Source organism: Brevundimonas abyssalis TAR-001 (assembly GCF_000466985.1).
Classification (GTDB): domain Bacteria; phylum Pseudomonadota; class Alphaproteobacteria; order Caulobacterales; family Caulobacteraceae; genus Brevundimonas; species Brevundimonas abyssalis.
Genome location: NZ_BATC01000011.1, coordinates 1 through 56874 on the forward strand (window position 1 = coordinate 1; position 56874 = coordinate 56874).

51 protein-coding genes, 1 tRNA gene and 1 pseudogene (1 of these 53 only partly in view) are annotated in these 56874 nt (G+C 69.2%); 39 read left to right on the forward strand and 14 right to left on the reverse strand.

From position 1 onward, the window contains the following. Positions 1 to 36: 36 nt before the first annotated feature. Entirely contained in the window at positions 37 to 405 is a 369-nt protein-coding gene (flaF, locus tag MBEBAB_RS04775; protein ID WP_021696807.1) for a flagellar biosynthesis regulator FlaF, read from the reverse strand. After that, on the reverse strand, positions 371 to 790 hold the full coding sequence (gene flbT / locus MBEBAB_RS04780) for a flagellar biosynthesis repressor FlbT (RefSeq protein WP_021696808.1): 420 nt from the start codon (positions 788 to 790) through the stop codon (positions 371 to 373). The genes flaF and flbT overlap by 35 nt, the downstream gene beginning before the upstream one ends. A 125-nt stretch (positions 791 to 915) precedes the next feature. Here flbT and MBEBAB_RS04785 point away from each other — a divergent pair, with 125 nt between their 5' ends. The 8 genes from MBEBAB_RS04785 (at position 916) to MBEBAB_RS04820 (ending at position 7027) form a co-directional block, all read left to right on the forward strand. Beyond that, entirely contained in the window at positions 916 to 2703 is a 1788-nt protein-coding gene (locus tag MBEBAB_RS04785) for a tetratricopeptide repeat protein (RefSeq protein WP_021696809.1), read from the forward strand. A gap of 39 nt (positions 2704 to 2742) precedes the next feature. Continuing rightward, positions 2743 to 3165 carry a hypothetical protein gene (locus MBEBAB_RS04790; protein WP_021696810.1) on the forward strand — a complete coding sequence of 141 codons (423 nt, stop codon included), beginning with the start codon at positions 2743 to 2745 and terminating at the stop codon, positions 3163 to 3165. Then, entirely contained in the window at positions 3162 to 3350 is a 189-nt protein-coding gene (locus tag MBEBAB_RS04795) for a hypothetical protein (protein WP_021696811.1), read from the forward strand. The genes MBEBAB_RS04790 and MBEBAB_RS04795 overlap by 4 nt, the downstream gene beginning before the upstream one ends. Before the next feature lie 62 nt (positions 3351 to 3412). Continuing rightward, positions 3413 to 4273 carry an AAA family ATPase gene (locus MBEBAB_RS04800; RefSeq protein WP_021696812.1) on the forward strand — a complete coding sequence of 287 codons (861 nt, stop codon included), beginning with the start codon at positions 3413 to 3415 and terminating at the stop codon, positions 4271 to 4273. A gap of 86 nt (positions 4274 to 4359) precedes the next feature. After that, on the forward strand, positions 4360 to 5184 hold the full coding sequence (locus MBEBAB_RS04805) for a hypothetical protein (RefSeq protein WP_021696813.1): 825 nt from the start codon (positions 4360 to 4362) through the stop codon (positions 5182 to 5184). A gap of 123 nt (positions 5185 to 5307) precedes the next feature. After that, positions 5308 to 5901 (forward strand): YfbR-like 5'-deoxynucleotidase, encoded by a 594-nt coding sequence (locus MBEBAB_RS04810; protein ID WP_021696814.1) that lies wholly within the window; start codon positions 5308 to 5310, stop codon positions 5899 to 5901. A 2-nt stretch (positions 5902 to 5903) separates the two neighbouring features. Next, entirely contained in the window at positions 5904 to 6893 is a 990-nt protein-coding gene (locus MBEBAB_RS04815) for an NUDIX hydrolase (RefSeq protein WP_021696815.1), read from the forward strand. Positions 6894 to 6937: 44 nt separating this feature from the next. Continuing rightward, positions 6938 to 7027, forward strand: a tRNA-Ser gene (locus MBEBAB_RS04820). A 122-nt stretch (positions 7028 to 7149) separates the two neighbouring features. Here MBEBAB_RS04820 and MBEBAB_RS04825 read toward each other — a convergent pair. Further along, positions 7150 to 8505, reverse strand: a complete 1356-nt coding sequence (locus MBEBAB_RS04825) for a GH1 family beta-glucosidase (RefSeq protein ID WP_021696816.1) — start codon at positions 8503 to 8505, stop codon at positions 7150 to 7152. A gap of 203 nt (positions 8506 to 8708) precedes the next feature. Between MBEBAB_RS04825 and MBEBAB_RS04830 the strand changes: the two genes are divergently transcribed. The 9 genes from MBEBAB_RS04830 (at position 8709) to MBEBAB_RS04860 (ending at position 20378) form a co-directional block, all read left to right on the forward strand. Next, positions 8709 to 9755 (forward strand): LacI family DNA-binding transcriptional regulator, encoded by a 1047-nt coding sequence (locus MBEBAB_RS04830; protein WP_021696817.1) that lies wholly within the window; start codon positions 8709 to 8711, stop codon positions 9753 to 9755. Positions 9756 to 9760: 5 nt separating this feature from the next. After that, entirely contained in the window at positions 9761 to 12742 is a 2982-nt protein-coding gene (locus tag MBEBAB_RS04835; protein ID WP_021696818.1) for a TonB-dependent receptor, read from the forward strand. Positions 12743 to 12828: 86 nt separating this feature from the next. Further along, positions 12829 to 13968 (forward strand): glucoamylase family protein, encoded by a 1140-nt coding sequence (locus tag MBEBAB_RS17930; RefSeq protein WP_021696819.1) that lies wholly within the window; start codon positions 12829 to 12831, stop codon positions 13966 to 13968. Then, complete coding sequence (locus tag MBEBAB_RS17935; protein ID WP_021696820.1) at positions 13965 to 14243, forward strand: glucoamylase family protein; 279 nt, start codon at positions 13965 to 13967, stop codon at positions 14241 to 14243. Before MBEBAB_RS17930 ends, MBEBAB_RS17935 begins: the two co-directional genes overlap by 4 nt. Continuing rightward, a complete protein-coding gene (locus MBEBAB_RS04845) occupies positions 14240 to 15520 on the forward strand; it encodes an extracellular solute-binding protein (protein ID WP_021696821.1) in 1281 nt (426 codons plus the stop codon). The genes MBEBAB_RS17935 and MBEBAB_RS04845 overlap by 4 nt, the downstream gene beginning before the upstream one ends. Further along, positions 15517 to 16407: a carbohydrate ABC transporter permease gene (locus tag MBEBAB_RS04850; protein WP_021696822.1), complete on the forward strand. Its 891-nt coding sequence runs from the start codon at positions 15517 to 15519 to the stop codon at positions 16405 to 16407. The genes MBEBAB_RS04845 and MBEBAB_RS04850 overlap by 4 nt, the downstream gene beginning before the upstream one ends. Further along, positions 16404 to 16745, forward strand: a complete 342-nt coding sequence (locus MBEBAB_RS17240; protein ID WP_242397071.1) for an ABC transporter permease family protein — start codon at positions 16404 to 16406, stop codon at positions 16743 to 16745. The genes MBEBAB_RS04850 and MBEBAB_RS17240 overlap by 4 nt, the downstream gene beginning before the upstream one ends. After that, entirely contained in the window at positions 16742 to 17224 is a 483-nt protein-coding gene (locus tag MBEBAB_RS17245; protein ID WP_242397072.1) for a carbohydrate ABC transporter permease, read from the forward strand. Before MBEBAB_RS17240 ends, MBEBAB_RS17245 begins: the two co-directional genes overlap by 4 nt. 19 nt (positions 17225 to 17243) lie before the next feature. Next, positions 17244 to 20378, forward strand: coding sequence for a discoidin domain-containing protein (locus MBEBAB_RS04860; protein ID WP_021696824.1), 3135 nt, complete (start codon positions 17244 to 17246; stop codon positions 20376 to 20378). Here MBEBAB_RS04860 and MBEBAB_RS04865 read toward each other — a convergent pair. The 4 genes from MBEBAB_RS04865 to MBEBAB_RS04880 all read right to left on the reverse strand — a co-directional run bounded on the left by MBEBAB_RS04865 (position 20370) and on the right by MBEBAB_RS04880 (position 24332). Further along, complete coding sequence (locus MBEBAB_RS04865; RefSeq protein ID WP_021696825.1) at positions 20370 to 21461, reverse strand: ABC transporter ATP-binding protein; 1092 nt, start codon at positions 21459 to 21461, stop codon at positions 20370 to 20372. The two genes, MBEBAB_RS04860 and MBEBAB_RS04865, sit on opposite strands and share 9 nt — an antisense overlap. Before the next feature lie 57 nt (positions 21462 to 21518). Next, positions 21519 to 22238: an SGNH/GDSL hydrolase family protein gene (locus tag MBEBAB_RS04870; RefSeq protein ID WP_045318886.1), complete on the reverse strand. Its 720-nt coding sequence runs from the start codon at positions 22236 to 22238 to the stop codon at positions 21519 to 21521. Positions 22239 to 22476: 238 nt separating this feature from the next. Then, positions 22477 to 23340, reverse strand: a complete 864-nt coding sequence (locus MBEBAB_RS04875) for an SDR family NAD(P)-dependent oxidoreductase (protein ID WP_021696827.1) — start codon at positions 23338 to 23340, stop codon at positions 22477 to 22479. Continuing rightward, complete coding sequence (locus tag MBEBAB_RS04880; RefSeq protein ID WP_021696828.1) at positions 23337 to 24332, reverse strand: DUF1295 domain-containing protein; 996 nt, start codon at positions 24330 to 24332, stop codon at positions 23337 to 23339. Before MBEBAB_RS04880 ends, MBEBAB_RS04875 begins: the two co-directional genes overlap by 4 nt. Before the next feature lie 109 nt (positions 24333 to 24441). On the opposite strand from MBEBAB_RS04880, the gene MBEBAB_RS04885 reads away from it, so the two are divergent. Next, positions 24442 to 26676 (forward strand): TonB-dependent receptor, encoded by a 2235-nt coding sequence (locus tag MBEBAB_RS04885; protein WP_021696829.1) that lies wholly within the window; start codon positions 24442 to 24444, stop codon positions 26674 to 26676. A gap of 60 nt (positions 26677 to 26736) precedes the next feature. On the opposite strand, the gene MBEBAB_RS04890 is transcribed toward MBEBAB_RS04885, so the two are convergent. Further along, on the reverse strand, positions 26737 to 27717 hold the full coding sequence (locus MBEBAB_RS04890; protein WP_021696830.1) for a winged helix-turn-helix transcriptional regulator: 981 nt from the start codon (positions 27715 to 27717) through the stop codon (positions 26737 to 26739). A gap of 109 nt (positions 27718 to 27826) precedes the next feature. Here MBEBAB_RS04890 and MBEBAB_RS04895 point away from each other — a divergent pair, with 109 nt between their 5' ends. The 10 genes from MBEBAB_RS04895 to MBEBAB_RS04930 all read left to right on the forward strand — a co-directional run bounded on the left by MBEBAB_RS04895 (position 27827) and on the right by MBEBAB_RS04930 (position 37971). Then, positions 27827 to 29284 carry a carotenoid oxygenase family protein gene (locus tag MBEBAB_RS04895; protein WP_021696831.1) on the forward strand — a complete coding sequence of 486 codons (1458 nt, stop codon included), beginning with the start codon at positions 27827 to 27829 and terminating at the stop codon, positions 29282 to 29284. Between the two features lie 14 nt (positions 29285 to 29298). Then, positions 29299 to 30126, forward strand: coding sequence for a thiolase family protein (locus MBEBAB_RS04900; RefSeq protein WP_242397073.1), 828 nt, complete (start codon positions 29299 to 29301; stop codon positions 30124 to 30126). Next, on the forward strand, positions 30084 to 30446 hold the full coding sequence (locus MBEBAB_RS17250) for a beta-ketoacyl-[acyl-carrier-protein] synthase family protein (RefSeq protein ID WP_242397074.1): 363 nt from the start codon (positions 30084 to 30086) through the stop codon (positions 30444 to 30446). Before MBEBAB_RS04900 ends, MBEBAB_RS17250 begins: the two co-directional genes overlap by 43 nt. Then, positions 30446 to 31963, forward strand: a complete 1518-nt coding sequence (locus MBEBAB_RS04905; protein WP_021696833.1) for an aldehyde dehydrogenase family protein — start codon at positions 30446 to 30448, stop codon at positions 31961 to 31963. The genes MBEBAB_RS17250 and MBEBAB_RS04905 overlap by 1 nt, the downstream gene beginning before the upstream one ends. Positions 31964 to 32120: 157 nt before the next feature. Beyond that, complete coding sequence (locus tag MBEBAB_RS04910) at positions 32121 to 33347, forward strand: thiolase family protein (protein WP_021696835.1); 1227 nt, start codon at positions 32121 to 32123, stop codon at positions 33345 to 33347. Continuing rightward, positions 33344 to 34810 carry a class I adenylate-forming enzyme family protein gene (locus MBEBAB_RS04915; protein WP_021696836.1) on the forward strand — a complete coding sequence of 489 codons (1467 nt, stop codon included), beginning with the start codon at positions 33344 to 33346 and terminating at the stop codon, positions 34808 to 34810. Before MBEBAB_RS04910 ends, MBEBAB_RS04915 begins: the two co-directional genes overlap by 4 nt. Before the next feature lie 153 nt (positions 34811 to 34963). Beyond that, positions 34964 to 36559, forward strand: coding sequence for a class I adenylate-forming enzyme family protein (locus MBEBAB_RS04920; RefSeq protein WP_242397080.1), 1596 nt, complete (start codon positions 34964 to 34966; stop codon positions 36557 to 36559). Continuing rightward, a complete protein-coding gene (locus tag MBEBAB_RS17255) occupies positions 36556 to 36771 on the forward strand; it encodes a hypothetical protein (protein WP_242397075.1) in 216 nt (71 codons plus the stop codon). Before MBEBAB_RS04920 ends, MBEBAB_RS17255 begins: the two co-directional genes overlap by 4 nt. Beyond that, positions 36714 to 37475, forward strand: coding sequence for an NAD(P)H-dependent flavin oxidoreductase (locus tag MBEBAB_RS04925; RefSeq protein WP_242397076.1), 762 nt, complete (start codon positions 36714 to 36716; stop codon positions 37473 to 37475). The genes MBEBAB_RS17255 and MBEBAB_RS04925 overlap by 58 nt, the downstream gene beginning before the upstream one ends. Positions 37476 to 37494: 19 nt before the next feature. Continuing rightward, positions 37495 to 37971 carry a PaaI family thioesterase gene (locus MBEBAB_RS04930; RefSeq protein ID WP_021696839.1) on the forward strand — a complete coding sequence of 159 codons (477 nt, stop codon included), beginning with the start codon at positions 37495 to 37497 and terminating at the stop codon, positions 37969 to 37971. On the opposite strand, the gene MBEBAB_RS04935 is transcribed toward MBEBAB_RS04930, so the two are convergent. Both MBEBAB_RS04935 and MBEBAB_RS04940 read right to left on the reverse strand, forming a co-directional pair. Then, on the reverse strand, positions 37968 to 39185 hold the full coding sequence (locus MBEBAB_RS04935; protein ID WP_021696840.1) for an acetyl-CoA acetyltransferase: 1218 nt from the start codon (positions 39183 to 39185) through the stop codon (positions 37968 to 37970). The two genes, MBEBAB_RS04930 and MBEBAB_RS04935, sit on opposite strands and share 4 nt — an antisense overlap. A gap of 4 nt (positions 39186 to 39189) precedes the next feature. Continuing rightward, positions 39190 to 41064 carry an AMP-binding protein gene (locus MBEBAB_RS04940; protein WP_045318888.1) on the reverse strand — a complete coding sequence of 625 codons (1875 nt, stop codon included), beginning with the start codon at positions 41062 to 41064 and terminating at the stop codon, positions 39190 to 39192. Between the two features lie 176 nt (positions 41065 to 41240). Here MBEBAB_RS04940 and MBEBAB_RS18485 point away from each other — a divergent pair, with 176 nt between their 5' ends. From MBEBAB_RS18485 to MBEBAB_RS04980, 11 genes are all read left to right on the forward strand, one after another. Further along, entirely contained in the window at positions 41241 to 41576 is a 336-nt protein-coding gene (locus tag MBEBAB_RS18485; RefSeq protein WP_307718183.1) for a carotenoid oxygenase family protein, read from the forward strand. Further along, entirely contained in the window at positions 41462 to 42721 is a 1260-nt protein-coding gene (locus MBEBAB_RS04945; protein ID WP_307718184.1) for a carotenoid oxygenase family protein, read from the forward strand. The genes MBEBAB_RS18485 and MBEBAB_RS04945 overlap by 115 nt, the downstream gene beginning before the upstream one ends. A gap of 100 nt (positions 42722 to 42821) precedes the next feature. Further along, positions 42822 to 43145, forward strand: coding sequence for a hypothetical protein (locus MBEBAB_RS18280; RefSeq protein ID WP_306301991.1), 324 nt, complete (start codon positions 42822 to 42824; stop codon positions 43143 to 43145). Further along, on the forward strand, positions 43130 to 43816 hold the full coding sequence (araD1, locus tag MBEBAB_RS04950; RefSeq protein ID WP_306301992.1) for an AraD1 family protein: 687 nt from the start codon (positions 43130 to 43132) through the stop codon (positions 43814 to 43816). The genes MBEBAB_RS18280 and araD1 overlap by 16 nt, the downstream gene beginning before the upstream one ends. Next, entirely contained in the window at positions 43813 to 44760 is a 948-nt protein-coding gene (locus tag MBEBAB_RS04955) for a Gfo/Idh/MocA family protein (RefSeq protein WP_021696845.1), read from the forward strand. The genes araD1 and MBEBAB_RS04955 overlap by 4 nt, the downstream gene beginning before the upstream one ends. Positions 44761 to 44877: 117 nt before the next feature. Further along, a complete protein-coding gene (gene ytfQ / locus MBEBAB_RS04960) occupies positions 44878 to 45843 on the forward strand; it encodes a galactofuranose ABC transporter, galactofuranose-binding protein YtfQ (protein ID WP_021696846.1) in 966 nt (321 codons plus the stop codon). Positions 45844 to 45846: 3 nt separating this feature from the next. Then, positions 45847 to 46215, forward strand: a complete 369-nt coding sequence (locus MBEBAB_RS16830) for an ATP-binding cassette domain-containing protein (protein WP_021696847.1) — start codon at positions 45847 to 45849, stop codon at positions 46213 to 46215. After that, positions 46149 to 47360 carry a sugar ABC transporter ATP-binding protein gene (locus MBEBAB_RS04965; RefSeq protein ID WP_200865107.1) on the forward strand — a complete coding sequence of 404 codons (1212 nt, stop codon included), beginning with the start codon at positions 46149 to 46151 and terminating at the stop codon, positions 47358 to 47360. The genes MBEBAB_RS16830 and MBEBAB_RS04965 overlap by 67 nt, the downstream gene beginning before the upstream one ends. Beyond that, a complete protein-coding gene (locus MBEBAB_RS04970; RefSeq protein ID WP_021696849.1) occupies positions 47357 to 48370 on the forward strand; it encodes an ABC transporter permease in 1014 nt (337 codons plus the stop codon). The genes MBEBAB_RS04965 and MBEBAB_RS04970 overlap by 4 nt, the downstream gene beginning before the upstream one ends. After that, the gene (gene yjfF, locus MBEBAB_RS04975) at positions 48367 to 49353 is read left to right on the forward strand and encodes a galactofuranose ABC transporter, permease protein YjfF (protein ID WP_021696850.1); all 987 of its coding nucleotides are present in this window, start codon (positions 48367 to 48369) and stop codon (positions 49351 to 49353) included. The genes MBEBAB_RS04970 and yjfF overlap by 4 nt, the downstream gene beginning before the upstream one ends. 2 nt (positions 49354 to 49355) lie before the next feature. Further along, complete coding sequence (locus MBEBAB_RS04980) at positions 49356 to 50423, forward strand: aldose epimerase family protein (protein WP_021696851.1); 1068 nt, start codon at positions 49356 to 49358, stop codon at positions 50421 to 50423. A gap of 22 nt (positions 50424 to 50445) precedes the next feature. Here MBEBAB_RS04980 and nagE read toward each other — a convergent pair whose 3' ends face one another. The 4 genes and pseudogenes from nagE to MBEBAB_RS17260 all read right to left on the reverse strand — a co-directional run. Continuing rightward, on the reverse strand, positions 50446 to 52137 hold the full coding sequence (nagE, locus tag MBEBAB_RS04985) for an N-acetylglucosamine-specific PTS transporter subunit IIBC (RefSeq protein ID WP_021696852.1): 1692 nt from the start codon (positions 52135 to 52137) through the stop codon (positions 50446 to 50448). Then, a pseudogene (gene ptsP / locus MBEBAB_RS04990) lies at positions 52134 to 54640 on the reverse strand (phosphoenolpyruvate--protein phosphotransferase). Before ptsP ends, nagE begins: the two are co-directional and overlap by 4 nt. Continuing rightward, on the reverse strand, positions 54637 to 56562 hold the full coding sequence (locus MBEBAB_RS04995) for a family 20 glycosylhydrolase (RefSeq protein ID WP_242397077.1): 1926 nt from the start codon (positions 56560 to 56562) through the stop codon (positions 54637 to 54639). The pseudogene ptsP and the gene MBEBAB_RS04995 overlap by 4 nt, the downstream one beginning before the upstream one ends. Next, positions 56559 to 56874: the 3' portion of a glycoside hydrolase family 20 zincin-like fold domain-containing protein gene (locus MBEBAB_RS17260; RefSeq protein WP_242397078.1), read on the reverse strand. 65 nt of this gene lie beyond the right edge of the window; the window shows 316 of its 381 coding nt (coding positions 66–381); its start codon lies off the right edge, out of view; the stop codon is at positions 56559 to 56561. Before MBEBAB_RS17260 ends, MBEBAB_RS04995 begins: the two co-directional genes overlap by 4 nt.

Sequence of the window (56874 nt, forward strand, 5' to 3'; positions counted from 1 at the left end):
CCCGATGGGGGAGGATTGGGCGCCGGCTCCGGAAAATCAGGCCGCCTGGGCGCCGGACGCCGGGGCGAGCCCCTGCATGATCATCTTGTTGATGTCGATCAGGGGCTCGAAATCCTCTTCACGGCGCATGACGGCCGAGGAGTGGCGGCTGACGAACAGGCTGATGGAGATGAGCTGCGCGCGCAGCGGGGCCGGCAGGTTGTTGTCGGGATTTGCGCAGTCCGTGGCCAGGGTCGACCACAGGCGCCGGTTCCAGTCCAGGGCGTCGATGCGCGTCTTCAGATCGCTCGGATCCGCGCGCGACGCCTCCATGAGGGCCCGCGTGACCTGGCCGAACAGGCGGTACTCCGCCTCGCGGGGGTTCTCCGCCCTAGCGGTCGCTGTCTTGTAGGCCTGAAGCGACATCGCCGATCCTCGATTCTTCGTATTCAACCAATTTGCGGGCGGCCATCAGGGCCTTGTAGTACTCGCGGGCCATCACGTGCCGTGAGGCGGCCACACAGTCAGCCATGGTGTCCGGATTTCGGGTGGCGCCCATGAACTCGGACAGGCGCATGGCGAATTCGTCGTAGAATTTGTCCGCCGAGGACTCATCCAGGTACATCATCATGACCGGGAAATAGATCCGGCGCGCCGGACTGGTCACCTCGTCGGCCTGCATGATGTCCTTCTCGCGCAGGACCGAGGCCTTGTTCTGGAGCAGAAGCACGCCACGACGGTCGCCGTTCTGGACGACGGCTCCGTTGAGGACGAATTTTTCGCCCGGCTTGAGCGACAGTTTCAGCGGCATGACGACCCTCCCGCGCCTCACACCTACCGAGGCTCGCCTGATGCTGATTAAACAAACGTGGTTAACCATCCCTTGTGTTTCGGTCGGCAGCATGAGGAGAAATCCGAGTCCGGGAGTGATCTGAGTTGAGCATCGCATTCGAGGCGCCCACCGCCCTGCCGGGGCTGGCGCGCGCCGCCGACGCAGCCGCTGGTGACGCCGCCTCGCCCGAAGCCGTCGGGCGGCTGTCGCGGGTCCTGGCGAAGGACGGCGGGAAGGCCAGGAAGCAGGCGCGCGCCGCCGTGGCCCAATTGAAGGCCGCCGTCGCCGACCTGCGCGTCCATGACTATGAGGGCGCCAGCAGGAAGGCTCTCAAGGCGCTGGAGCTCGACAGCAAGCACGGCGTGGCCTGGCACGTGCTGGCCATCGCGCGCGAAAAGGCCGGCGATCTGGTCCAGGCCCTGAACGCCTATGAGGCGGCGCTGAAGCTGCTGCCGAAGGATACGGCGGTGGCGCAGGACCTGGCGCGCCTGGCCCAGCGTCTGGGCTATCTGGAAATCGCCGAGAAACTGCTGCTGCACTATCTGGCGGCGGACCCGGACCATGTGGAGGCCATCAACAACCTGGCCTGCGTGCTGCGCGACCAGAATCGCTATGATCAGGCCATCGAGGTGCTGCGCGCGCGGCTGCAGACCGCGCCGGACAGCGCCATGATGTGGAACACCCTGGGCACCGTGATGGGCGACCAGGGAGACATGGCCACCGCCCTCACCTTCTATGACGAGGCCCTGCGGCTGGAGCCCGGCTTCGCCAAGGCGCGCTACAATCGCGGCAACGCGCGCCAGCCCCTGGGCGATTTCGAGGGCGCGCTGGAGGACATCGAGGCCGCCCTGCCCCACGCCGCGCCTGGATACGAGACCGGCATGATGACCATGGCCCGGGCCCTGACCCTGATGGCGTCCGGCCGCCTGAAGGAGGGCTATGAGGCCTATGAGGTGCGTCTGGATCCGGTCATGCCCGACGCCATCGCCGTCGTGGCCGACGGGCCGCGCTGGACGCCGGACCAGCCGCTGGAGGGCAAGCGCATCCTGGCCGTGGGTGAACAAGGCGTCGCCGACGAATTCATCTTCGCCAACATGATCCCCGACCTTATCCGGGCGGTGGGACCCGAGGGGCAGGTGTTCCTGGCGGTGGAGCCGCGGCTGGTCTCGATCTTCCAGCGCAGCTTCCCCGAGGCCGTGGTCGGCGCGCACCAGGCGGTGCGCAAGGCCGGACGGCTGATCCGCTTCGCGCCGTTCATGCAGGCGCACGGCGCGGTGGACGGCTGGCTGCCCCTGGCCAGCCTGATGGCGCCGTTCCGTCCGACCCTGGAGGCCTTTCCGGACCACGCCGGCTACATGACGCCCGACCCGGAGCGCGTGGCGCGCTGGCGAGACGAGCTGGCGGCCCTGGGCGACGGCTTCAAGGTGGGCCTCCACTGGAAGAGCCTGGTGCTGAAGGGCGTCCGGTCACGCTATTTCTCGCCCTTCGACCAGTGGCGGCCGATCCTGACCACCCCCGGCTGCATCATGGTCAATCTGCAGTGCGGCGACACCGCCGCCGAACTGGCCCAGGCCGAGGCGGAGGGGCTGAAGATCTGGACCCCGCCCATCAACCTCAAGGACGACCTTGAGGACGTGGCCGCCCTGTCGTCGGCGCTGGACCTGGTGATCGGCCCGGCCATCGCCGGGACCAATATCGCCGCGGCCGTGGGGGCGGACGCCTGGATGATCCAGGCGCCGGACGACTGGCACGTGCTGGGCTGGAAATCCTACCCCTTCTATCCGCGCATGCGGGGATGGGCGGCGGGCTCGTTCGGGCGCTGGGACGGGGTGATGGCCGATATGGCCGCCGAACTGGCGCGAATATCTTCGTCGCGCCGGAACGCCGCCTGATCGCCGCACGTTTCCCTCCCAGACAAGGGAGCCGAGACCATGGCCGAGCGACCGGAAGAACCCGACGAACAGGATCAGTCCGAGACCTTCGACGAGACCCATCTGGACGACGAGGGCGACGGCGACGTCACCCTCGAGGAGATGGACGTTCTGGATGTCACCCAGGAAGCGGGGGACGCGGACGACGAGGATCTGGAGCTGGAGGACGTCCAGGCCCTGGACGGCGTCGACCCGCGCGCTGACGCCCGGACCGACGGCGGCGAGCAGCCCGTCAACGAACTGGACGCCGAAAGCGACGGCGAATACGGCGCCGACGAGATCGAACAGGTGCCTTCGGGCCTGATGCGCAACGTCAAGGGCGCACAGGGTTCGGCCGCGCACTGGGAGTCCCGCCGCCTGGACGATGACGACATTGACTCCCTGGGCTACGGCCCGGACGAAACCCAAGAGGAAGCCCGATGAACGACAACACCCGCGACGACGACGTCAACGCCCCCTATTCCCGCAAGATCACGCCGGAAAAGGGCAAGCCCGATCAGATGCCGGGCGATGGCGAGGCCAGAAACCACCAGGAGGAGCTGATCGACGAGGCGGTCGAGGAGACCTTCCCGGCCAGCGACCCCGCGACGCCCAAGCGCATCACCTGAACCCTGTTCAGGTGCGTCCTGATCCGCTACCCACTCGGGTCTCTCATGGACGGAGTGGATGAATGGATCGGTTCCAGGGCACCGAGAACTATATTGCGACCGACGACCTGAAGGTGGCGGTCAACGCGGCCGTGACCCTGGAGCGGCCGCTGCTGATCAAGGGCGAACCGGGCACCGGCAAGACGGTTCTGGCCTATGAACTGGCCGAGGCGCTGGGCGCGCCGCTGATCACCTGGCACATCAAGTCCACCACCAAGGCCCACCAGGGCCTGTACGAATACGACGCCGTATCCCGCCTGCGCGACAGCCAGCTGGGCGAGGAGCGGGTCCATGACGTGCGCAACTATCTGAAGCGCGGCAAGCTGTGGGAGGCCTTCACGGCGCCGCAGCGCCCCGTGCTGCTGATCGACGAGATCGACAAGGCCGACATCGAGTTCCCCAACGACCTGTTGCAGGAGCTGGACCGGATGGAGTTCTACGTCCACGAGACGGACGAGACGATCCGCGCCGAGGTGCGCCCGGTGGTGGTCATCACCTCGAACAACGAAAAGGAGCTGCCGGACGCCTTCCTGCGCCGCTGCTTCTTCCACTACATCCGCTTCCCCGACGAGGAGACCATGAAGGCCATCGTCGAGGTGCACTATCCGGGCCTGAAGCCCCGGCTGGTGGCGGCGGCGCTGAAGACCTTCTACCAGATCCGCGAGACGCCAGGCCTGAAGAAGAAGCCGTCCACGTCCGAACTGCTGGACTGGCTGAAGCTGCTGATGGTGGACGATGTGACGCCCGAGACCCTGGCCGAGCGCGACCCCAAACGCCTGATCCCGCCCCTGCACGGCGCCCTTCTGAAAAACGAGCAGGACGTGCACCTGTTCGAGCGCCTGGCGTTCCTGCAACGCCGCGAGGCCGGGCGGCCCGGCGGCTGACGGGTTCCGTCAGGGCCGATTACCGCGATTTCACTGGCGTCTGAAAAACCCCAGCGCACAATAGGGCAGTAACAGGAGCCGACACCATGCGCGCCCTCATCCTTCCGATCTGCCTCGCCGCCCTGGTCGCGGCCTGCGACAGCGAGCCCTCGATCCGCATCTCGCGTGACAGCGACCAAAGCACGGAGTCCAGCGGCGCCCTTCGCGTTGTGGACTCCCTGCAGTGTCCCCAGACCCATGGGGTGCTGACCCGGCGTGGCGCGCCGGCCGCCGACGGCCTGTCCTGCGAATACACCGGTCCGCGCGGCTCCCAGGTGACCCTGCGGCTGGTGACGCTGGACAGCGAGGGGCTGGCCGCCCTGGACGCGCTGGAGACCGAGGTCCAGGCGCTGCTGCCCTCGGCGGTCGAGCGGGTGGGCGGCGCGGTCGCCGTGTCCGCCGTCGACGCCGGATCCCAGGCCTCCGCCTCCGCCGGCGGCGGCGACAGCGTGGCCGTTCAGGTTCCCGGCGTGACCATCGAGGCCGAGGGCGACAACGCCACGGTCCGCATCCCCGGCATCAGCATCGACACCGACGGCGGCCAGTCCCGTGTGCGCGTCGGCGGCTTCAGCATCCGCAGTGATGAAGCCGGGGATCAGGTCAACATCAGCAGCGACAACGAGGCCGTGCGCATCCGCGCCCGGGAGGAGGCGGTGGAAATCCGCACCCGCGACAGCTCGCACGGCGTCCGCGCCACATACATCCTGGTGGATGAGCGCGGCTCGGACCTGGGCTGGCGTCTCGTGGGCTACGAGGCGCGCGGCCCCGAGGGCGGCCCCCTGATCGTGGCCGTGGTGCGCAGCAAGGATCGCCACGAGGACGAAGTGTTCGACGGCGCCAAGTCCCTGGTCCGTCTGAACGTCGGAGAATAAGCGGACCGGCGGGCTTGATCGCTGTGCCCGAATGCGTCAGGTCCGGGGCCTCGAACCGACGGAGTGATCTTGGCCCAGGCGCGAAAGAGACCCAGCGAAAAGGCGCCCCGCGCCTGGCAGCGCATGCTGTCCGGACGACGGCTGGACCTGCTGGATCCCTCGCCCTTCGACATCGAGATCGAGGACATCGCGCACGGCCTGGCCCGCGTCGCCCGCTGGAACGGCCAGACCATCGGCGACCATGCCTTCTCCGTCGCCCAGCACAGCGTGGTGGTGGAGGAGATCGTCGCCCACATCCAGCCGGACATCGCCCCGAAGTGGCGGCTGGCGGCCCTGCTGCATGACGCGTCCGAGTATGTGATCGGCGACATGATCTCGCCGTTCAAATCGGCCCTGGGCTTCAACTACAAGGAATTCGAGGCGCGGCTGGAAAGCGCCATCCACCTGCGTTTCGGCCTGCCGCCCAAGTCCCCCGCCACCATCAAGACCCTGATCAAGAAGGCCGACCGGGCCTGCGCCTTCTTCGAGGCGACCCAGCTGGCCGGGTTCGACCGCAAGGAGTCCCTGCGCCTGTTCGGCTCCCCGCCCGCCGACTACGATCTGGTGATCCACCCCCTGCCCGCGGGCCAGGCCCAGGCGCGTTATCTGGAGCGTTACCAATTGCTGGCCGGGGCCATGGGTGTGCTGCCCGCCGCCGACGCCTGGCACACGGAGTGACCATGGACCGCGCCGTTCAGGACCAGGGTGTGCTGATCGGGCTGTCAGTGGTGGTGTTCGCCCTGCGCGACGGCGAGGCGGTGGTGCTGACCACCGGGGGCGGCCCCGACGGCGCCGGCCTGCCCTTCGGCCCGTTCCAGCCGGCGCGCCACCGCACCTTCGAACTGGCCCTGCGCGATTTCGTGGCCGAGCAGACGACGTTTCCGCTCGGCTATGTGGAGCAGCTCTACACCTTCGGCGACGCGGGCCGGGAGTCACCTCGGGCGGAGATGGGCGTGGGCGCGCGGCGTGTGGTTTCCGTCGGCTATCTGGCCCTGACCCACGACCCCAGCGCCGTGGCCGGCCCCGGCTCCGCCTGGACGCCGGTGCTGGAGTTCTTCCCGTGGGAGGACTGGCGCCGGGGACGGCCGGACATGATCGATCAGCGGATCGCGCCGGCCCTGGCGGCCTGGGTCGCCGAGGCGGAAACGGCCGCCCGCGCCGCCCGTGTCGACCGTCTGTTCGCCCTGAAAGGCGCGCGCTGGAACGAACAGCAGGTGCTGGAGCGGTACGAACTGCTCTATGAGGCCGGCCTGACACCCGAAGCGGCGCGCGACCACGGCCAGCCCGCGCGGGGCGCCATCCCGGGCCGCGCCATGGTGTCGGACCACCGCCGCATCCTGGCCACCGCGATCGGCCGTCTGCGCAGCAAGACGAAATATCGCCCGGTGCTGTTCGACCTGACCCCCGACACCTTCACCTTGTCCCAGCTCCAGGCCGCCGCCGAGGCGGTCTCGGGCCTGTCCCTGCACAAGCAGAATTTCCGCCGCGGGGTGGAGCGCACCGGCCTGGTCGAACCCACCGGAAGGCTGAGCGCCGCCACCGGCGGGCGGCCCGCCGAACTCTACCGCTACCGGGGGGCCGAGCCTCCGGCGGCGGCGTCACCGGCCTGTCCCTGCCCGGCCAGCGATAATCGCAACGGAACGCTTGCGGGAAACGCCCGAGCCGATTAGGTATCCCGCCTCGCTCGACCACCCCTAGGGGAAACAGCGACCGCGGAGAGGTGGCAGAGTGGTCGAATGTACCGCACTCGAAATGCGGCGTACGTGGAAGCGTACCGTGGGTTCGAATCCCACCCTCTCCGCCATTCGCCTTCGCAGCCCAGGCTAGAAAAATCGCCTGTTCGACGGGTCCGGCATGGGTCGCTGCACCTGTCCGTCGAAACGCCCTGCGCCGCGGCACGGCCGCCGCAGGCAGGACGATCGCGGGTCAGACCGTATCAAGCACCTTGCCGTGGGTGCTGATGACCTCGGCGTAGAGCAGGCCGGAGTCCTTTATGGTCCGCTCCTGGGTCTGGAAGTTCACGTGGGTGATGCCGAACCGCTTGGAGAAGCCCAGAGACCATTCCAGATTGTCCAGCAGCGACCAGGCCATGTAGCCGGTCAGGTTGACCCCCTTGTTGATCGCATCATGGGCGGCCTTGAGGTGGTTCTTCAGATACTCGACCCGCATGGGATCATGGATGCGGCCGTCGATGGCGTGGGGCGGATCGTACCAGGCCGAGCCGTTCTCGGTGATCATCAGGGGCAAACCGCCCGTCTGTTCGTGCAGCCAGACGAGTGTGTCGGTCAGGGCCGGGGGATAGACCTCCCAGCCGGTCTCCGTGTGGGCGTGCTGGACCTGCTTCACCGGCTTGGCCCGCACGGGCCAGGCGGACGGGTCGTTCTCGGGCACGGCGCGCGTGTACCAGTTCAGCCCCATCCAGTCGGTGGGCGTGGCGATGAGGTCGAAGTCCTCCCTGGGGAACTCGCGCCAGGCGCGCCCATAGACGTCCTTGAGCTCCTCGGGATAGCCGCGTCCCATCAGGGGATCGAGGAACCAGCGGTTCATCTGGGCCTCGGCGCGTTTGCGCGCGGCCTCGTCCTCGGGCTTGTCGCTGGCCGGGTATTTCGGCTCGATGTTCAGGACGATGCCGATTCGGCCCTCGCCCACCTCGCGGAAGCGGCGCACGGCGGCGCCGTGGGCGCGCAGGACGTTGTGACCCGCGATCACCGCCTCGAAGGCCGAGCGATGGCCCGGGGCCAGCGCCCCGTGCAGATAGCCGCCGTCGACGATCACCCAGGGCTCGTTGATGGTGCCCCAGGTCTTGATGCGGCCCTTGAACTTTTCGAACAGCACCTGGCCGTAGTCCGCGAACCAGTCGGCGATGTCGGGGTTCAGCCAGCCGCCACGATCGTCCAGCGCGGCGGGCAGATCCCAGTGGTACAGGGTGCAGAGCGGCTCGATGCCCGCCTCCAGCAGGCCGTCCACCAGCCGGTCATAGAAGTCCAGGCCCGCTTCGTTGATGCGTCCGCGACCCTCGGGCATCACCCGGCTCCATGACACGCTGAAGCGGTAGGCCTGAAGGTTCAGGCGCGTCATGAGGGCGACGTCCTCGCGCCAGCGGTTGTAGTGGTCGCAGGCCACATCGCCCGTGTCGCCGTCCTTCATGTTCCCCGGCGTATGGGCGAAGCGATCCCATATGGACGCTCCGGCGCCGTCGGCCATGGACGAGCCTTCGATCTGATAGGCGGCCGTGGCGGCTCCCCACAGGAATCCCTCGGGAAATTCGTAGCTTCGAGTCATCGGGGACGTTCCTGCACTGGTGTAGCGGCCAATACGTCATGTTCGAGCGTTCGACAAACGCTTGCGTAAACGATTACAGCCGTGTCATGTAAACGATTACACACTGAACGCCGGACCGCCGTCAAGGCCGCCGGGACGGTTCAGAGGGGTTTAGGGAGACGGCAACAGATGATGGCGAAAGCCTCTGCATCAGCCCGGGTGACGTGGTCTTGAGGCCCGCGACCATCAAGGACGTCGCCGCCCGCGCCGGCGTATCCGTGGCCTCGGTTTCCCGCGTCCTGAACGCCCAGGGCGTCGTCGGCGAGGACGTCCGCGCCCGCGTCATGGAGGCGGTCGAGACCCTGTCCTATGTGCCCCATTCCGGCGCCCGCAGCCTGATCACCCGAAAAACCGACACGGTGGGCGTGATTCTGCCGGATCTGTTCGGCGAGTTCTTCTCGGAGTTGATCCGGGGCATGGATCTGGCGGCGCGCGAGAAGCGGCTGCACCTGATCGTGTCCAGCTCCCACGACGACGCCGAGGAGGCGTCCTTCGCCATCAAGTCCATGCGTGGCCGGGTGGACGGGCTGATCATCCTGTCGCCCCATCTGGACGCCGCGGCGCTCGCCGCCAGCATGCCGCGGTCCCTGCCCGTCCTGCTGATGAACGGCGGGGCCCGCGATGTGGACCGGCCCTCCATCACCGTAGACAACCACGGCGGCGCAGAGGTCATGACCCGCCACCTGCTGGCTCAGGGCCGCCGCCGCGTGGCCCATGTGGCCGGGCCTGTCGGCAACCTGGAGGCCGAGGCGCGCCGGGCCGGCTACCTGGCCGCCATGGCCGAGGCGGGGATCGAGCCGGTGGTTCTGGACGGCGACTTCGATCAGGCGTCCGGCTTTCGCGCCGGCGCCGCGATCGCGGCCATGGACATCCGTCCCGACGCCGTGTTCGCGGGCAACGACATGATGGCGCTCGGCGTGCTGCTGGCCCTGCAGGAAGCGGGTCTGCGCTGTCCCGAGGACGTGGCCGTCGGCGGGTTCGATGACGTGCCCATCGCGTCCCTGGTCCGGCCCGCCCTGACCACCATGAGAATCGACATCGCCGAGACCGGCCGCCGCGCCCTGGAACGCTTGGTGAGCCTGATCGACGCGGCAGGGGAAGCCCCCATCAACCACGAAATCGTGCGGCCAACGCTCGTCGCGCGCCAATCCAGCAACAGCAGCAACAGCGGGAACAGCGGATCCAAATCCGCGCTCGCTCAGGGAGGATGAAGACCATGATCCGGAACACCAGACGTCACCGCAGCCTGATGGGCGCATCGGCCGCCGCCATCGCCACCTCCTTGCTCCTCGCGGGCGGCGCAATGGCGCAGACGGCCACTTCGACCATTCGCGGCAACGTCAGCGACCAGGGGCAGGCCGAGGCCGGCGCCCAGATCGTCGCGCGTGACAGCGCCTCGGGCTACGTCTCGCGCGCCACGGCCAACGCCTCGGGCAATTATGTGCTGTCCGGCCTGCGCCCCGGTTCCTATGAGGTGACCGTCACCACCGCCGATGGACAGAGCACGACGGAGACGGTGAGCATCGGTGTCGGCCAGACCGGCACCCTGGACGTGGACGTTGCCAGCGCCGCCCCCGGCGTCACCGATGTGGCCGAAGTCGTCATCGTGGCCCGCCAGTTGGCTGACACTCGCACTTCCGAAGTCGCGACCAACGTCAGCCGCACCCAGATCGACACCCTGCCGCAGATCAGCCGCAACTTCCTGAATTTTGCGGCCCTGGCGCCGGGCGTGCGCGTGACCGAGGGCGAGACCGAACGGACCATCACCGCCGGGGGGCAGCCCGCTTCGGCCATCAACGTCTTCATCGACGGCCAGAACCAGAAATCCACCATCGTCGACGGCGGCGTGGCCGGTCAGGACGACAGCCGCGGCAACCCCTTCCCGCAAGGCGCCGTGCAGGAGTTCCGGGTCGTCTCCCAGAACTTCAAGGCCGAATACGAACAGGCCGGTTCGGCCATCATCACGGCCGTGACCCGCTCGGGCTCCAACGCGTTCGAGGGCGAGGTCTTCGCCACCTATCAGAACGAGGAGTGGATCCAGCAGGACTACTTCTCGGAGCTGCGGGGCGCGGACCAGCCCGAGCTGACCCGTGAACAGTACGGCTTCGTCCTGTCAGGCCCCATCATCGAGGACACGCTGCACTTCCTGGCGTCCTACGAGCGCAAGGACGAAACCCGTTCGGCCCAGACGTTCCTGACCCGGCCTGAATACGAGCCGCTGTTCACCGATCAGCTGGGCAATTTCGCCACGCCGTTCGAGCAGGACCTGTTCTTCGGAAAGCTGAGCTGGCAGGTCAACGACCGCAACCGCATCGAGCTCACCGGCACCTGGCGCGAGGAATCCGACATCCGGGATGTCGGCGGTCAGAACGGTCCTGAACGCGCCACGCAGATCAACGGCGAGACACGCTCGATCGTGCTGCGACACCAGTATCAGGGAGACAATTTCCTGAACGAGATGGCGCTCGACTATTTCAACTACACGTACAATCCCACTGCGCTGAACTTCGACACCTACGGGGCTGAATACGCGGTCTTCCGGGACAACGACGTGAACACGCCGGGCTTCCAGTTCAACGTGTTCAACCGGGAAGCGACCGTCTTCACCCTCGGGGGACGCAGCGACAATCAGAACATCGAGCAGGAAAGCATCACGTTCCGCAACGACCTGACCTTCACCAATATCGAATGGAACGGCGAGCACACCATCAAGCTGGGCTTCAAGTACTCTGACCAGAGCTACTTCGTGAACAAGGAGTTCGGGCGCAATCCGCAGTTCTGGTTTGATGTCGACGGCCGGCCTGAAATCAACGGATCGACCGAAATCCCGGTTCGCGTCTCGCTGGGCACAGCGGTGGCGCCGGCCGACATCTCGAACGCGGTCATCGGCCTGTATATCCAGGACGACTGGCGCATCACAGATCGGCTGGAGCTGAATCTGGGCCTGCGCTGGGACTACGAGGACAACGCGGTCAACAACGACTACACCACGCCCCAGAATATCCGCGGCATGCTGGCGGCCATGGAGGCCCTGCCGGGCTACAGCTTCCCGGAGTATTTCAATCCCGACGACTATGTCACCGACGGCGACCGCGACGCTTTCACCGACGCCTTCCAGCCGCGGATCGGCTTCTCCTACGACGTGTTCGGGGACCAGAGCACGGTGATCTTCGGCGGCGCCGGCCGCTACTACGACCGCATCGGCTTCAACTTCCCGTTCGACGAGCGGTTCAAGCCGACCCAGTTCATTCGCGAGGTGTTCTTCTCGGCGGATGGGTCCCGGCCCGGCACCGTCGCCTGGGATCCGGCCTATCTGACGCCGGAGGGCCTGGACCCGCTGCTTGCGGCCACGCCGGGCGCCGGCGAGGTGTTCCTGATCCGCAACGACGCTCCGCCGCCGCGCACCGACCAGTTCAACCTGGGTGTGCGTCAGCAGTGGAACGACTGGCAGCTGTCGGCCACCCTGGCCTATGCCTTCACCGACAACGAGTTCAGCTGGTACATCGGCAACCCGGCCACGGACGGCAACCGCTTCGGCGGACCGACGCCCGCCTCGGTCGGCTTCACAGAATTCCGCAACCTGATCTTCATCTCCAACCACGACCGCGAACGGGAATACGCCGCCCTGCACCTGCAGGCCGACAAGCCCTACAACCGCGCCGACGGCTGGGGCTTCCAGATCAACTACACCCTGTCCGAAGCCACCCAGAACGGCAGCCGCGATCAGGGCCTGGGCAATTTCGATTTCGACTACAACTGGATCGATACGACCCCGACCTTCTACTCGCCCACCGACGAACGGCACCGCATCACCGCCAGCGGTCTGGTGGACCTGCCCTGGAACTTCCAGCTGTCGGGCTTCCTGACCCTGGGATCGGGCCGGCCCTACACCATCTTCAACTGCCCCGACGCCCCGGCTGGCGGGCCCAACATCTGCTGGAACGAGGGCCGTCCGGAGAAGTTCAGCTTCATCATTCCGGACGCCTGGGCCTACCGTCAGCTGGACCTGCGCCTGACCAAGAACTTCGACCTGTTCGACGGTCATCAGGCCCAGATCTACGTGGACGCCATCAATGTGTTCGGCTTCCGCAACTACTCGGGCTTCAACCAGGACTTCAACTCAGCGGAGTACGGCCGCCCGAACAATGTGTCGCTGCCGACGCGCAGCTTCCAGGTGGGCATGCGCTACCGCTGGTGACGGTTTTCTCCTGAGCCTTGGCCGCTCCCACCTCTCCCCGGGAGCGGCCGCTTTTTTGCTATAGTATCGCGTAAGGAGGCTCCGCCTTGGACCGCCGTCGTTTCCTTTTGACCTCATGCGCCGCCGCCGGCGGCCTCTCGCTCACCGGGCTCGGCGCCTGCGCCTCCACCGGCCCGACGGGGGCGCTCGACCCCGAGATCGCCGAACTCCAGGAACGGACGTTCCGCTGGTTCTGGGACGTGACGCCCCATGCAACCGGACTGACGCCGGACCGCTGGCCGACGCCGTCTTTCTGTTCCGTCGCGGCGGTGGGCAGCGCCCTGACCGTCTATCCCATCGGCGTCGAGAACGGCTGGATCACGCGGGACCAGGCGCGCGAGCGGACCCTGAGCACCGTGCGCTTCTTCCACGACGCGCCGCAGGGGCCGCAGGCCACGGGGGTCTCGGGTCACAAGGGCTTCTTCTATCACTTCCTGGACATGCAGACGGGGCATCGCTTCGGCACGACCGAACTGTCCACCGTGGACACCGCCCTGCTGCTGGGCGGCATGCTGTTCGCGGCACGCTATTTCGACGGCGAGCACGCAGACGAGGTCGAGATCCGGCGGCTGGTCGAGGCGGTGTACGCCCGGGTCGAATGGCCCTGGGCCCAGGTGCGCGGCCACAAGATCAGCATGGGCTGGCACCCGGAGACCGGCTTCATCCCCCATGACTGGGACGGCTACAACGAGGGCATGCTGGTGATCCTGCTGGCCATGGCCAGCCCGACCCACCCGGTGGATCCGGCGGCGTGGGCGGCGTGGTGCTCCACCTACGACACCCTCAGCTGGACGGACCGCTGGGGTCAGCCCTACCTGCATTTCGCCCCGCTGTTCGGCCATCAGTACAGCCACATGTGGGTGGATTTCCGGGGCATCCTCGACCCCTACATGCGCGACAAGGGCTTCGACTATTTCGAGAACAGCCGCCGCGCCGCCTATGCGCAGCAGGCCTATGCACGGGCCAACACGGGGAACTGGACAGGCTATTCGGATCAGGTCTGGGGCCTGACCGCCTGCGACGGGCCCGGCGATTTCGTCCTGGACATCGCCGGACGCGAGCGTGAGTTCTTCAGCTATTCGGCGCGTGGACCGGGCGAGCGGGACGACGGGACCATCGCGCGACCGCGGCGGCGGCCTCCATCGCCTTCGCGCCCGAGATTGTCATCCCCTGCGTCAAGGCCATGAAGGCCCGTTATCCGGCCATCTACACCCGCTACGGCTTCCTTGATGCATTCAACCCCACCCTGACCGAAACCGGCGGGAACGACCTGCTGCACGGCGACATTCATCCCGGCGTCGGCTGGATCGCCGACGACTATCTGGGCATCGACCAAGGGCCCATCGTCATCATGATCGAGAACCACAAGTCGGATCTGGTCTGGCGGCTGATGCGCACCGACCCGCACCTGCGCCGGGGCCTCGAGCGCGCCGGATTCAGCGGAGGCTGGCTGAGCGCATGACCGGGTCCGGCCTTCATCGACGCGCGGCGCTCGGCCTGATGGCCGGGGGTCTGGCCGCGTCGGCGGGGGCCTGCGCGGGGCCGAACGACGGAGTCACGCGCCTGACCCTGTGGGCCATGGGCAACGAGGGGGCGGCGACCCCCGCCCTGCTGGAGGAGTTCCACCGCCTGAACCCGGACGTGCGCGTCTCGGTTCAGGCCCTGCCCTGGACCGCCGCCCACGAGAAGCTGCTGACCGCCTATGCCGGCGACTCGCTGCCGGACGTCAGCCAGGTGGGCAACACCTGGATCGCCGAGATGACCGCCATCGGCGCGGCCACGCCGGTGCCCGCTGACGCCGACGACATCGTGGCGGGCGGGTTCGAAAGCGTCATGGAGACCAACCGCGTCGGCGGCCGGATGATGGGCGCGCCCTGGTACGTGGACACCCGGCTGGTGTTCTATCGCACAGACCTTCTGGCGCGCGCGGGCTATGACGCCGTGCCCCAGGACTGGGCGGGCTGGAAGCGCGCCATGCACGCGGTGAAGCGAACGGCCGGTGACGGAAATTACGCCATCCTCATGCCGGTCAACGAGTTCGAGCAACTGCTGACCTTCGGCCTTCAGACCGGTGAACCGTTGCTGCGTGACAACGACAGCCGGGGCAATTTCTCGAGCCCGGCCTTCGTCTCCGCCCTGGCCTTCTACAAGAGCCTGTTCGACGAGGGCCTGGCGCCCACCATGTCGGCCACGCAGATCTCCAACGTCTGGGACGAGTTCAGCCGGGGCTTCTTCAGCTTCTATTTCTCCGGCCCATGGAGCGTGGGTGACTTCCGCCGCCGTTTGTCCGACGCCATGCAGGCGAACTGGGCCACCGTCGGCGTGCCGGGCCCCGACGGACCGGGCGCCTCGGCGCCGGGCGGCTCCAGCCTGATCGTGTTCGACAGCTCGCCGCGCAAGGACGCCGCCTGGCGGCTGGTGCGGTATCTGTCGCAGGTGGACACCCAGGCGCGTTTCAACGCCCTGACCGGCAACCTGCCCGCCAAGGTCGAGGCCTGGGCGGCCGCCGGCATCCGCAGCGACGACAAGCTGGCGCCCTTCGAGGGCCAGCTTGAGCGCGCCGTGCCGGTGCCCAAGGCGCCCGAGTGGGAACGGGTGGTCACCGAGATGCAGGTGGTGGCCGAACGCATGGTGCGCGGCGAATACACGCCTGAAACGGCCGGCGCTGAGATCGACCGCCGCGCCGACCGGCTGCTGGAGAAGCGTCGCTGGATGCTGGATCAGGGGCGCGCGGCATGAGCGCGGCGCGGACCGAACGGGCGGCCTGGGGCTTCGTGTCGCCGGCGCTGGCGGCGGTGGGCCTGTTTCTTGTGATTCCGGTGTTCGGCGCCCTGCTGCTGAGCCTGACCGATTTCGACATCTACGCCCTGGCCGACATCCGCAACATGCGCTTCGTGGGGCTGGACAACTACGTCAACTTGCTGGGCAATCCGCTCTTCTGGACGGCCATGCGCAATACCGCCTGGTTCGCCGTTCTGGGCGTGCCGGCGACCATCGTGGCCTCGCTGCTGGCGGCGGTGCTGCTGAATTCGAAGATGGTGAAGTGGCGGCCCATCTGGCGGGTGGCGTTCTTCGCCCCCTATGTGACCACCCTCGTGGCCACGGCGGTGGTGTGGCGCTACCTGCTGCACACCCGCTACGGCGTCATCAACTGGGTGCTGGACGGGTTCGGCATCCCGCCGGTGGACTGGCTGGGCCAGCCGGAGACGGCCATTCCCGCCATCCTGATCTTCGCGGTGTGGAAGCTGTTCGGCTATTCCATGCTGATCTTCCTGGCCGTGCTGCAGACCGTGCCCGAGGAGCTCTACGAGGCCGCCCGCATCGACGGCGCCGGTCCGGTCAAACAGTTCCGCCATGTGACCCTGCCGGCCATCGCGCCGACCGTCCTGCTGGTCAGCATCATCTCGGTGGCCACCTTCTTCCAGCTGTTCGCCGAGCCCTATGTGATGACCCAGGGCGGCCCGGCCCAGAGCACGGTGACGGTGCTCTACTTCATGTACGAAGAGGGCTTCAAATGGTGGAACCTGGGTTCCGCCAGCGCCGTGGCCTTCATCCTGTTCCTGTGCATCTTCGCCATCACCCTGGTGCAGCTGTGGGTCTCGCGCCGTCTGGGGAGCGAGACATGAAGCACGCCCTGCCCAAGGTTCTGCTCAACATCGCGGTGGCCCTGATCGGCCTGATCGTGCTGTTCCCGCTGGCGTGGATGGTCTCGGTGTCGTTCATGAGCGCGGGCGAGGCGGCCACCTTCCCGCCGCCGCTGCTGCCGGCCCAGCCGACGCTGGAGCACTACCGCGACCTGTTCGCCAATCAGGGCATGGGGCGCTATCTGTGGAACAGCGTCGCCCTGGCCGGGCTGGCGACGGGGCTGTGCCTGCTGGTCACGGTGCCGGCGGGCTACGCCTTCGCCAAGCTGAGCTTCACCGGGCGCGACCGGCTGTTCCAGATGCTGGTGGGCGCCTGGTGATCCCGGCCCAGATCGGCACCCTGCCCCTGTTCCTGATGCTCAAGCAGGTGGGGCTGGTGAACACCTACGCCGGGGCGCTGGTCCCGTGGCTGACGTCGATCTTCGGCCTGTTCCTGGTGCGCCAGTACGCCCTGTCGATTCCGGACGAGATGCTGGAGGCCGCGCGGGTGGACGGCGCCTCGGAGCGCCAGATTTTCACCCGCGTGGTGCTGCCGACGCTGCAGCCGATTCTGGTGACCCTGGCCCTGTTCGTGTTCGTGGGGTCGTGGAACGACTTCCTGTGGCCCCTGATCATCCTGACGGACCAGTCGAACTACACCCTGCCCGTGGCGCTGGCGACGCTGTCGCGGGAGCACGTGCAGGACATCGAGATGATGATGGCCGGATCGGTCATCACCGTCCTGCCCGTCCTGATCCTCTTCCTCGCCCTGCAACGCTACTACATCCGCGGCATGCTCGCGGGGAGCGTGAAGGGCTGACCCTGTGAGTGCGTAAGCCATGCTGACCCGTCTTCTGATCGCCCTGTTCGTCCTGATCCTGCCCGGCGCCGCCATGGCGCAGGAGACCGTGCTGGACGATTTCGAGGACATCTCGGCCTGGAGCGCGGACGCCTCAACCGACATCAGCGCCCGGGTCAGCCAGGTGGACGGCTACGACGGGCACGCCCTGCGGCTGGACTATGATTTCAACGATGTGTCCGGCTACGCCTTCGCGGCGCGCCCGCTCGTCATCGCCCCCCCCGCCAACTACGAGATCAGCTTCCGGGTGCGCGGCGCGGGGCCCGCCAACACCTTCGAGGTCAAGTTCACGGACGCCTCGGTGGACAATGTCCACTGGCGTCAGGTCACCCGTTGGGAAGCGCCCGACGACTGGACCCTGGTCACCATCCGCCGCCGGCACATCGTCAAGGCGTGGGGCCCGAACCCCGACCCCGTCTATCGCGGATCGGAGCGCATCGAGTTCGTCATCGCCGCGGGCGAAGGCGGCGTGGGCTTCATCGAGGTGGATCAGCTGACCCTGCTTGAACTGCCGCCCGAGCCGTCGTCGCCGCCCCGGCCCATCGCCGCCGCCACCTCCGAAGCCGGCGTGTTCGCCGCCGGACAGGCGGTGGACGGCGACCCCGAGACCCCGTGGCGCAGCGCGGCGGTCGGGGCCCAGGGCCTGACGCTTGATCTGGGCTATGAGCGCGAGTTCGGGGGCGTGACCCTGCGGTGGGCCGAAGACGAACAGGCGACCCGTTACACCGTCTCGACCTCGTCGGACGGGCGGCGCTGGACCCGGCTGCGCGAGGTGACCGGGGGCAACGGCGGGGCCGACCCGATCCTGCTGACCGAGACCGCCGCACGCTGGCTGCGGCTGGACCTGATGGACGGGCCGGGCGAGGCCTACGCCCTGAACGAGATCGAGATCGAACCCCTGAGCTTCGGCGAGGACGCCACCAGCTTCGTCACGGCGGTGGCCGAGGAGGCGCGGCGGGGCCTGTATCCGCGCGGTTTCCACGGCGAGCAGCCCTACTGGACGCTGGTGGGTGTGGACGGCGGCGGCGACAGCGGTCTGATGGGCGAGGACGGCGCTATCGAGTTGGGCCGCGGCGGGCCCTCGGTGGAGCCCTTCGTGGTGGAGAACGGTCGGCTGATCACCTGGGCGGACGTGGGCGTGGCCCAGAGCCTGATGGACGATTATCTGCCCATCCCGTCCGTGCGCTGGACCGCCGAGGACTGGACGCTGGACGTCACCGCCATGGCCGAGGGCGCGCCGGAGCAGGCCGCACTGTACGGCCGCTATGTGCTGACCAACATCTCCAACCGGACGCTGGACCTGACCCTGGCGCTGGCGGCTCGACCTCTGCAGGTGAACGGCCCGGTGCAGTTCCTGTCCACGCCGGGCGGGGTCAGCCCCGTGACGCGCATCGACTGGGACGGCCGGCGCCTGCGCCTCGGCGAGGCCTTCGCCGTGACGCCCCTGTCGGCGCCGGACGCGGTGACGGCCGCCACCTTCGACGCGGGCGCCGATCCGCAGAGCCTGATCGCCTCGGGTCGCGAGGCGTCCCATTCGGTTCAGGACGATACCGGCCTCGCGGCCGCCGCCATGACCTGGCGCGTGACGCTGGCGCCGGGCGAAAGCCGCGTGGTCGGCTGGGCCGCGCCGCTGGAGGGCGCCCTGCCCGCCCTGACCGGCGCGCCGGAGGCGGTGCTGGACGGCGTGGAGCAGCGTACCGCCGCCGTCTGGCGCGAGAAGCTGGACCGCTTCGACATCACCGTGCCCGACGAGGGACAGCGCATCGTCGACACCATGCGCTCCTCGCTGGCCCATATCCTGATGTCGCGCGACGGGCCCAACCTGAAGCCGGGCACCCGCTCCTACAATCGCTCGTGGATCCGGGACGGCGCCATGATCGCCGAAGGGCTGAACCGGCTGGGCTGGGTCGATGTGTCGGCGGACTATCTGCGCTGGTTCACGCCCTACATCTTCAGCGACGGCAAGGTGCCGTGCTGCGTCGACGCGCGCGGCGCCGACCCGGTGCCGGAGAACGACAGCCACGGCGAGTTCATCTTCCTGGCCGCCGAGACCTATCGCTACAACGGCGACCTCGACCTGCTGCGGTCGGTGTGGCCGCAGGTGCGCGGCGCCATCGGCTATATGGACCAGTTGCGCGCCTCGGAGCGGACGGCGGAGAACCGGACGCCGGAGCGGCGCCATCTGTACGGCCTGCTGCCGCCGACCATCAGCCACGAGGGCTATTCGGACCAGCCGGCCTATTCCTACTGGGACGATTTCTGGGGTCTGCTGGGCTACAAGGACGCGGTGTTCATCGCCGAGGCGCTCGGCGAGACCGAAGCGGCGGCCCGCATCGCCGCGGCGCGCGATGAGTTCGCGGGGGACCTGCACGCCTCCATCCGCGCCACGGCCGATCACCATGGCATCGACTTCATCGCCGGGGCGGCGGACCGGGGGGACTTCGATCCCACCTCCACCACCATTGGGCTGTCGCCGGGCGGGGAGCAGGCGCGGCTGGACCCTGCCCTGCTGGCCAACACCTTCGAGCGCTACTGGACGGAATTCGAGCAGCGGATCGAGAACCGCCGCGACTGGGACGACTACACCCCCTACGAGTTGCGCAACGTCGGGGCCTTCGTGCGGCTGGGGCAGCGGGAGCGGGCGCTGGCGGCGCTGGACTTCTTCTTCGGCGACGTGCGGCCCCGGGCCTGGAACGGCTGGGCCGAGGTGGTGGTGCGCGACAAGCGCGAGCCGCGCTTCATCGGCGACATGCCCCACGCCTGGATCAGCTCGGACTACATCCGCTCGGCGCTGGACCTGTTCGTGCACGACCGGGGCGAGGCCCTGGTGCTGGCGGCAGGCGTGCCCGGCCGCTGGCTGGACGACCCGGCGGGCGTGGGGGTCAGAGATGTGCGCACGCCCTGGGGCGCCATGACCTGGGCCCTGACGCCGTCGCAGGGCGGCTGGACCCTGACGCTGGACGGCGACGCGGCGCCGCCTGCGGGCTTCGTTCTGTCCTGGCCATCGGATGCGCCCGCGCCGGGCCGCACGGTCATCGATAGCGAACCGGTCACATGGGACGGGCTGAACCTGACCATCCCCGCCAACGCCCGGCGGGTTGAGATCTTACGCTAGCCGCTGGAACGCCTGCCCGTCCGCGTCGAACAGATGGGCCTGGGCGCGGGGCACATGGACCGTCAGGGCCTCGCCCGCCTTCGGCCGCACATCGCCGGGCAGCTGGCAGGTGATGCCGTCTGCGGCCGCGTCATGGGCCAGATAGGCATAGGTGGCGTGGCCCAGGGTCTCGACGAAATCGGCGCGGGCGGTCAGGGCGTTGTCGCCCCCGGTCAGGGTCAGGTGTTCAGGCCGCACGCCCAGGGTGACGGGGTCGCCGGGCTTCGCGCGCGCGGCGTCCACCGCCACGGTCAAGGCCTCGCCCGCCGCCGTGCGCACCATGGCGCCGCCGGCTGAGGCCTCCACCACTTCGGCCGTGAGGAAGTTCATGCGCGGGCTGCCGATGAATCCGGCCACGAACAGATTGTCCGGATGCTCGTACAGGTCCATGGGCGCGCCCACCTGCTCGATGCGTCCCGCCGACAGCACCACGATGCGGTCGGCCAGGGTCATGGCCTCCACCTGGTCGTGGGTGACGTAGATCATGGTGGTCTTCAGTTCGCCGTGCAGTCGGGCGAACTCGTAGCGCATGCGCACGCGCAGGGCGGCGTCCAGGTTGGACAGGGGTTCGTCGAACAGGAAGACCTGGGGCTCGCGCACGATGGCCCGGCCGATGGCGACGCGCTGGCGCTGCCCGCCGGACAGCTGCTTGGGCTTGCGGTCCAGCAGGTCGGTGATGGTCAGCACCTCGGCCGCCGCGTTGACCCGGCGGTCGACCTCGGCCTTGTCGGTCTTCGCCAGCTTGAGGCCGAAGCCCATGTTCTGGCGCACGGTCATGTGGGGGTAGAGGGCGTAGGACTGGAACACCATGGCGATGCCGCGGTCCGCCGGGGCCTCGCCGCTGACGTTGCGGTCGCCGATCAGGACGTCGCCGCCGGTCAGGTCCTCCAGCCCCGCGATCAGGCGAAGCAGCGTGGACTTGCCACAGCCCGACGGGCCGACAAAGACCACGAACTCGCCGTCCTCGATGGTGAGGTCCACGCCCCGGATCACCTCCGTGGCGCCGAAGTTCTTCCTGACCCCTTCGAGGGTGACATTCGCCATTGTTTCTCTTGTCCGTGAGCGTTTCCGGGCCTCAAGGTAAACGTTTACATCGAGGGGTCAACGCAAGGCGCCGGCCAGGCTTTCGGCGGTCAGTTCGGCCCAGCAGGCATAGCCCGCGTCATTCAGATGCAGCCCGTCCGGCCCGACGCCGCCGTTGTCCACGTCGGCCCAGCCGGTCATGGTCTCGAACCGGTTGAACACCCCGTAGCCGACGCGGCCCGCCTCCAGCGCGGTCAGGGCGGCGAAGGCGCCGAGCGCCGGGTTGCGGCCCCGGATGAAGTCCAGGTCGCGGTCCTCGGGCACCCGCTGGGAATCGATCACGATCACGTCCGCCTCGCTCTCGGACAACAGATCCTGACCCGCACGGAAGTCCGTCAGGAAGGCGTCCTCGGTCCGGTCCTGAAGCACGTCATTGGCGCCCAGCTGCCACAGGATCAGGTCGGGGTCGGCCGCCTCGATTTCGGCGGGAAACCGCGCGGCGGTCTGGCCCGCGTTCTCGCCGCCGATGCCCCGGTTTACGACCGTGACCTCGACGCCCGGCAAGCGCGCTTCCAGTCCGCGCTCAAGCAGCGGCACGAAGCTCAGGTCCGGCGCCGAAGCCCCTATGCCCTCAATGCTGGACGACCCCATGGCCAGGATGGTCAGGCGCCCGTCCGCAACCGCGGCGCGGGCGGCATCCAGCGGGCGGTTCAGCGTCAGAAAATCGGCGTCGGGCGGGCACTGGGCCATCGCCGGCGTCGCGGCGGCGGACATCACGAGCGCGAGAAGGATACGCATGGGGAAAGCCTCTTACTGTGGTCACCCTGCTCGAAGGGTCACCGTTCGTGAATGACGACGTCGATGCCAGTCTGCAACCGGCAGGCACAAGTCGGTACTGGACTGACAGCACCCCTTTTCCATTGCTCACGCCCGGCCTGCGAAACGTCGCCGGGTCCGGTATCCAGGTCAACGGGATGTCGTGCGAACCGCCTATGATGAAGGCGGCGGGCGGCCGGGACCGTCTAGCCGCCCGCCATCAGATGCGCGAAGGCGGCCATGCCCTCCGGGTAGTCGCGCCAGCCTCGCGGGCCTTGAGAGCATCCACCCGCGCGGTCAGGTCGTCGGGCCCGAAGCCGTCGGGCAGCCACTGGGCCTCGCCCTCCACGCGGGCGGCGAGGCGCACGCCGCCGGCGCCCGTGGTGACGGTCTCGCCGGTCAGCGGACAGTCGGGCGACATGAGCCAGCTGGCCACGGGGGCGACCCGCTCGGGGGACAGGCGGGCGGCCTGCTCGGGCGACAGGTATTCGCCGGTCATGCCGGTGTCGGCGAAAGGGGCGATGGCGTTGGCGGCGACGTTGCGGCTGGCCCCTTCCAGGGCGATGACGCGCATCAGGCCGATCAGGCCGGCCTTTGACGCCGAATACGCCGCCATGCCGTGAACCCCGTGCAGCCCGGCGGTGGACGTGGACACCAGAATCCGGCCGCCGCCCCTCTCGCGCATGTGCCTGTAGATGGGCAGGGTCGGAGTCAGGGTGCCGAAGAAATTGACCTCGAAATTGGCGCGGAATTCCTCGGCGGTCTGTTTGTGCAGGGTCGAGGCCTCGGGCGCGCCGGCGTTGTTCAGCAGGCCGTCGATGCGGCCGAAGGCGTCGAGCGCCGCCGCCAGCAGGCGCTCGCCGGAGTCCGCCTCCTCCACCGCTACGGGCGCGGCGACGGCGCGGCCGCCCCGGGCCTCGATCTCGGCCACCACAGCCTCGGCCGAGCCGGGCGCATCGGCGGGGCGGGGCCGGGTGTTGACCACCACCCGGGCGCCGCGCGCCGCCAGATCGAGGGCATAGGCGCGGCCAAGGCCCCTGCCCGCCCCGGTGACGACGATGACGCGATCCTTCAGGGCGCTCATGACGGTTTCCTCAGAGTGTCGGCGGCGCGGGCGCGCGGCCAGGGCAGGAAGCGGGGCGTGCGGGCGCAGTAGGCGGTCCAGGCTTCGCCGCGGGTGCGGGCCATGTGCGCCTCCTTGAACGGCGCGGCGGAAGCGTAGCCCATGAACCAGCCGGTGAAGAGCGGCGCGAACAGGGTGATCCAGCCCCACGGATGGGCCAGGGCGAACACGAACCACGCGGCCCACATCACCGTCTCGCCCAGATAGTTGGGATGCCGCACCAAGGCCCACACCCCGGTGTCCAGCAGGCGGCCGCGGTTGGCGGTGTCCGCCTTGAAGGCCGCCAGTTGCCGGTCAGCGAGGGTCTGTAGCGTGAAGCCGCCCAGCCAGACGGCGACGCCCGCGATGGCGAAGCCCCAGCGGGTGGTCCCGGAAACACTCTCCGGGACGGTCAGGGCGAAGACGATGGGCGCCGACCACAGCCAGAGGGTCACGCCCTGAAGCAGGTGCACCTGAAAGGCGCTCCACCACAGCCATCGTGACCCGTGGCGGGCCCGCCAGTGGGCGTAGGGCTGGCGCTCGGCGCCCATGTTGTGGCCCCAGGTCTGGATGATCAGCCGCCCGGCCCCGATCACCAGAAACACTATGAGCAGCAGGTCGGGTCCTGTGAGCGCGCGCCCTGAAGCCGCCAGGGTCAGGACCGCCACGGCCGCCGCCGCAGCGGGATAGCAGATGTCCATGACGCCGTGATTCCGGGCCAGAGTTCCCCACAGCCAGGCCACGGCCATCACGCCCAGCACCCCTGCCCCGCCAGGCAGAATCCAGATGTGGAGACTGTCGCGCAGGGCGGATTCCGGAGCGACCGCCGCCAGGCCGATGAACGCCAGTGGTGCGGCGGCGAGGCCGTAGTGCCAGGCCCGCCCGCGCGTCCCCGCCGGGATCAGGGCCAGCCACAGGACAGCCATGGCCGCCCATAAAACGCCGACCACGCCCATGGATGAAATGTCCGTCATTCGTCGCCCTCAATCACGCTTGCGTAAAAAGACTTGCAAAACTGGTTCATTAGCGCAAGCTACTCCTGCAACGAGCCCGTAAAGGGCCGAACACACCGGAGGGAATGTCTTGACCAGCATCAATATGCGCGGTTCGTCCTGGCGTCGGCGTCTGGCCGGCGTGTCGACGGCGGCCCTGGCCGTGACGGCCGGATTCGCCGCCCCGGCCGTCGCGCAACAGACCGAGCAGGCCCAGCCGGGCTCTGTCACGCTCGACGAAATCATCATCACCGCCCAGCGTCGGGAACAGGGCCTTCAGGAAGTGCCCATCGCCGTCACAGCCTTCAGTCAGGAGATGCTGGAGCGCACGGCCGCGACCGGTCTTCAGGACGTCGCGGGCAAGGCCCCGGGCGTCACCATGACCCAGTTCAACGTTGGCGAGCCGCAGATCTTCGTGCGCGGCGTCGGCACCACCAGCGACTCCGCCGCCAGCGACCCGTCCATCGGCGTGTCCATCGACGAGGTCTCCATCGGCCGCGCGGGCGCCAGCGCCCTGGCCTTCATGGATGTGCAACGAGTGGAAATCCTGCGCGGGCCCCAGGGCACGCTGTATGGACGCAACGCCTCGGGCGGGGCGCTGAACGTCTATACGAACCGGCCTGACTTCGCGCCCTTCGGCCAGTTGACGGCCCGGTATGGCAGCTTCAACGAGATGGGCCTGGAAGGCGTGTTCAATGGCGAGATCGCCGAGGACACCGCGGGCCGTATCGCCTTCCGCTTCAGCACCAACGACGGCTACGCCGAGAACGTGCTCACGGGCGCGGACCTGCATGGCGGGACGTCCTTCGGCCTGCGCGGCCAGGTTCTGCGCGAGGCCGGGAACTGGAGCTTCCTGGCAGGCTTCGACGGCAGCATGGAGGAGATGGACGGCCAGGCGCGCATTCCGGTCACCGTCGCCACGACCCCCGCGCCTTTCGTCGCCGTCATCAACAACCTGCGCGCCGGCCTCGACATCCGCGAGACCCTGAACCCGGACGCCACCTATCAGAACCGCACCAACTGGGGCATCACCGGCCGGGCGGAATGGCAGGGCGACAATTTCGGCTTCGTATCCCTGACCTCCTATCGCGACAACGACTACGACTGGCGCGACAATCTGGGCGGCCTGACCTATCCGGCCTTCCCCCTGCGGGTGGACAATCGAGCCGAAGAACAGGCCGACCAGTTCAGCCAGGAGTTCCGCTTCGTTTCGGCGGCGGATTCCAACATCAACTGGGTGGCGGGCGTCTATCTCTTCCGTGAGAACGTGGTCCGCACCGAGCGCTTCATTGTGGAGACCGCCCTGCCCATCGCCCCGCCCATTTTCGGCGGCGACACCACCTTCTTCCAGGATGCCACCAACACCAGCTATGCGGTGTTCGGTCAGGCGGCGATCCCCTTCGCGAGCATCTGGGAGCTGACCCTGGGCGCCCGCTGGACCCACGACGAGCGCGAAGTCCATCAGGTGGCTATCGACAACGACCTTGGTCTGAACGGGCCGCCGGGCATCCCCCTGGGACCGACGGGATCACCCTATGACGTCAGCGCCAGCACCACCTTCGAGGAGCCCACCTGGCGGGTCGCCCTGTCGGTGGAGCCCCTGCCGGACGTGCGCTTCTATGCGAGCTACGACCGGGGCTACAAGGCCGGCGCCTATATCAGCGCGGCCCAGACCGGCGCCCAGGCTGTGCAGCCGCTGAGCTCGGAACTGCTGGACAACTACGAGATCGGCGCCAAGACCACGGTGTTTGACGGACGGCTGCGCTTCAATGCGGCGGCGTTCCGGCTGGACTACACCGACCTGCAGGTCAATGAGCTGGCCGGACTGAACCTGGTCGCCTCCAACGCCCAGGCCGAGGTTGAGGGCTTCGAGATCGAGACGGCCCTGGCCGTCACCTCCGCCATCACCATCGGAGGATCGTACACCAGCCTGGACGCCCAGTTCACCTCGGACGCGATCTCGGCGGGCGGCACGCTGCCCTATGAGGGCAACATCCTGCCGCGTTCTCCGGAGAGCCAGTACACCCTCTACGCCGACGGTGAATGGCGTGTGGGGCAAGGCACCCTGGCCACGCGCATCGATTACCAATGGACGGACGACTACTTCTTTGACCCGTCCAACAACCCCGAGGTGCTGATCCCCTCCTACGGCCTGCTGAGCGCCTTCGCGTCCTGGGAGACGGACAACGGCTTCAAGGTGTCGGTCTACGGCAAAAACCTGACCGACGAGGAGTACCGCAACCACGTCATCAAGAACGTGGGCGTCGGCTTCAGCGTGTTCGGGCCGCCGCGCTCGTTCGGCATCGCCTTGAGCCGTACGTTCTGAGGTCACATCGAGACTGAAACCAGGCCGTCGCCGCATCCCCGCGGCGGCGGCCTTTTCGCGTCAGGGGGCGCCGCCCTTAGGCGCGGCTTCACGCTCGACTTCCCAGCGCACCCGACGCGGGTCGATGGCCCGGCCCGTCGACCGGTCGCAGACCACCGGCGAAAGAATCTCCCCCGTCGTCCTGCTCTTGAGCCGCAGGGGCGGGCTTTCATCCGGATACAGCCAGCGCTCGCTCCAGCCGTGCATGGCCAGAACGATGGGGTACATGTCGCGCCCGGCCTCGGTCAGGCGGTATTCGTAACGCACGGGCGCGTCCTGATAGGGTTTGCGCTCCAGCACCCCGTGCAGCACCAGACGCGACAGCCGGTCCGCCAGAATATTGGTGGCGACGCCCAGGGCGGCGTGAATCTCGTCAAAGCGACGCAGACGGAAATAGGCCGCCGACAGCACGGCCCAGCTCCAATAGTCGCCCATGATGTCGGTGGAGCGGTCGATGATGGGCCGGTCCGTCTCGATGGGCTGCGAGCGGCGTCTGCGCGAGGTCGGCGGGGCGATCGGCGTCATGGGCGCCGTGACCGCCCAGACCACATTGTCGATCCCCGCCGGGGTCCCATGCTCATAGCCCAGCACCACCGGCTCGAGCCGGTCTCCGGTCTGGCGGTCATAGAAGCGCAAGGCATAGCGCTCCTGCAGCGGCGAGCGGGCCCATTTCCGTTCCCACTGTCCCTGCATGACCGCCACGCCGAACATGTCCAGCCCCATGGCGGTGAGGCGGTACTCCAGCCTCGCCCCGCCTTCGGCCACAGGCCGGGTTTCGAGCATTCCGGCGGCCGTCAGGCGTTGCAGGCGGTCAGCCAGAACGCTGCGCGGCGCGCCGAGCTGATCGCGCCAGGCGCTGAAGCGGCGCACGCCGTAGAACGCCTCGCGCAGGATCAATTGGGTCCAGGCGTCGCCGGTGATGGCGAAGGCCCGCGCCACCGGATTGCCCATGATCAGGGCCCGCATGTCCGGCTCGTCCGCACGCTCTTCACTGGTCTGCATATCTCCCTCTACTCCAATTCGCGGCGGGGTCGAGGCGTGACGCCAACGCTTGCGTTAAGCGACCAAATGTCCGAAGGTCTGTTCTGAAAAGTTTCTGGAGGCAATTGCCATGGCCGACGACGCCGCCGCCGCACGCCGTATCGAAACCGGGCCGCTGAGCCCGCTGAATACGCTCAACCCCTATATCCAGGGCGCCTATGAGCCGGTCTCACGTGAGACCACGGCCATCGACCTGCCTGTGATCGGGGAAATCCCGCAGGATCTGCACGGCGCCTTCTATCGAAACGGGCCGAATCCCGCCCAGGCGCCCCAGGGCATGCACCACTGGTTCGACGGCGACGGCATGGTCCACGCCGTCTGGTTCGAGAACGGCAAGGCCGAGTACCGCAACCGCTACGTCCGCTCGGCGGACCATGTGGCGGACCTCAACGGCGGCTGCGGCGCGGGCGGGGTGATGGAGCCCTCCACCCGCGCCGATCCGTCGTCCACGCGCGGCGACAAGGTCTACAAGGACACGGCCAACACCGATCTGGTGCTGCACAACGGGTCGCTGATGGCGCTGTGGTACATCTCGGGCCATCCGGTGCGCATCGACGCGCGGACCCTGGAGACCATCGGGACCGAGACCTTCGGCGGAGCCCTGTCGCGCCACGTCTCCGCCCACTCCAAGGTGGATCCGAAGACCGGCGAGTTCGTGTTCTTCGACTATTCGCTCTACGAACCCTGGATGACCTTCGGCGTGGTCAGCCCGACCAATGAGCTGACCCATTTCGCCCGCGTCGAGCTGCCGGGACCGCGCCTGCCCCACGACATGGGTCTGACCGAGAACTACGTCATCCTGCACGACCTGCCGGTGGTGTTCACCGACGGCGGGCTGAAGCGCAGCACCTGGAACATCCATTTCGCCGACCAGCCGGCCCGCTTCGGCGTGGTCCCGCGCAACGGCTCGGGGGATCAGGTCCGCTGGTTCGAGACCGACAGCTGCTACATCTATCACGTGGTGAACGCCTGGGAGGACGGCGACGAGGTGGTCATGACCGCCTGCATGATGACGCCCAACGGCTTCCCGCCGAACCCGGAGTACGGCCCCTACGCCGCCATGGTGAACGTGCTGGCCCTGCACGCCGTGCCGGTGGAATGGCGCATGAACATGAAGACCGGCGAGGTGAAGAAGCGCCAGCTGGACGACCGCATCGGCGAGTTCCCGGTGGTCAATCTGGACTATGCCTCGCGGCCCACGAAGTGGTCCTATCACGTGGCCATGGCGCCCAGGGAGCTGCAGAGCTTCAAGGGCCTCATCAAGTACGACCTCGAGACCGGCGCCGCGCGGACCTGGGACTACCAGCCGTCGCAGTTCGGCTCCGAGCCCGCCTTCGCCCCGCGCGTCGGCGCGACGGCCGAGGACGACGGCTATGTCATCGCCTTCGTGACCGACGCCGAGACCGGCAAGTCCGAGGTGCAGGTGATCGATGCGCAGAACATGGAGGCCGGGCCGGTGGCGCGGGTCATCCTGCCGGTGCGTGTGCCCGCGGGCTTCCATGGCACCTGGCGCGCGGCGACCAGCTGAAGGCCGCCTGATTGATGAACGCCTACATCCACGACGCCGTCCGCACGCCCCGCGCCAGGGCCCGCCCCGACGGCGGGCTGGCGGCGCTGAAGCCCCACGAACTGATCGGCGGACTGATCGACGCCATCGAGACCCGCGGCCATGACGCCCGCGGAGCCGAGGCGCTGATCGTCGGCTGTGTCGGACAGGTTGGCGCCCAGGGCGCCAATGTGGCGCTGGTGTCCAAGCTGCACGCCGGCCTGCCGGACGAAACGGCGGCGTGGAGCATCAACAACTATTGCGTGTCGGGTCTGACCGCCATCGGACAGGCCGCCGACATGGTCCAGACCGGCCGCGCCCGCTCGGTGCTGGCGGGCGGGGTCGAGATGATGTCGCGCGTGCCGTTCATGGGCGACCGCGCCGACTATTACGCCGACGCGTCCTTCCCGGCCCGCACCCGCTATCTGCCGGTGGCCGTCGCCGCCGACCGGCTGGCCGAGGATGCGGGCGTGTCCCGAGCCGAGATGGATCAGGCGGCGCTGGTCTCCCAGTCCCGCACGGTCGACGCCGAAGGCGGCCCGCTGGTCGCCTCGCGCATCGCGCTGAACGGGCTGAACAGCGACGAATGCGCCCGGCCGACGACGCTGGAGAAACTGGGCAAGCTGCCCGCCGCCTTCGCCGAGATGGCCGCGCCCTATGCGGACGCCCTGGAAGGCCGGGCCATCGATCATCGACACACCGTGGCCCACGCCCCGCCCATGGCCGACGGCGCCGGGCTGACGCTGGTCTCGTCCGAGACCGAGGCGCCCGGGCGCGCATCGTGGCCCATGTGGAGGTCGGCGGCGATCCGGCCGCCTCCCTGACCGCAGGCTTCACCGCCATGGACCGGGTGCTGGAGCGGGCGGGCCTGACCCTGTCCGACATGGACCGCATCGAGTTCATGGAGGCCTTCGCCGTCACCATCGTCACCTTCCTGCGTGAGCGGGACGTGGATCCGGACAAGGTCAATGTAGGCGGCGGCCACCTGGCCAAGGGGCACCCCATGGGGGCCACGGGCGCCATCCTGCTGTCGTCGCTGCTGGACGCGCTGGACGCGTGCGAGGGCCGCTATGGCCTGGTGGTCGCGGCGGGCGCGCAAGGAGTCGGCTCGGCCATGATCGTCGAGCGCATGGGAGGCCGCTGATGGACGCCCGCTCGCCCGCGCCCCGCGACGCCGTCGTGGCCCGTCACGCGGACCTGATCGAAAGCGCGCTGGACGCCATCCGCACCCGCCGCGCCTGGTCGCCGTTCAAGGACTCGCCCTCGACGAAGATCCACGGCCCGGACAAGCCGGTGGCCGGAAAGGCCGCCTTCGAGGCGCAGCTGGGCCAGCGGTTCGCGCTGGATCTGCCGGGCGTCACCGAGTGGGTCGGGGCCGAGGTCTCACCCTATACGCAGCAGCCGTTGGGCGTCACCTATCCGGTCAGCACGCCAGAGGCCCTGATCGCGGCGGCGCAGGCCGCCATGCCGGACTGGGCCGCCGTCTCGCCCGACCTGCGCGCGGCGCTATGCGTCGAGATGGCGGTGCGGCTCTACGACGTCAATTTCGAGATGGCCCACGGCGTCATGCACGTAGCGGGGCAAAGCTACACCCAGGCCTTCAGCGGCTCGGGGCCCAATGCGCTGGACCGGGGCATCGAGGCCCTGGCCTATGCGGTCAAGGCCATGCGCGACGTGGCGCCGAACGGCCGCTACGAGCGCGACTTCGCGGGCGAGCGGGTGGTTCTGGACAAGACCTATTCCATCGTCCCGCGCGGCGTCGGTCTGGTCATCTGTTGCGCCAGTTTCCCCACCTGGAACGCCTATCCGGCCATGTTCGCCAGCCTCGCAACGGGCAACCCGGTGATCGTCAAGCCGCACCCCATCGCCGTGCTGCCCATGGCCATCGTGGTGCGCGAATGCCGCCGGGTGCTGGCGGACCACGGCTTTGATCCCAACCTCGTCACCCTGGCCGTGGACACGCTTGAGGCGCCCGTGGCCCAGCATCTGGTGGACCACCCGGCGGTGCAGATCGTCGATTTCACCGGCAGCCCCCGCTACGGCGGCCATCTGGAGCGCACGGTGACCGGCAAGCTGCTGTTCACCGAGACAGCGGGGGTCAACACCGTGGTGGTGGAGTCCGCCGGGGACATGGACGCCGCCGCCCGCGCCATCGCCCGCGCCTCGTGCCTGTTCTCGGCCCAGATGTGCACCAGCCCGCAGGTGATCTATGTGCGCCCGGATCTCGCCGACGCCTTCGGGCAGGCGCTGGTGGAGCAGATCGACGCCATCGCCGGCGATCCGGCGCTGGCCGCAGGGATCATGGGTGCCATCCAGGGCGCGGTCAGCCTGAAGGCCGTGGCTGATGTGCGCGCCGCCCTCGACCAGCATCCGAAGGCCCGCGTGCTGCGCGAGGCCGCGCCCTACGTCCACCCGCAGTTCCCCGAGGCGCGCACCCTGACGCCGCTGGTGGTCGCGGTCGACGGGTCAGACCCCGCCCTCTACGCCGAGGAACATTTCGGCCGGTGCTGTTCGTCGTGCGCATGGACGGCGATGCGGCGGTGGCCGAGGCGACCCGGCTGGCCCGCGAACATGGCTCGATCTCGTCCTATCTGTACTCCACCGACGAGGCCTTCATCGACCGCGCGACGCCGCTGTACGAGCAGGCGGGCGCCAATCTGACCGTCAATCTGACCGGCGCCATGTGGATCAATTTCGCAGCCGCCTACAGCGACTATCATGTCTCGGGGCTGAACCCGGCGGGCAACGCCTGTCTGGCCGACCTCGCCTTCGTCGCCTCCCGCTTCCGCATCGTCCAGCGGCGTCGCCCGGCGGCGGCATGACAGCGGATGTCTTCATCGCCGGGGTCGGCATGACGGCGCTGGGCAAGCGGCTGGATCAGAGCGTCAAATCACTGACCGCCAAGGCGGTGCAGGCCGCCCTGACCGACGCGGGCGCGGAAACCGCCCACATCCAGGCCGCCTGGTTCGCCAATACGCGCCAGCCCATGCTGGAGGGCCAGAACACCGTGCGCGGCCAGATCGCCCTGCGTCCGCTGGGCCTGACCGGCATCCCGGTGATCAACGTTGAAAACGCCTGCGCCTCGGGCTCCACCGCCCTGTGGCTGGCCATGCAGTGGCTGCGGTCGGGCGCCGGCGACATCGCCCTGGTCGCAGGGGCCGAGAAGATGGTCTGGCCCGACCGCCCGGAGCGGGTGGCTGCGGCCTTTGCGGGCGGGACAGACATCCACGACCGCGACGGCGTGCTGGCCTACATCCGCGAGATGGGCGGCGAGGAGCCGGGCGAGGGCCGCAGCCTGTTCATGGATCTGTACGCCGCCCAGGCTCGCGCCCACATGGCCCGGCACGGCACGACCCAGGCCGACTTCGCCCATGCGGCGGCCAAGAACCACGCGGCGGGCGCCCTGAACCCGCTGGCCCAATACCGCACCCCCATGACCGCGGAGCAGGTGCTGGCCGACAAGCCTATTGTCTTCCCCTTCACCCGCGCCATGTGCGCGCCCGTCAGCGACGGGGCGGCGGCCATGGTGGTGTGCAACAGGGCCGGGCTGAAGCGGCTCGGCGCCGCCGCGCGGGCCGTGCGGGTGCGAGGCTGCGCCCTCGTCAGCGCCTCGGCGCGCGAGGCGGCGGACATGGACAACCACATCGGCCGTCGCGCGGCGCTGGCGGCCTGGGAGCAGGCCGGCGTCGGACCGGACGACATCGACGCGGTGGAGGTCCACGACGCCACCAGCTACGCCGAAATCCAGCAGATCGAGAACCTGGGTCTGGCCCGGCCGGGGACCGCGGGCGAGCGGCTGCGGCGGGGGGACTTCGCCCTGGGCGGCCGCACCCCGGTCAACGCCTCGGGCGGTCTGGTGGCCAAGGGCCATCCGGTGGGCGCCACGGGCATCATCCAGCTGCACGACCTGACCCGCCAGCTGCGGGGCGAGGCCGGGGCGGCCCAGATCGAGGGCGCGCGCATGGCCGCGGCCGAGAACGGCGGCGGCTTTCTGGGCGTCGAGGAGGCGGCCACCGTGGTCACTGTTCTGGAGCGCGCCGCATGAACCCGGTCGGCGTGATCTATGACGGCTGGCGCGCGCGGGCCGACCGCCCTGCCCTGATCGACGGCGACCGGATCGTCACCCATGGCGAGCTCATCGCGCGAGTGGACGCCCTGGCTGCCGACCTCCACCGCCGGGGGCTGGACCGGGGCCGCCGCATCGGTCTGTGCGCGGCCAACAGCTGGCGTCATGTGGTCGCCTATCTGGCCATCCTGCGCGCGGGCGCCGTCTGGGTTCCGCTGAACCCCCGCAACGGCCCCGGCCTGAACGCGGACCTCCAGCGCCGCGCCGAGCTGGACATGCTGTTCGTCGATCAGCCCTCGCGGGAGCAGATCGCGCCCTGCGCCCGCCGTCTGGAGCTGGAAAACTGGGTCGACGCGGTCGAGCCCGGCTCGCCACCCGCCATCGACCACGACCCGGACGGCGTCTTCGCTATCAAGTTCACGGGCGGCTCGACCGGCAAGCCCAAGGGCGTGGTGCAGAGCCGGCGCAGCGCCATGGCGGCCCTGCGGTCCATGCAGGCCTATTACGGCTTCACCGCCGACGATGTGAATCTGGCGGTCGCGCCCCTGACCCACGGCTCGTCCCACTATGTGCTGCCGGTGCTGGCGGTGGGCGGGGCCCATGTGCTGATGGCCCAGCCGGACCGGGCGGCCATGCTGGACGAACTGAAGCACCGGGTCACCGTGGCCTTCATGCCGCCGACCCTGATCTATCTGCTGATGGAGGAGGCCGCTTTCGGGCCGGGGGACTTCACGGCCCTGCGCCACCTGACCTGGTCCGCCGCCCCCATGCCGCCTGCCCGCATCGAACAGGCGGTCGCGCGCTTCGGCCCGGTGCTGGGCGCCCTGTTCGGTCAGACCGAGGCGCCCATGACCATCGCCGCCCTGACGCCTGAACAGGTGGCGCGGCCGGAGCTGCGCGGCGCCGCAGGCTATCCCTTCCCCGACACGCCCGTCCGCGTGCTGACCGCCGGGGGCGATGTGGCGGACCAGGGCGAGGGCGAGATCCTGGTGGGCGGCGATCTGGCCGACACCGCCTATCTGGACGATCCAGACGCCACGGACGAGGCCCGCCAGGACGGCTGGCTCAGGACCGGCGATCTGGGACGGCTGGAAGCCGACGGCCTGCTGACCATTCTCGGCCGGTCGCGCGAGATGATCATCTCGGGCGGGTACAACATCTATCCCGCCGAGGTGGAGGCGGCCCTGGGCGCCCATCCGGCGGTGCGCGAGGCCTGCGCCTTCGGCGTGGAGGACCCGGTGTGGGGCGAACGGCTGGAGGCCGCCGTGGCCTACGATCCCGCCCTTGCCGACGAGGCCGCCCTCATCGACCATGTGCGCCGGACCATCGGCCCGGTGCGCACCCCCAAGACGCTGCATCCGCTGGCCGCCCTGCCCCGCAATCCGGTGGGCAAGGTGGTGCGCGGGGATGTGAGAACCCTGATCTACCCGGCGCCTCAATGACCGGGAGACAAAACGAGAGACGGAGGAAAACGCCATGATCGTCGTGCCGCAGGATCGCATACGCGACTACCGCGCAAAGGCTGGTGGGGTGACGACACCCTGGACGACCTGTTCCGCCGCCATCTGAAGGCTCATCCCGATGCCGAGGCCCTGATCGATCCGTTCAACGCCGCCGACATCATGGGCGGCCAGCCGGAGCGCCTGACCTGGGCCGAGGCGGACGCGTCGGTCGACCGGCTGGCGGCGGTGTTCCATGCCCACGGCCTGAAGAAGGACGACGTGCTGGTCGTCCAGCTGCCCAACATCAATGACCTGAGCCTGACCTATCTGGCGGCGGCGCGGCTGGGGATCATCGTCTCGCCCGCCCCGGTGCAATACCGCGAGAGCGAGTTGGGCTACATCGTCGGCAAGACCGACGCCGTGGCCGCCCTGACCACCGACCGCATCGGCAAGCACGCTCACGGCGACATGCTGATGACCGTGGCCGGCCGCTCGCCCGCCCTGAAGCATGTGTTCGTCATGGGCGAGACCTGCCCCGCCGGCGCCATCGATCTGGAGCCGCTGCTGGACGCGGTGACGCCGAAACAGATGAAGGCCGCCCGCGACGCCATGAAGACGGCGAAGATCAGCGCCGACGACGTCTTCACCATCTGCTGGACCTCCGGCACCGAGGCCCAGCCCAAGGGGGTGCCGCGCAGCCACAACGAGTGGATCATCATGGGCGCGGGGGTGGTGGACGCCGCCGACCTGGGCCATGGCGCGCGCATCCTGAATCCGTTTCCCATGGTCAACATGGCGGGAATCTCCACCGGCTTCGTCAGCTGGCTGCTGACCGGAGGGGTGCTGATCCAGCACCACCCGTTCGACCTGCAGGTGCTGCTGAAGCAGATGCGCGACGAGACCATCGACTACACCGTCGCCCCGCCCGCCGTGCTGAACCTGCTGCTGCAGAACGAGGCCCTGCTGGCGGGCATCGACTTCAAGCGGCTGAAGGCCATCGGCTCCGGCTCGGCGCCCCTGTCGCCGTGGATGGTCAAGACCTTCCACGAGAAATACGGCGTCCAGATCGTCAACTATTTCGGCTCCAACGAGGGCTGTTCGTTCCCCAGCGCCTGGCAGGACGTGCCCGACCCGGCGGAGCGGGCCGTGCTGTTCCCGCGCTTCGGCGAGGGCCTGCGCTGGAAAGCCATGCTGCACGACCGCATCTCCACCCGTCTGGTGGACCCCGAGACCGAGGAGGAGATCCGCGAACCCGGCCGTCCCGGCGAGCTGCGCATGAAGGGGGCGACGGTGTTCTCGGGCTACTGGCGCGCGCCGGAGGTCAATGAGCGGGCGTTCGACGCCGACGGCTGGTTCCGCTCCGGCGACCTGTTCGAGCTGGCGGGCGAGGACAACCGCTTCATCCGCTTCGTGGGCCGGCTGAAGGACATCATCATCCGCGGCGGCATGAACATCTCGTCCGAGGAGATCGAGGGCCACCTGATGGGCCACCCCGCCATCGCCGAGGCCGCCGTTGTGGGCGCGCCCGACGAGCGGCTGGGCGAGCGCCTGTGCGCCTTCGTGGTGTTCCGCCCCGACCAGAGCGCCGACATGGCCGGGATCAACCGCTATCTGACTGAAGAGAAACAGGTGGCCGTCTACAAACAGATCGAGCGGCTGGAGATCATCGACGCCCTGCCGCGCAACCCGGTCGGCAAGGTCCTCAAACGGGATCTGCGCGACCGTCTTGGAGAAACAGCTCAAGCATGAGTTCCGCCTTCCCCCAGTCCATGCGGCTGCCCGTCATCGCCGCGCCCATGTTCCTGGTCTCCGGGCCGGAGCTGGTCATCGCCGCCTGCAAGGCGGGGATCGGCGGCGCGTTCCCGACGCCCAACTGTCGGACGCCGAGGATCTGGACCGCTGGATGGACCAGATCACAAGCGCGCTTAAGCCCGGCGACGGGCCGTGGATCGCCAATCTGATCACCCACTCCACCAACCCCAGGCTGGCCGACGACCTGGCCATGGTGGCGCGCTACAAGCCGCCCATCGTCATCACCGCCCTGGGGTCGCCCAAGCCGGTGATGGAGACGGTCAAGGGCTACGGCGGCATGGTCTTCGCCGACGTGGTCAACATGAAGCTGGCCCGAAAGGCCGCCGAGGCGGGCGTGGATGGTCTGGCCTGCATCAGCGCGGGGGCGGGCGGGCACACCGGCCACCTGTCGCCCTTCGCCTTCGTCTCGGCGGTGCGCGAGTTCTTCGACGGCTATCTGACCATCGGCGGCGGCATCGCCGACGGCGCGGGGGTGGCGGGCGCCATCGCGGCGGGGGCGGACATGGTCTACATGGGCACCCGGTTCCTGGCCACGCGCGAGAGCCTGGCCCAGGACGCCTACAAGCAGATGGTGGTGGACTGCGACGCCGACGACCTGATCGTCTCGCCCGCCGTCACCGGCACCGACGCCTCCTGGCTCAAGCCCAGCCTCAAGGCCGCGGGCCTCGACCCCGACGCCATGGGCGGCGCCATCCAGCGCGACTATTCCGGCGGCCAGAGCACCAAACGCTGGAAGGACATCTGGGCCGCCGGCCAGGGCGTGGGCCGCATCGAGCTGTGGAGTCCACCGCCGAGGTGGTGGCGCGGCTGGAGCGCGAATACCGCGCGGCGGCCGACCGCTTCATCCGACTGAACAGCCGGGCGGCGGCGGCGTGAGCGAGCCGTCCCCGTCCCTCGCCTCGCGCTTCCAGCTGGACCCGGCCGCCGACGGGCTCGAGCTGGCGCGGCGCTGGGCCGAGGCGCGTTTCGCGGGGGGCTTCGCCGAGCGGCTGCGCGCCTGGCCGGTCCAGGTGGAGCGGGGCCGCATGGTGATCCGCTGCGATCTGGATCCCGGTCACGCCAATTTCGTCGGACTGGTCCACGGCGGGGTGACGGCGGCGCTGGTGGACATCGCCGGGGGCGGGGTGGCCATGACCCTGCTGAAGCCGGGGGAGCACCTGCTGTCGACTGATCTAAGTCTGCGCTTCCTGAACGCGGCTCCCATCGAGGCGGATCATCTGATCGCCGAGGCGCGCGCCGCCTATGCCGACCCGCGCAAGGTGGTGACCGAGGTGACGGTGTCCTTGCCCGACGGCCGCGCGGTGGCCCACGGCACCGCCGCCGTCTCGATCCGAAGGCGCGAGAACTAGACGCCGATCACAAGGCTGACGGTGGTGGTGGTCGACCCGCCGATGTTCAGGGTCTGGACGGTGCTGGCGCCCTCAACCTGATAGGCCCCCGCCGTCCCCGTCGTCTGCTTGAACGCGTCCAGGGCCATGCGCACGCCCGTCGCGCCCACCGGGTGGCCGCAGCCTATCAGGCCGCCGGAGGGGTTGATGGGCAGCCGCCCGCCGATCTCGATATCCCCCGCCTCAATGGCCTTCCACGCCTCGCCCGGCGCGGTCAGGCCCAGATGGTCGATGGCCATGTATTCGGTCATGGAGAAACAGTCGTGGGTCTCCACCGCATCGATGGAGTCCAATGACATTCCGGCCCGTGCGCGGGCCTCGTCGATGGCGCGCTTCACCTGCGGGAAGACGTAAGCCTCATCGGCGCTGGCGGCGATCTTGCGGGCGTAGCTGATGGGCGCGTTGCGATGGCCCCAGCCCTTGATGCGCGGCAGGGACTCCAGCGCGATCCCGCGGCGGCGTGCGTAGTCCGCCGCCCGCTCGGCCGAGGCCAGAACCACCATGGCGCCGCCGTCGGTCACCTGACCGCAGTCAGTCTTGCGCACCCGCCCCTCGATCACCGGATTGGCCTCGTCGTCATTGGCGAAGGCCGCGTCGGGGAAGACATACTCCCGGGTCTGGGCGTTGGGATTCAGCCGGGCGTTGGCGAAATTGATCTGGGCGATGCGTCGCAGGTGCGCCTCGTTGATGCCGTAGCGGCGGTCGTATTCCTCGGTCAGGTCAGAAAAGGCGCGCGGCCAGACATAGCGCGCATCCTGATACTCGTGGCCCGCCCAGGCCGCGGCACCCAGATGCTCGGCCGCCGTCTGGCCCGGAACATTGCGCATCAGCTCCAGCCCCAGCACGGCGGCGGTTCCGTAGCGGCCGGACTCGATGTCCGCCATGGCCGCCAGGATGGCCAGCGAGCCCGAGGCGCAGGCCCCCTCGTGGCGCGAGGCCGGCATGCCGTCGAACCGCTGGTCTGACAGGGCGAAGAAGCCGCCCAGCATGCCTTGGCCCGCGAACAGGTCGCCGACGAAATTGCCCACATGGCCCACGTCGATGTCGCCGGGCTCCAGTTCCGTCGCCTCCAGCCCGCCGGTCAGGGTTTCGGCGAACCCGTCGGCGATCTCCATGCCCTCGCGGACCCAGTTGCGCTTGAAGTCCGACTGCCAGCCGCCGAGAATATAGACCATCGGATCAATCTCCTTTCGCAACGACGATGACGCCCGCATCGGGCTGGTCGGCGTAGAGGCGCGCCACGTCCTGGCTGCGGTTGTCGATCACCCCGCGCCGGTTGATGCTGCCCTTGTCCGACACCTCGTGGGCGTTGGGGTTCGGCGGCGCGGTCAGGATCACGGCCCGCTCGATGCGCATGGAGGCCATGGGGTGTGCCGCATTGTGCGCCGCCAGCCGCTCGCGCACAGCCTCGCCCAGCCGCCCGGAGGTGATCGCCTCGCCGATCTCCAGCCCCAGCTCGCGTTTGACGCCCTCCACCGAGGGCCAGGCGAGAATGCCCAGATACGGCCGGTTCTCATCGCACAGCACCAGTTCGGTGATCAGCGGCGACAGGGCGGTCAGCACCGCTTCGCGCGCGGGGCCGCCATAGACCCAGGTCCCGGTGGACAGCTTGAACTCTTCCGCCAGCCGCCCGGCGAAGGCCAGGCCGCCGCTCACCTCGCCCGGGGTGATGAAGGTGGCCAGATCGCCCATGCAGTAGAAGCCCTCGTCGTCGAAAGCCTGGGCGCTGCGCTCCGGGTCGTCCAGATAGCCGCGGGTGACGTTGGGGCCCTTGACCCGAACCTCCCAGCGGCTGTCGTCGTGCGGCACCAGCTTGAGGGTCACCCCCGGCAGGGGCAGGCCCAGCCCGACCTTGTCGGTATAGGCATAGCCCGCCAGGAACCCGGCCGTGGTCTCGGTGGAGCCATAGGCCGAGGTCATCATGATGCGCTTGCCGGTCTCCGCGACCGCCATCTTCTGGATGCGGTCGTAGACGGGCTGGGCCAGGGCCGCCCCGCCGAACAGCATCAGACGCAGCTCCGAGAAGAAGGTGCGGCGCAGATCAGCATCCGCCTCCAGCGCGTCGGCCAGCAGGGCGAACCCCAGCGGCACATTGGCGTAATACTCGACCGGGATTTCCTTGAGATTCCGCAGGGAGATGTCCAGCAGGCCCGGCAACGGCTTGCCGTCGTCCACATAGAACACGCCGCCCGCCAGCAGGGTCGCGCGCAGGACGCTGGCCCCGGCGGTATGGTGCCACGGCAGCCAGTTCAGGATGCGGCCGTCCCAGCGCAGGCTCTCGCCCGTCGCCTGCACGCCCTGGGCCGTATTGGCGGCCAGATTGGCGTAGGATACCGCCACCACCTTGGGCAGGCCGGTGGAGCCGGAGGTCAGCAGATAGTTGGCGTGGTCGTCGGGCTTGAGCGCCGCGAGACTGGCTTCGACCGCCGGGGTCGCGGGCGTGGCGAAGACCTCGGCCAGATCCGCCACATGGGGCGCGTCCACCACCTCGGGGGTCGCGGTGACCACCGTCACGCCGTCGAGATCCAGCGACGCCAGGGCAGCGGCGACGGGCCGGGCGTCCTCGATGACCAGAACGGCGGGCCGGATGCGGTCCATCACATGGCGCAGCCGTCCCAGATCGCCGCCCAGCATGGCGTACAGCAAGCTCACCGGAGCGGCCGGGGCCCCTGCCGCCATGGCCCCCAGCGCCGCCGCCGCGAAACCGGGCGAGTTGGCGCCCATGATCATCACCGCGGCGCCGGACGGCAGCTTGCGATCCAGCAGCCACTGGGCGAAGCCATCGATCTGGTCGGCCAGTTCGCCATAGGTGGTGAAACGCCAATCCCCCGTCCCGCCTTCGCGCCGCGCCATGGCGGGCGCCTCCGGACGCGACCGCGCCGTTGCGAGGATGGCGCGCGGCACGTTCCAGTCGTGCTCGGCCAAAGGAATGCGGGAGCGCACCAGCAGCGCGCCGTCCGGACGCCCGGTCACCTCAAGGTCCACCGCCATGAGCCCCGCATCGCGGAAGGGCGGGGCGTCCGTCGTCGGGGACTGGGCAGCCTGCGCGGTCATGGACGTTTCCCTGCTTCTCTTTGGTCTGCTTATGCAACCAAGCTAACACAGGGGCGCGGGGGCGCAACAATCTGTCGCGCCGGAGCGGGCGGCTATCCTCACCCCATTACTTGCGTAAGCAGACCATCGAGTCCTATGGTCCTCGCACGTCGCGTTCGCGCCCGAGGAGCCGCACCATGTCAGTCCATCAACTGCCGCCGATCAAATCGTCGCTAAAGCCGTCCAACCACCCCTATCTGACCGGGGCCTGGACGCCGATCCTCACCGAGGTGGACGCCACGGATCTGACGGTGCTGGAAGGCCGCATCCCGGACGACATCGACGGCGTCTATGTGCGCAACACCGAGAACCAGATTCACCAGCCGCTGGGCCGCTATCACCCTTCGACGGGGACGGCATGGTCCACACCATCAGCTTTCGCGGCGGCAAGGCGGACTATCGCAACCGCTTCGTGCGCACTCGCTGCTTCCAGGCCGAACAGGAGGCGGAAGGGTCGCTGTGGGGCGGGCTGATGGACCCGCCGGGCACATCCGTGCGTCCGGGGTTCGGGGCCCACGGCGGCATCAAGGATTCCTCCAGCACCGACGTGGTGGTTCACGCCGGACAGATCCTGTCCACCTTCTACCAGTGCGGCGAGGCCTATCGCCTCGATCCGGAGACCCTGGAGCAGTCCGGCGTGGCGCCATGGGGTCCGCTGGACGGGGTCTCGGCCCATCCCAAGGTGGACGAGGCCACCGGCGAGATGCTGTTCTTCAACTACGGCGTCCATGCGCCCTACATGCACTACGGGGTTGTGGACCGGACCGGGACGCTGGTCCACTACGTGCCCATCGATCTGCCCGGGCCGCGCCTGCCCCACGACATGGCGTTCACCACCAACTATTCGATCCTCAACGACTTCCCGCTGTTCTGGGATCAGGATCTCCTGAAGAAGGGCGTCCACGCCTCGCGCATGCACGACGGGCTGAAGTCGCGCTTCGGCATCATTCCCCGGTATGGCCGGCCGGAGGACATCCGCTGGTTCGAGGCCGACCCCACCTATGTGCTGCACTTCCTGAACGCCTGGGAGGACGGCGACGAGATCGTTCTGGACGGCTACTTTCAGGAGAACCCTTGCCCCGAGCCGCTGGAGGGCTACCCCCCGGGCATGAGCCACATGATGGCGTTCCTGGATGAGCACAGCTTCCGTCCCCGGCTGCACCGCTGGCGCTTCAACCTGAAGACCGGCGAAACCCGCGAGCATCACATGGATGACCGGCTGCTGGAGTTCGGCACGTTCAACCAGCGCCATGCCGGCGTGCCCTACCGCTACGCCTACAGCACCACCACAAAGCCCGGCTGGTTCTTGTTCACCGGCTTCGTCAAGCATGACCTCGAGACCGGCCAGTCATGGGCGGTCAACCTGCCCGAAGGCGTCTACGCCAGCGAGTCGCCCTTCGTCCCGCGCATCGACGCGAAGGACGAGGACGACGGCTATCTGGTCAGCTTCCTGATCGACGAAAACACCCAGACGTCGGAGTGCGTGCTGATCGACTGCAAGGACTTCGAGGCCGGGCCGGTGGTCCGCATCGCCCTGCCACACAAGATCTCCAGCGGCACCCACTCGGTCTGGGCCGATCGCCGCTTCATCGAAAACGGCGTTCTGCCGCGATCCTGAGGCGGGAGCTTCAGCATCCCGGAATATTTCTCGCCAGGAGCGGGTCCTTTCCGCCGGCATATTTTGTATGAGTTATGTCTGGCCGGACAATGGAGCCCCCATGCCTCTCAGACTCGTGCAGCTGGACGACGCCGCAGGCGATCGTCTGCTGGCCGCCATGACCGACGACGGCCGGGCCCGCCGGGTCAACGGCCATGACACCACCTATGATCTGGCCCGGGCGGCCATCGCGGCCGGTTCCAGCCTGGGCGAGGCGGTCGAGGCCGCCGGCTTGGGCGAGGCCGTGGACGTGCGCGACGCCCTGGCCGAGGGCCGGGTCCGCGCCCCCATCGACCACCCCGACCCGGCCCACCTGCTGGTCACCGGAACCGGCCTGACCCACCTGGGCTCCGCCGAAGGCGCGACAAGATGCACCGCGACCTGAAGGATGCGGCGACCCTGACCGACTCCATGAAGATGTTCAGGCTGGGCCTGGAGGGCGGCAAGCCGGAGCCCGGCCAGATCGGCGTCCAGCCGGAATGGTTTTACAAGGGGGACGGCGGCGTCATCGCCGCGCCCGGCGCGCCCCTGACCTCCCCATCCTTCGCCCTGGACGGCGGCGAGGAGCCGGAGCTGGCCGGCATCTATGTCATCGGCCCGGACGGAACGCCCTTCCGGCTCGGCTTCGCCCTGGGCAATGAGTTCTCGGACCATGTCACCGAGCGCCGGAACTACCTCTACCTGGCCCATTCCAAGCTGCGCGCCTGCTCGCTGGGGGCCGAGATTCTGCTGGGCGAGCCGCCTGCCGATGTGCGCGGGACGGTGCGCATCCATCGCGGGAACGCGGTGCTGTGGGAGAAGCCGTTCCTCAGCGGCGAGGCCAACATGTGCCACAGCCTGGCGAACCTGGAGCATCACCACTTCAAATACGCCCAGTTCCGGCGGCCGGGCGATGTGCACGTCCACTTCATGGGCACGGCCACCCTGTCGTTCAGCGACGGAATCGAGACCCGGCCGGGCGATGTGTTCGAGGTCGAGGCCGCCCCGTTCCTGACGCCCGTGCGCAATCCGCTGGCCATCGAGGCGCCCGCGTCCGTGACGGTGCGTTCGCTGTGAGCGCCGATCCCATCCGGCTGGGTCTCGTGGGCGTCGGCGTCATCGCCCGCAGCCAGCATCTGCCCGCCATCGCCGCCAGCCCGCGTTTCGACCTGATCGGCGCCGCCGACCGCAAAGGCGATCTCGACGGCGTCCCGACCCGGACCAGCCTGGCGGACCTGCTGGACGTCGTGCCCGACATCCAGGCCGTGTCCCTGTGCACGCCCCCCGCGCCCCGCTTCACCGACGCCCGGCTGGCCCTGTCGGCCGGGCGGCACCTGATGCTCGAGAAGCCGCCCGGCGCCACCCTGGCCGAGGTGCGCGCCCTGGCGGAGCAGGCGGAAAAGGCGGGCCTGACCCTGTTCGCCACCTGGCATTCGCGCCACGCCGCCGGGGTCGAGCCGGCCCGCGCGTGGCTGGCCGACAAGACCATCCGGCGCGTCCACATCGAATGGCGCGAGGACGTCCGGGTCTGGCATCCGGGACAGGACTGGATCTTCGCGCCCGGCGGCCTGGGCGTGTTCGATCCCGGCATCAACGCTCTGTCCATCGTCACCTGCATCCTGCCCGTCGCCTTCCTGCTCAGAGCCGCGCGGCTGCATTTCCCCGAGAACCGCCAGACCCCCATCCTTGCGGACCTGGCCTTCGAGACCGTGGACGGAGCGCCGGTGACGGCCGTGTTCGACTTCCTGCAGACCGGCGACCAGACCTGGTCCATCCGGGTCGAGACCGACGGCGGGGTCCTGACCCTGACCAACGGCGGCGCGGACCTGTTCATCGACGGCGAACAGCAGTCCGGCCCCGCCCACCACGTCGTGCTGGGGGGCGAATATGCGGCCCTCTATGACCGCTTCGCCGACCTGATCGCGGCCGGGCGCAGTGATGTGGACTTGACGCCGCTCAGCCACGTGGCGGACGCCTTCATGCTGGGCGAGCGGGTCGCCGCGCCGGCCTTTCATTTCTGAGGCGCCCACACGGCGTATCCATTTACCGCGAGTGGGAGGCTTGCGGGAAATGTCTGAGTATTCGATGGTGCGCTCCTGACGAACGACCGGCTCAGTCGGCGCTAAGGAGAGAACGCCATGAAGTCCCTGCTCAAACTGGGCGTCGCCGCCCTCGCCTGCGCCGTCATCGCCGGATGCGGTCAGGGCCAGGACAGCGACCAGCTGGTGGTCGGCTTCTCCCAGATCGGATCGGAGTCCGGCTGGCGCGCGGCTGAGACCCGCGTGGCCCGCGAGCAGGCCGAGGCGCGCGGCATCGACCTGCGCGTGTCCGACGCCCAGCAGCGTCAGGAGAACCAGATCCGCGCCATCCGCACCTTCATCGCCCAGGGCGTGGACGCCATCCTGCTGGCCCCGGTGGTGGAGACCGGCTGGGACGCCGTCCTGGCCGAGGCGCGTGAGGCCAACATCCCCGTGGTCCTGCTGGACCGCCGCATCGAGACAGCGGACGAGGATCTCTATCTGGCCGCCGTCGCCTCTGACGCCGTCGAGGAGGGCCGTGTCGCGGCCCGCTGGCTGGCGGAAGAAGTGGGCGACCGTCAGTGCGGCGTCATCGAGCTTCAGGGCACCGTGGGCGCCAGCGTGGCCAATGACCGACGCGAAGGTTTCGCCGAGATCGTCGCCGGGAACCCCAACCTGACCATCGTGCGCAGCCAGTCCGGCGATTTCACCCGCTCCCGCGCCAAGGAGGTGATGGAGAGCCTGATCCGTTCGGTGGGCGGCCCGAACATCTGCGCGGTCTACGCTCACAACGACGACATGATGATCGGCGCCATCCAGGCCATGACCGAGGCGGGCCTGAACCCCGGCGAGGACATCCTGACCGTCTCCATCGACGGCGTGCCCGACATCTTCCGCGCCATGGCCGAGGGTCAGGCCAACGCCACGGTCGAGCTGACCCCGAACATGGCGGGCCCCGCCTTTGACCTGCTGGAGGCTTATCTGGACGACGGAACCGCCCCCGAGAAGTGGGTGCGCACGGACTCGCCGCTCTATCTGGCGGACACGGCCGAGGCTGAGTACGCACAGCGCCGCGACCGGTACTGATCCATGGCGCACGCCACCGACGCCCCGGCCCTGCTGCAGGCGCGGGGCGTGGACAAGATCTTCCCCGGCGTCCGCGCCTTGGACGGCGTGGACTTCGCCCTTCGGCCCGGCGAGATCCACGCCCTGCTGGGCGAGAACGGCGCGGGCAAATCGACCCTGATCAAGGTCATCACCGGGGTCCTGCGCCGTGACGGGGGCGACCTGTTCCTGAACGGCCGCGAGATCGATCCCCACGCCCCGGCCGAAAGCGAGCGGCTGGGGATCGCGGCCGTGCATCAGGAAGCGCCCGCGCGGTCAACCTCAGCGTGGCTGAGAACATCTTCTTCGGGCGCCAGCCGACCCGCTTCGGTCTTGTGCGGCGCGGAGAGATGAACCGGCAGGCCGCCGAGTTGCTGAAGCCCTTCGGCCTGGACATCGACGTGTCGCGACCCCTGTCGGCCTTCTCCCTGGCCGTGCGCCAGCTGACCGCCATTGCCCGCGCTGTAGATCTTGGGGCGAAGGTGCTTATCCTCGACGAGCCCACGGCCAGTCTGGACAAGGCCGAGGTGCAGGCTCTGTTCCGCGTCATGCGCGGTCTGGCGGAACAGGGCGTCGGCATCATCTTCATCACCCACTTTCTGGATCAGGTGTTCGAGGTCGCCGACCGGCTCACCGTCCTGCGGAACGGCGCCATGGTGGGCGAGCGGGACATCGCCGGGCTGGAGCGCCGCGAACTGGTGGAGCTGCTGTTGGGCCGGGCCTTCGATGACGCGCGCCGAACCGCGCCGCCGCCAGACCCGGAGGCCCCGGTGGTCGCCCGCGCGAACGGGCTGGGCCTGAAAGGCGTGGTCGAGCCGTTCGATCTGGAGTTCCGCGCCGGTCAGGTGGTGGGCGCCGCCGGCCTTCTGGGATCGGGCCGCACCGAGACCGCGCTGCTGATGTTCGGCGCCCTGACGGCGGACGCGGGCGCGCTGGAGATCGACGGCGAGGCGGTGCGGATGAGCACCCCGCGTCAGGCCCTCGCGCGGCGATTCGCCATGCTGCCCGAGAACCGCAAGTCCGACGGCATCGTCGGCGCCCTCAGCGTGCGCGAGAACATGATCCTGGCGCTTCAGGCCCGTCAGGGTTGGCTGAAACCCATCCCGCGCGCGCGCCAGAACGAGATCGCCGACCGCTTCATCCGCCTGCTCGACATCCGCACGCCGGATGCGGAGAAGCCCATCGAGCAGCTGTCGGGGGGCAACCAGCAGAAGGCCCTGATCGCCCGCTGGCTGGCCACCGAGCCCGTCCTGTTCCTGCTGGATGAGCCCACCCAAGGCGTCGACATCGGCGCCCACGCCGAAATCCTCAAGCTGGTGGACGAGATGCGGGCCAACGGCATGGCCGTCTATCTGATCTCCTCCGAGATCGAGGAGCTCACCGCCCTGTCCCAGACCGTCTCGGTCATGCGCGACCGGCGTCAGGTCCGGGTCCTGTCCCACGACCAGATCGATCCTGACCGCATCCTCGGCGCCATCGCGGACACGGACGCCGCATGAGCGCCTTCAAGGACACCACCCGCTGGCTGATGACCGCCCGGCCGCAACTGGCGGCCCTGGCGCTGGTGCTGGGCCTGAACATGGTCATCGCGCCCGGTTTTCTGGAGCTGACCTGGTCCGATGGGCGGCTGTACGGCAGCCCGATCAATCTGCTGAACCGCGCCGCGCCGGTGGCCCTGCTGGCGCTGGGCATGAGCATGGTCATCGCCACCCGGGGCATCGACCTGTCGGTGGGCGCGGTCATGGCCATTGCGGGCGCGGTGGCGGCCGTGCTGGTCAACAGCGGGGCGCCGTGGCCAGTCGCCGTCGCCGCGGCCCTGGGCGCGGGGCTGGCCTGCGGCCTGTGGAACGGCGTGCTGGTGGCGGTCATCGGCATCCAGCCCATCGTGGCCACCCTGATCCTGATGGTGGCGGGGCGCGGCGTCGCCCAGCTGATCACCGACGGTCGCATCCTGACCTTCAACGATCCGGGACTGGCGGCCATCGGCGGGGGCGCCTGGCTGGGCCTGCCCATTCCCGTCTGGATCACCTTGGCCGCCGCCATGGCTCTCATCGTCCTGACCCGCCGCACGGCGCTGGGCCTGTTCATCGAGGCCATCGGCGTCAATCCCGCCGCCAGCCGCCTGTCGGGCGTCAACAGCCGCATGGTGCTGATCTGCGTCTATATGGTGTCGGGCCTGATGGCCGCCCTGGCCGGGCTGATCGTGGCCGGCGACATTCGCGGGGCCGACGCCAACAACGCCGGCCTCTGGCTGGAGCTGGACGCCATTCTGGCGGCGGTGATCGGCGGCGCGTCCCTGTACGGCGGGCGTCTGGGGCTGTCGCTGGCCCTGCTGGGCGTATGGACCCTGCAGGGCCTGAAGCTGGCGATCCTGCGCTCGGGCCTGCCGGCGGAATACAATCTGATCGTCATGGCGCTGCTGATCGCCGTCATCCTGGCGCTGCAGTCGCCGGCGGGCGGGCGCGCGTGGCGCCGCCTGACCCCTTCTCGCCGGGAGATCGCCCCATGATCGGTCTTCGCGCCCCGACGATGGTGACCATCGGCCTGTTCGTGCTGATGTACGCCGTCTTCGCCCTGCAGTTTCCCTACATGGCCACCCCGCGCGTGGCCGGCAACCTGCTGACCGACAGCGCGTATCTGGGCATCCTGGCCGTGGGTATGACCATGGTGATCGTGGCCGGCGGGATCGACCTGTCGGTGGGCGCGGTGATGGCGTTCTCCTCCCTGCTGATCGCCATCGCCATCGGCAACTGGGGCCTGCACCCGCTGGCCGCCTTCGCCGTTGCCCTGACCCTCGGCGCAGGCTTCGGCGCCCTGGTCGGCGCGGCCATCCACTATCTGGAGGCGCCGCCCTTCATCGTCACCCTGACCGCCATGTTCCTGGCGCGGGGCGCGGCGCTGGTGCTGTCGCAGGACTCCGTGCCGGTGCAGCATCCGCTCTATGCGCAGATGGCCTCATGGAGCGTGCCGCTGCCGGGCGGCGGCGGCCTGACCCTGATCGCCGTGATCATGATCGCCGCCTTCGTGCTAGGGGGCCTGATCCTGCACCGCACCCGCTTCGGATCCCAGGTCTACGCCGTCGGCGGCGACGCGCGCGCCGCCCTGCTGATGGGTGCCCCGGTGGGCCGGGTCACCATATTGATCTACGCCTTCTCCGGCTTCATGGCCGCCTTGGCGGGCGTGGTGTTCTCCATCTACACGGGGGCCGGCTACGCCCTGTCCGGGGTCGGCGTGGAGCTTGAGGCCATCGCCGCGGTGGTCATCGGCGGGGCCCTTCTGACCGGCGGCTCGGGCGGCATGATCGGCTCGTTCTTCGGGGTGATGATCCAGGGGCTGATCCTGACCTACATCACCTTCGAGGGCTCGCTGACCAGCTGGTGGGCGAAGATCGTCATCGGCCTGATGATCCTGCTGTTCCTGGTGCTGCGCGCCGCCGGCGACAGCCGCTGGCTGAACCGGCTGCGCGCGCTATCGTCCGGCGCAAGGAGATGACCATGCCCACTGCGGACAGGACCCGGTTCGGCGTCACCCCGGACGGCGAGGTCGTCGAGCGCGTCACCCTGCGCAACGCCGGCGGCATGCAGGTGGACGTCATCACCCTGGGCGCGTCCCTGCAGGGGGTTCAGGTTCCGGACCGCGAGGGCCGCCTCGGCCATGTGCTGTTGGGCCACGACACGCTGGAGCCCTATCTGCGCCAGCCCCACTTCATGGGCGCCTGCGTCGGGCGTTACGCCAATCGCATCGGCGGCGCCGCCTTCACCCTCGACGGCCGCCGCTTCCGCATCACCGCCAATGAAGGCTCCAACGCCCTGCACGGCGGGGTCCGGGGGCTGGACAAGGTGGTCTGGCGCATCGAGTCGGCTGACCCGCATCAGGTGGTGCTGCGCCACGTCAGCCCCGACGGCGATCAGGGCTTTCCCGGCGAGCTCACCATCACCGCCACCTACCGGCTGGCCCCCGAGGCCGACCAGCTGGACCTGATCCTTGAAGCGGTCACCGATGCACCCACCGTGGTGTCGCTGGCGCCCCACGGCTATTTCAACCTGGCCGGGGCGGACGGCGGGCGCGACGTGATGGATCACCATCTGACTCTCGCCGCCTCGGCTTATACGCCCGTGGATGAGGGCCTGATTCCCACGGGCGAAATCCGCCCCGTGGACGACACACCCTTCGACTTCCGAACCGCGCGACGCATCGGCGACCGGGTCCGGGACGCGCACGACGCCCAGATCCGCATCGGCCGCGGCTATGACCACAATTTCGTCCGCGACGAGGGGCGGACCGACACGCCGACCTTCGCCGCGCGGGTGACCGATCCAGCCTCCGGCCGCGCGATGGAGCTGCTGACCACCGAGCCGGGGCTGCAGTTTTACTCCGGCAATTTCCTGACCGGCGAGTTGATCGGCCGCAACGGCGTCGCCTATGGCCAGGGCCAGGGCCTGTGTCTCGAACCCCAGAATTTCCCGGACGCGCCGAACCAGCCGGGTTTCCCCTCGGCGCGGCTCGATCCGGGCCAGCGCTATCGCCACCACACGATCTGGCGGTTCTCCGTGATCCCGTGACGCCGGCGCGCGATGGCCCCGGTCAGGACGCGGCGGCGAGGTCTCTGGCCACGGCCTCGGCGCGCGGCCCCAGGATCAGGTGCGCCCCGACCGTCGTCACCGCCACCCCCCGCGCGCCCAAGGCCTTGAGCGCGGCGACGTCGAGTCCGGACACGGCCTTCAGGCGCAGCAGCACCCGGCCGTCACGTCGCTCGACCGACAGGACATTGCTCCGTCCGCCCAAGGCCGCCAGCCAGTCGTCGGCGTTCCCGGCGCCCGCAACGGGCGCAGCGGTCAGAGCCGCGCGGATCTCATCCGCCACCTGATCAGCGATGGGGCCCAGCACCACCTGCAGCGCCCGGTCCGAGGGCCTCACCAGCCCGCGCGCGCCAAGCGCCTTCAGCCCGGCCTCATCCACCGCGCTTTGGTCGTTCAGAATCAGCCGCAAGCGGGTGGTGCAGGCGTCCACGCTCTCCACATTGGCCGCCCCGCCCAGCGCCGCCAGATAGGCCGCGCCGCGTCCGCCGGACGTGGTGGTCTGCACGGCGCCGGACGCCGCCATCGGTTCGTCCTCGCGCCCCGGCGTCTTCAGGTCCATCCAGCGGATCACCAGCCGGAACAGGCCGTAGTAGAGCGCGAAATAGACCAGCCCCACCGGGATCAGCATCAGCGGCCGCGTGGACTGGTTGAAGTTCAGCACATAGTCGAACAGCCCCGCCGAAAAGCCGAAGCCCAGCTTCACGTCCAGCAGGCTCATGATCACCATGGCCGCGCCGGTCAGCACCGTGTGCACGGCGTACAGCACCGGGGCCAGGAACATGAAAGTGAACTCGATGGGCTCGGTCACCCCGGTCAGGAACGCCGTCAGGGCCAGCGACATGAGCATGCCGCCCACGGCCTTTTTCCGCTCCGGTTTCGCGGCGTGATACATGGCCAGGCACGCGGCAGGCAGGCCGAACATCATCACCGGGAAGAAGCCGGACATGAACGCGCCCGCCTCGGGGTCTCCGGCGAAGAACCGGCGCAGGTCGCCGGTGACGCCCTGATAGTCCCCGATCACGAACCAGGCGATGTTGTTGAGGATGTGGTGCAGGCCGGTGACGATCAGCAGCCGGTTCAGCACCCCGTACAGGAACAGCCCCACCTCGCCCGAGCCGACGATGGCGCGGCTGAAGCCGTCCATGGCCCCGCTGATGCCGGAAAAGCCGAAGCCGATGATGGCCGCCAGCGCCAGTCCCGCCACGCCGCTGACGATGGGCACGAAGCGCCGCCCGGCGAAGAAGGCCAGATACTCTGGCAGCTTCAAGGTCGAGAACCGGTTGTAGAAATCGCCCGCGATCAGGCCGGAGATGATGCCGATGGGCACGCTGAGCCGCGCCAGCGCCCCGTCCCGCCACGCCGCCTCGGCCAGGGCGACGGCGGTTTCGGGCAGGCCCGCCACAACTTCCGGCGGCACGACCAGCAGGGCCTTGGCCCCCTCGGTGGCGATCAGGAAACAGACCACGCCCGCCAGTCCCGCCGCACCGTTGCCGTCGCGGGCGAAGCCCACCGCCACGCCGATGGCGAACAGCAGGCCCAGGTTCGAGAACACCGCGTCCCCCGCCGCAGACATGAAGGCGATGTCCAGCAGGTCCGGCTGGCCCAGCCTGAGCAGCAGGGCGGCGGCGGGCAGCACCGCGATGGGCAGCATCAGGGCGCGGCCCAGAGGCTGCAGGCGTTCGAGCAGGGCCTTCATCGGTCGGCTCCCCTTCGGAAATCATCGGCAAGGGCGCGCACCTCGTCCACCGACGCGCACGCCAGCGCCCGCGTCGCCAGATCGCGGCAGACATCCATGGTCAGGCCGCGCAGCAGCGCCTTCAGGTCCGGCAGCACGGCGGGCGCCGCCGACAGTTCGGTGACGCCCAGCCCCACGAGGATCGGCGCGGCGGCCATGTCGCCCGCCAGTCCGCCGCACACCCCGACCCAGCGCCCCTTCGCCTGACCCGCCTCGCAGGTCTGGCGGATCAGGCGCAGGACGGCGGGGTGCAGCCCGTCGATGTCGGCGGCCACCGCCGGATTGCCCCGGTCGCGGGCCAGCACATATTGCGTCAGGTCATTGGTGCCGATGGACAGGAAGTCGGCCTGTTCGGCGATCAGGTCGGCCGTGACGGCGGCGGCGGGCGTCTCGATCATCACGCCCAGCTGCACCGGCGTGGCCACGCCCATGTCGCGCCGCGCCTCCTCCAGCATGCGGCGCACGGCGGCCAGTTCGTCGGGGCTGGCGACCATGGGGACCATGATCTTGCACTGGCCGGCGGGCGCGACGCGCAGGATGGCGCGCAGCTGGGTCATCAACATCTGCGGCCGCCACAGGCCCACCCGCACCCCGCGCAGGCCCAGCGCCGGGTTCTCCTCATGGGGAATGGGCAGATAGGGCATGGGCTTGTCGCCGCCCGCGTCCAGGGTCCGCACAATCAGCGGCCGTCCGCCCAGCCCGTCGGCGATGGCCTGATACTGGGCCGCCTGTTCGTCCTCGTCCGGCGCCGTGTCCCGTTCGAGGAACAGGAACTCGGTGCGCAGCAGCCCGCAGCCTTCCGCGCCGTTGGCCACCGCCCGTTCGGCCTCGCCCACAGCGCCCAGATTGGCGAACACCTCGATGCGGGTTCCGTCCAGCAGGCGGCAGTCCTCGCCCGCGTTCTCAAGAGCGGCGGCGTGGCGCTGGTGGCGCCGGGCCAGCTCGGTCTGCGCGGCCCCCAGCGCCGCCGCGTCGGGCGACACCCGCAGGTCCCGGCGTCGGCGTCCAGGATCAGGGCGGCCCCGTCCATCACATCCATCAGCGCGTCGCCCACCGCCACCAGACACGGCAGGCCCATGGACGCGGCCAGGATGGCCACGTGGGACGTGGGCCCGCCCCGCGCGATGCACAGCCCGCCGATCCGCGACGGGTCCAGCGCCATGACCTGCGACGGGGCCAGCTCTTCGGCGATGACCACGGCGCCCTGCGGCACATCGGGGCCGCCCTCGCCTTCGCCGGTCAGCACCGCCAGCACCTGACGCTCCAGATCCTTCAGGTCGTCCACCCGCTCGGCCATGCGCCGGTCGCCCAGGGCGTTCAGGGCCTGCACGAAACCGTCGATGGCGGTTCGCCAGGCATGTCCCGCGCTGCGCCCTTCGTTGATGCCGCGCTGTGCCGAGGCCAGCAGTTCCGGATCGTCCAGAAAGGCCAGATGGGCGCCGGCGATGGCGCCGCGCGTGGCGTCGCCGCCGGTCAGGGCCTGCAGCCGCTCGCGCACCGTCTCCAGCGCCCCGTTTAAAGCATCGTGCTCGGCGCTCGCGCCGCGCCCGTCGACGGAAACCTCGATCTCGGTGCGGATCAGCCGCGCGGCCTGGCCGATGGCCACGCCCGGCGCCGCCGTCACCCCGCGCAGCACTCCGGTGTGCAGCGCCCGCCGGGGCCTTGGGACCGGCTCCGGCGTGACCTTCGCGGCGGGCGCCGCCCCCGCCTCGCCCATGCCGCCCTCGATCAGTTCGGCGAGGGCCTCGACCGCCCGCGCCGCGTCCGGCCCGCTGGCCGACAGGGTGATGGCGTCCCCGTGCCGGATGGCCAGGGCCATGACGCCCACCGGGCTCCTCGCGCTGGAACGGCGGTTGAAGGCCGCCACCGTCACCTCGGCGTCGAACCCCTTGGCCAGGGCCGCGATGCGCGCGGCCGGGCGGGCGTGGATGCCGTGGGCCAGCGGCGTCACCACCTTGCGTTCAGCCTCGACACCCGCAGCCTCAACAACCGGCCCCGTCCTGCCCGACGCCCGCAGTGTCATCAGCGGATCGCCCGCCTGGACCTCGCGGTCGGTGACCCGGTTCGCCACCTCGAAGGCCTCGCCGTTGGTGATGATGATGGGTGTGATCAGGCTCTTCGCCTGCCCCCCGATCAGGTCCAGATCGAACTCGATCAGCGGGTCGCCCGCCTTCACCGCCTGCCCCTCGATGACGCGGGCGGTGAAGCCCTCGCCCTTCAGGGCCACGGTCTCCAGCCCGATGTGCATCAGTACCTCGACTCCGCTCTCGCCACGGAGCGTCACCGCGTGGAGCGCAGGCGCCAGGATCGTCACCACTCCGTCGCAGGGCGCGCGCAACACGCCCTCGATGGGGTCCACCGCCACCCCGTCCCCCATCATCCGCTCGGCGAAGACCGGGTCCGGCGCCTCGGAGAGCGGCGCGGCCCAGCCGGCCATGGGCGCGACGAGGACGATGTCGGTCATGGGCGCTCCCGGCTGCCGAGGGTGATGCGCTCGACCGCCCAGATCGGGTCGACCGAGTCCCGCGTGAACCGCAGGCACAGGTCATGGCGGCCGTCCTGCGGCGCGATCTCGCCGGTCAGGACAGTGATGCCGTCATTGTCCACGGCGGGCGTCAGCGACAGGGCGCCGATGAGCGGCCCCTCGCAGTTGTCCAGCCGGATCTCCAACTCGCCGTGCGGCGTGGACATGGGATGCAGCGGCACAGAGTCTCGCGCCGCGCCCACCTGATAGTTGAAGGGGTGAGACCCCACATGCGCGGTCACCATGGTCACCCCGTCCAGCGGCGCCGCCTCATAGACCCAGCAGGGATTGAGGATGTCGGTCACCAGCACGGCGCGTTCGTCCGTGTCCGGGCCACGCGGCGCGTCATCCTCCAGCGCCAGCACCAGCCCGCCCGTGCACTGGGCCAGCTGATGGCTGGTGCGGATCACCGCGTCCCGGGCGGACACGGTCCATTCGCGCTCGCGGCCGATGGGCTCGCCGTTCAGCCAGGTGGACGCCCGGACCACGGCGCCCGACTGGACGATCACTGCGTCCTCATAGACCGCCGCGTCGGACGTCACATCCCCGCCGTCGGTCGTGTAGCGGATCTCGCCCGCGCCCAGTTCATTGGACAGCGCCACCGCGATCCCGGCGTCGTCCTCGGCCAGGTCCAGCGACAGCATCGGCTCCAGCCAGATGGTCGCGTGGGTCACGCCCAGGGCCTCATAACGATCCAGCTGGTCGGGCAGGCGCGCCGCGAAGCCCGCCCAGTCGTTCACGTGGGGCGGCGACCAGGCCAGCTCCGCCACCGCCGCCATGCGCGGGAACAGCTTGTCCCACAGCCGCTCCTCGGTGCGGATGTGCTCGGTCCAGACATTGCCCTGCACGCCCAGGATATGATCCAGCTGGTCCTCGGTCAGGGCGTCCGGCGCCGGGTCGAAGGCGTAGACATCCCGGGTGCTGATCACCGCGCCGCGTCCGGGCGACTCGTCCGGACTGTGGCTCTGGCGATGGTCGAAATACAGGACCGGCGCGGGCGTCAGCACCGTGTCGTGCCCCATCCGCGCCGCCTCGATGGCGCCGTCGATGCCGCGCCAGGACATGACCGTCGCGTTGGGCGCCAGGCCGCCTTCCAGGATCTCGTCCCAGCCGATCAGGCGTCGGCCATTGGCGTTCAGGTGGCGCTCGATGCGCCGCACGAACCAGCTCTGCAGTTCATTCTCGTCCGCGACGCCCAGCTCGGCCATGCGCGCCTGGATGTGGGCGTTGGCCTCCCACTGGTCCTTGACCGCCTCGTCGCCGCCGATGTGGATGTATTCGCTGGGGAACAGGGCCATGACCTCGTCCAGCACCGTCTCCAGGAATTCGAACGTCCCGTCCTCGATGTTGAACAGCCAGGGGAACACGCCCCAGTCGGTGAACACCGCGTCCGGCAGGTCCTCGACCGATCCCAGCTCCGGATAGGCGACGACGGCCGCCAGGGCGTGGCCCGGCATCTCGATCTCGGGCACCACCGTGATGTTCAGCGCGGCCGCATAGGCCACGATCTCGCGCACCTGATCCTGGGTGTAGAACCCGCCGTAAAGCAGCGGCTCGCCGGTCTCGTCGAAGCCCGCCGCCCCGGCCTGCTGCCGCCACGCGCCCACCTCGGTCAGGCGCGGATACGCGTTGATCTCCAGCCGCCAGGCCTGGTCGTCGGTCAAGTGCCAGTGCAGTACGTTCAGCTTGTGCGTGGCCATGACGTCGATCAGGTCGCGGACCATCTCGATGCTCTGGAAATGGCGCGCCGAATCCAGCATCAGCCCGCGCCAGCCGAAGCGCGGCGCATCCTCGATGGTCGTCGCGGCGATCTCGACCGCGCCCTGCCCCGCCTCGGCGGTGGCCAGCTGCCACAGGCTCACCCCGCCATACAGCAGGCCGCCGAAGTCCGAGGCGCCGATGGTCGCCCCGCCCGGTCCGACCGCCAGCCATAGGCGTCCTCGGCGCCGCCCTCATTGCGTTCGAAGACGATGCCCGCCCCGGGCGCGTCCGACACGGCCAGCTCAAGCCCTCGGGTGCGCCGGATCAGGTCGATGAAGTATGCGGCGGCCCGCGCCGCCTCCGCATCGCCGGGCGGGATCCGCACCACGGTGGCGGCGTCCAGGCGGAACACGCCCTCAGCGGGCGTGGCGGCGACGGGCGCCGGAATCAGGGAAGGGGCCTGCGCCCACGAC

What these genes read in the sequence shown, in the direction of transcription:
- MBEBAB_RS16830 (WP_021696847.1), top strand. Translation starts at nt 45,847, where the DNA reads ATGGCGCACGCCACCGACGCCCCGGCCCTGCTGCAGGCGCGGGGCGTG.
- MBEBAB_RS04925 (WP_242397076.1), top strand. Translation starts at nt 36,714, where the DNA reads ATGGACCAGATCACAAGCGCGCTTAAGCCCGGCGACGGGCCGTGGATC.
- MBEBAB_RS04870 (WP_045318886.1), bottom strand. Translation starts at nt 22,238, where the DNA reads ATGCGTATCCTTCTCGCGCTCGTGATGTCCGCCGCCGCGACGCCGGCG.
- flaF (WP_021696807.1), bottom strand. Translation starts at nt 405, where the DNA reads ATGTCGCTTCAGGCCTACAAGACAGCGACCGCTAGGGCGGAGAACCCC.
- MBEBAB_RS04935 (WP_021696840.1), bottom strand. Translation starts at nt 39,185, where the DNA reads ATGGTCTATATTCTCGGCGGCTGGCAGTCGGACTTCAAGCGCAACTGG.
- flbT (WP_021696808.1), bottom strand. Translation starts at nt 790, where the DNA reads ATGCCGCTGAAACTGTCGCTCAAGCCGGGCGAAAAATTCGTCCTCAAC.
- MBEBAB_RS04980 (WP_021696851.1), top strand. Translation starts at nt 49,356, where the DNA reads ATGCCCACTGCGGACAGGACCCGGTTCGGCGTCACCCCGGACGGCGAG.
- MBEBAB_RS17240 (WP_242397071.1), top strand. Translation starts at nt 16,404, where the DNA reads ATGAAGCACGCCCTGCCCAAGGTTCTGCTCAACATCGCGGTGGCCCTG.
- MBEBAB_RS04880 (WP_021696828.1), bottom strand. Translation starts at nt 24,332, where the DNA reads ATGACGGACATTTCATCCATGGGCGTGGTCGGCGTTTTATGGGCGGCC.
- MBEBAB_RS18485 (WP_307718183.1), top strand. Translation starts at nt 41,241, where the DNA reads ATGTCAGTCCATCAACTGCCGCCGATCAAATCGTCGCTAAAGCCGTCC.
- MBEBAB_RS04815 (WP_021696815.1), top strand. Translation starts at nt 5,904, where the DNA reads ATGGACCGCGCCGTTCAGGACCAGGGTGTGCTGATCGGGCTGTCAGTG.
- MBEBAB_RS04910 (WP_021696835.1), top strand. Translation starts at nt 32,121, where the DNA reads ATGACAGCGGATGTCTTCATCGCCGGGGTCGGCATGACGGCGCTGGGC.
- MBEBAB_RS04915 (WP_021696836.1), top strand. Translation starts at nt 33,344, where the DNA reads ATGAACCCGGTCGGCGTGATCTATGACGGCTGGCGCGCGCGGGCCGAC.
- MBEBAB_RS04895 (WP_021696831.1), top strand. Translation starts at nt 27,827, where the DNA reads ATGGCCGACGACGCCGCCGCCGCACGCCGTATCGAAACCGGGCCGCTG.
- MBEBAB_RS18280 (WP_306301991.1), top strand. Translation starts at nt 42,822, where the DNA reads ATGCCTCTCAGACTCGTGCAGCTGGACGACGCCGCAGGCGATCGTCTG.
- araD1 (WP_306301992.1), top strand. Translation starts at nt 43,130, where the DNA reads ATGCACCGCGACCTGAAGGATGCGGCGACCCTGACCGACTCCATGAAG.
- MBEBAB_RS04790 (WP_021696810.1), top strand. Translation starts at nt 2,743, where the DNA reads ATGGCCGAGCGACCGGAAGAACCCGACGAACAGGATCAGTCCGAGACC.
- MBEBAB_RS17935 (WP_021696820.1), top strand. Translation starts at nt 13,965, where the DNA reads ATGAAGGCCCGTTATCCGGCCATCTACACCCGCTACGGCTTCCTTGAT.
- MBEBAB_RS04850 (WP_021696822.1), top strand. Translation starts at nt 15,517, where the DNA reads ATGAGCGCGGCGCGGACCGAACGGGCGGCCTGGGGCTTCGTGTCGCCG.
- yjfF (WP_021696850.1), top strand. Translation starts at nt 48,367, where the DNA reads ATGATCGGTCTTCGCGCCCCGACGATGGTGACCATCGGCCTGTTCGTG.
- MBEBAB_RS04795 (WP_021696811.1), top strand. Translation starts at nt 3,162, where the DNA reads ATGAACGACAACACCCGCGACGACGACGTCAACGCCCCCTATTCCCGC.
- nagE (WP_021696852.1), bottom strand. Translation starts at nt 52,137, where the DNA reads ATGAAGGCCCTGCTCGAACGCCTGCAGCCTCTGGGCCGCGCCCTGATG.
- MBEBAB_RS04875 (WP_021696827.1), bottom strand. Translation starts at nt 23,340, where the DNA reads ATGAGCGCCCTGAAGGATCGCGTCATCGTCGTCACCGGGGCGGGCAGG.
- MBEBAB_RS04810 (WP_021696814.1), top strand. Translation starts at nt 5,308, where the DNA reads ATGCTGTCCGGACGACGGCTGGACCTGCTGGATCCCTCGCCCTTCGAC.
- MBEBAB_RS04945 (WP_307718184.1), top strand. Translation starts at nt 41,462, where the DNA reads ATGGTCCACACCATCAGCTTTCGCGGCGGCAAGGCGGACTATCGCAAC.
- MBEBAB_RS04805 (WP_021696813.1), top strand. Translation starts at nt 4,360, where the DNA reads ATGCGCGCCCTCATCCTTCCGATCTGCCTCGCCGCCCTGGTCGCGGCC.
- MBEBAB_RS04845 (WP_021696821.1), top strand. Translation starts at nt 14,240, where the DNA reads ATGACCGGGTCCGGCCTTCATCGACGCGCGGCGCTCGGCCTGATGGCC.
- MBEBAB_RS04835 (WP_021696818.1), top strand. Translation starts at nt 9,761, where the DNA reads ATGATCCGGAACACCAGACGTCACCGCAGCCTGATGGGCGCATCGGCC.
- ytfQ (WP_021696846.1), top strand. Translation starts at nt 44,878, where the DNA reads ATGAAGTCCCTGCTCAAACTGGGCGTCGCCGCCCTCGCCTGCGCCGTC.
- MBEBAB_RS04825 (WP_021696816.1), bottom strand. Translation starts at nt 8,505, where the DNA reads ATGACTCGAAGCTACGAATTTCCCGAGGGATTCCTGTGGGGAGCCGCC.
- MBEBAB_RS04890 (WP_021696830.1), bottom strand. Translation starts at nt 27,717, where the DNA reads ATGCAGACCAGTGAAGAGCGTGCGGACGAGCCGGACATGCGGGCCCTG.
- MBEBAB_RS04900 (WP_242397073.1), top strand. Translation starts at nt 29,299, where the DNA reads ATGAACGCCTACATCCACGACGCCGTCCGCACGCCCCGCGCCAGGGCC.
- MBEBAB_RS04865 (WP_021696825.1), bottom strand. Translation starts at nt 21,461, where the DNA reads ATGGCGAATGTCACCCTCGAAGGGGTCAGGAAGAACTTCGGCGCCACG.
- MBEBAB_RS04860 (WP_021696824.1), top strand. Translation starts at nt 17,244, where the DNA reads ATGCTGACCCGTCTTCTGATCGCCCTGTTCGTCCTGATCCTGCCCGGC.
- MBEBAB_RS04905 (WP_021696833.1), top strand. Translation starts at nt 30,446, where the DNA reads ATGGACGCCCGCTCGCCCGCGCCCCGCGACGCCGTCGTGGCCCGTCAC.
- MBEBAB_RS04940 (WP_045318888.1), bottom strand. Translation starts at nt 41,064, where the DNA reads ATGACCGCGCAGGCTGCCCAGTCCCCGACGACGGACGCCCCGCCCTTC.
- MBEBAB_RS17255 (WP_242397075.1), top strand. Translation starts at nt 36,556, where the DNA reads ATGAGTTCCGCCTTCCCCCAGTCCATGCGGCTGCCCGTCATCGCCGCG.
- MBEBAB_RS04800 (WP_021696812.1), top strand. Translation starts at nt 3,413, where the DNA reads ATGGATCGGTTCCAGGGCACCGAGAACTATATTGCGACCGACGACCTG.
- MBEBAB_RS04970 (WP_021696849.1), top strand. Translation starts at nt 47,357, where the DNA reads ATGAGCGCCTTCAAGGACACCACCCGCTGGCTGATGACCGCCCGGCCG.